The sequence below is a fragment of the Desulfosporosinus sp. FKA genome (assembly GCF_002196785.1).
Classification (GTDB): Bacteria; Bacillota; Desulfitobacteriia; order Desulfitobacteriales; family Desulfitobacteriaceae; genus Desulfosporosinus; species Desulfosporosinus acididurans.
In genome coordinates, this window is sequence record NZ_NAHZ01000025.1 from 1 (window position 1) to 57671 (window position 57671).

At 42.0% G+C, this 57671-nt stretch carries 52 protein-coding genes and 2 riboswitches (1 of these 54 running past the window's edge); of the genes, 42 read left to right on the forward strand and 10 right to left on the reverse strand.

What is annotated here, in order from left to right:
* Nucleotides 1–595 precede the first annotated feature (595 nt).
* The 4 genes from B5771_RS07320 to B5771_RS25055 all read right to left on the reverse strand — a co-directional run bounded on the left by B5771_RS07320 (nt 596) and on the right by B5771_RS25055 (nt 4917).
* Nucleotides 596–1789 carry a Ger(x)C family spore germination protein gene (locus tag B5771_RS07320; RefSeq protein WP_088186941.1) on the reverse strand — a complete coding sequence of 398 codons (1194 nt, stop codon included), beginning with the start codon at nt 1787–1789 and terminating at the stop codon, nt 596–598.
* Nucleotides 1786–2886, reverse strand: a complete 1101-nt coding sequence (locus B5771_RS07325) for an endospore germination permease (protein ID WP_088186942.1) — start codon at nt 2884–2886, stop codon at nt 1786–1788. Before B5771_RS07325 ends, B5771_RS07320 begins: the two co-directional genes overlap by 4 nt.
* A 40-nt stretch (nt 2887–2926) precedes the next feature.
* On the reverse strand, nt 2927–4504 hold the full coding sequence (locus tag B5771_RS07330) for a spore germination protein (protein WP_088186943.1): 1578 nt from the start codon (nt 4502–4504) through the stop codon (nt 2927–2929).
* Between the two features lie 278 nt (nt 4505–4782).
* Nucleotides 4783–4917 carry a hypothetical protein gene (locus B5771_RS25055; RefSeq protein WP_282433328.1) on the reverse strand — a complete coding sequence of 45 codons (135 nt, stop codon included), beginning with the start codon at nt 4915–4917 and terminating at the stop codon, nt 4783–4785.
* A 221-nt stretch (nt 4918–5138) separates the two neighbouring features.
* Between B5771_RS25055 and nrdR the strand changes: the two genes are divergently transcribed.
* The 10 genes from nrdR (at nt 5139) to B5771_RS07380 (ending at nt 15396) form a co-directional block, all read left to right on the forward strand.
* Nucleotides 5139–5627, forward strand: a complete 489-nt coding sequence (nrdR, locus tag B5771_RS07335; protein ID WP_088186944.1) for a transcriptional regulator NrdR — start codon at nt 5139–5141, stop codon at nt 5625–5627.
* A gap of 20 nt (nt 5628–5647) precedes the next feature.
* Entirely contained in the window at nt 5648–8050 is a 2403-nt protein-coding gene (locus B5771_RS07340) for a vitamin B12-dependent ribonucleotide reductase (protein ID WP_088186945.1), read from the forward strand.
* A 470-nt stretch (nt 8051–8520) separates the two neighbouring features.
* On the forward strand, nt 8521–9696 hold the full coding sequence (locus tag B5771_RS07345) for a TIGR04053 family radical SAM/SPASM domain-containing protein (protein WP_172408185.1): 1176 nt from the start codon (nt 8521–8523) through the stop codon (nt 9694–9696).
* 137 nt (nt 9697–9833) lie between these two features.
* Nucleotides 9834–11978 (forward strand): ATP-dependent helicase, encoded by a 2145-nt coding sequence (locus B5771_RS07350; protein ID WP_088186946.1) that lies wholly within the window; start codon nt 9834–9836, stop codon nt 11976–11978.
* A 116-nt stretch (nt 11979–12094) separates the two neighbouring features.
* Nucleotides 12095–12331, forward strand: a complete 237-nt coding sequence (locus tag B5771_RS07355; RefSeq protein WP_088186947.1) for an acyl carrier protein — start codon at nt 12095–12097, stop codon at nt 12329–12331.
* 693 nt (nt 12332–13024) lie between these two features.
* Nucleotides 13025–13459 (forward strand): GNAT family N-acetyltransferase, encoded by a 435-nt coding sequence (locus B5771_RS07365; protein WP_088186948.1) that lies wholly within the window; start codon nt 13025–13027, stop codon nt 13457–13459.
* Between the two features lie 52 nt (nt 13460–13511).
* Nucleotides 13512–14078, forward strand: a complete 567-nt coding sequence (locus tag B5771_RS07370) for a GNAT family N-acetyltransferase (protein WP_088186949.1) — start codon at nt 13512–13514, stop codon at nt 14076–14078.
* Nucleotides 14079–14253: 175 nt separating this feature from the next.
* A complete protein-coding gene (locus B5771_RS07375) occupies nt 14254–14544 on the forward strand; it encodes a DUF4440 domain-containing protein (protein WP_242966799.1) in 291 nt (96 codons plus the stop codon).
* Nucleotides 14486–14674: a hypothetical protein gene (locus B5771_RS24220; protein ID WP_172408183.1), complete on the forward strand. Its 189-nt coding sequence runs from the start codon at nt 14486–14488 to the stop codon at nt 14672–14674. The genes B5771_RS07375 and B5771_RS24220 overlap by 59 nt, the downstream gene beginning before the upstream one ends.
* Nucleotides 14675–14715: 41 nt before the next feature.
* Complete coding sequence (locus B5771_RS07380) at nt 14716–15396, forward strand: alpha/beta hydrolase-fold protein (protein ID WP_172408186.1); 681 nt, start codon at nt 14716–14718, stop codon at nt 15394–15396.
* A gap of 59 nt (nt 15397–15455) precedes the next feature.
* Here the strand turns inward: B5771_RS07380 and B5771_RS07385 are convergent, their stop codons facing one another.
* Nucleotides 15456–15824 carry a hypothetical protein gene (locus B5771_RS07385; protein WP_088186952.1) on the reverse strand — a complete coding sequence of 123 codons (369 nt, stop codon included), beginning with the start codon at nt 15822–15824 and terminating at the stop codon, nt 15456–15458.
* A 335-nt stretch (nt 15825–16159) separates the two neighbouring features.
* Here B5771_RS07385 and B5771_RS07390 point away from each other — a divergent pair, with 335 nt between their 5' ends.
* The 5 genes from B5771_RS07390 (at nt 16160) to cbiM (ending at nt 20004) form a co-directional block, all read left to right on the forward strand.
* On the forward strand, nt 16160–16690 hold the full coding sequence (locus tag B5771_RS07390) for a hypothetical protein (RefSeq protein ID WP_088186953.1): 531 nt from the start codon (nt 16160–16162) through the stop codon (nt 16688–16690).
* A gap of 242 nt (nt 16691–16932) precedes the next feature.
* Nucleotides 16933–17145: a CooT family nickel-binding protein gene (locus B5771_RS07395; RefSeq protein ID WP_047808415.1), complete on the forward strand. Its 213-nt coding sequence runs from the start codon at nt 16933–16935 to the stop codon at nt 17143–17145.
* A gap of 48 nt (nt 17146–17193) precedes the next feature.
* Entirely contained in the window at nt 17194–18129 is a 936-nt protein-coding gene (cbiQ, locus tag B5771_RS07400) for a cobalt ECF transporter T component CbiQ (protein ID WP_088186954.1), read from the forward strand.
* Nucleotides 18130–18146: 17 nt separating this feature from the next.
* Complete coding sequence (locus B5771_RS07405) at nt 18147–18929, forward strand: ABC transporter ATP-binding protein (protein ID WP_242966782.1); 783 nt, start codon at nt 18147–18149, stop codon at nt 18927–18929.
* Nucleotides 18930–18978: 49 nt separating this feature from the next.
* A complete protein-coding gene (gene cbiM / locus B5771_RS07410; protein ID WP_088186956.1) occupies nt 18979–20004 on the forward strand; it encodes a cobalt transporter CbiM in 1026 nt (341 codons plus the stop codon).
* A 125-nt stretch (nt 20005–20129) separates the two neighbouring features.
* On the opposite strand, the gene B5771_RS07415 is transcribed toward cbiM, so the two are convergent.
* On the reverse strand, nt 20130–20315 hold the full coding sequence (locus tag B5771_RS07415) for a ferredoxin (protein ID WP_047808418.1): 186 nt from the start codon (nt 20313–20315) through the stop codon (nt 20130–20132).
* Nucleotides 20316–20566: 251 nt separating this feature from the next.
* Here B5771_RS07415 and B5771_RS07420 point away from each other — a divergent pair, with 251 nt between their 5' ends.
* The 4 genes from B5771_RS07420 (at nt 20567) to B5771_RS07435 (ending at nt 23367) form a co-directional block, all read left to right on the forward strand.
* Nucleotides 20567–21142 carry a methyltransferase domain-containing protein gene (locus B5771_RS07420; protein WP_088186957.1) on the forward strand — a complete coding sequence of 192 codons (576 nt, stop codon included), beginning with the start codon at nt 20567–20569 and terminating at the stop codon, nt 21140–21142.
* A 318-nt stretch (nt 21143–21460) separates the two neighbouring features.
* A complete protein-coding gene (locus B5771_RS07425; protein WP_047808420.1) occupies nt 21461–22165 on the forward strand; it encodes a GntR family transcriptional regulator in 705 nt (234 codons plus the stop codon).
* 97 nt (nt 22166–22262) lie between these two features.
* A complete protein-coding gene (locus B5771_RS07430; RefSeq protein WP_047808421.1) occupies nt 22263–22829 on the forward strand; it encodes a chromate transporter in 567 nt (188 codons plus the stop codon).
* Nucleotides 22813–23367 carry a chromate transporter gene (locus tag B5771_RS07435; protein WP_088186958.1) on the forward strand — a complete coding sequence of 185 codons (555 nt, stop codon included), beginning with the start codon at nt 22813–22815 and terminating at the stop codon, nt 23365–23367. The genes B5771_RS07430 and B5771_RS07435 overlap by 17 nt, the downstream gene beginning before the upstream one ends.
* 184 nt (nt 23368–23551) lie before the next feature.
* Here the strand turns inward: B5771_RS07435 and B5771_RS07440 are convergent, their stop codons facing one another.
* Nucleotides 23552–24217 (reverse strand): uracil-DNA glycosylase, encoded by a 666-nt coding sequence (locus B5771_RS07440; RefSeq protein ID WP_088186959.1) that lies wholly within the window; start codon nt 24215–24217, stop codon nt 23552–23554.
* Between the two features lie 198 nt (nt 24218–24415).
* On the opposite strand from B5771_RS07440, the gene B5771_RS07445 reads away from it, so the two are divergent.
* The 10 genes from B5771_RS07445 to B5771_RS07490 all read left to right on the forward strand — a co-directional run bounded on the left by B5771_RS07445 (nt 24416) and on the right by B5771_RS07490 (nt 38718).
* Complete coding sequence (locus tag B5771_RS07445; protein ID WP_088186960.1) at nt 24416–25759, forward strand: exonuclease SbcCD subunit D; 1344 nt, start codon at nt 24416–24418, stop codon at nt 25757–25759.
* Nucleotides 25756–29370, forward strand: a complete 3615-nt coding sequence (locus B5771_RS07450) for an AAA family ATPase (RefSeq protein WP_088186961.1) — start codon at nt 25756–25758, stop codon at nt 29368–29370. Before B5771_RS07445 ends, B5771_RS07450 begins: the two co-directional genes overlap by 4 nt.
* 263 nt (nt 29371–29633) lie before the next feature.
* Nucleotides 29634–30410, forward strand: coding sequence for an IclR family transcriptional regulator (locus B5771_RS07455; protein ID WP_088186962.1), 777 nt, complete (start codon nt 29634–29636; stop codon nt 30408–30410).
* Nucleotides 30411–30631: 221 nt separating this feature from the next.
* Nucleotides 30632–31882 carry a (Fe-S)-binding protein gene (locus tag B5771_RS07460; RefSeq protein WP_088186963.1) on the forward strand — a complete coding sequence of 417 codons (1251 nt, stop codon included), beginning with the start codon at nt 30632–30634 and terminating at the stop codon, nt 31880–31882.
* An 86-nt stretch (nt 31883–31968) separates the two neighbouring features.
* Nucleotides 31969–33273 (forward strand): FAD-binding oxidoreductase, encoded by a 1305-nt coding sequence (locus B5771_RS07465; RefSeq protein WP_088186964.1) that lies wholly within the window; start codon nt 31969–31971, stop codon nt 33271–33273.
* A gap of 18 nt (nt 33274–33291) precedes the next feature.
* Nucleotides 33292–34668 (forward strand): FAD-linked oxidase C-terminal domain-containing protein, encoded by a 1377-nt coding sequence (locus B5771_RS07470; RefSeq protein ID WP_088186965.1) that lies wholly within the window; start codon nt 33292–33294, stop codon nt 34666–34668.
* A gap of 490 nt (nt 34669–35158) precedes the next feature.
* Nucleotides 35159–36052, forward strand: a complete 894-nt coding sequence (locus B5771_RS07475; protein ID WP_088186966.1) for a CoA ester lyase — start codon at nt 35159–35161, stop codon at nt 36050–36052.
* A 247-nt stretch (nt 36053–36299) separates the two neighbouring features.
* On the forward strand, nt 36300–37529 hold the full coding sequence (locus B5771_RS07480) for a malic enzyme-like NAD(P)-binding protein (RefSeq protein ID WP_088186967.1): 1230 nt from the start codon (nt 36300–36302) through the stop codon (nt 37527–37529).
* Nucleotides 37530–37863: 334 nt separating this feature from the next.
* Nucleotides 37864–38367, forward strand: a complete 504-nt coding sequence (locus tag B5771_RS07485) for a DinB family protein (RefSeq protein WP_088186968.1) — start codon at nt 37864–37866, stop codon at nt 38365–38367.
* Nucleotides 38368–38400: 33 nt separating this feature from the next.
* Nucleotides 38401–38718, forward strand: coding sequence for a nitrous oxide-stimulated promoter family protein (locus B5771_RS07490; RefSeq protein ID WP_088186969.1), 318 nt, complete (start codon nt 38401–38403; stop codon nt 38716–38718).
* On the opposite strand, the gene B5771_RS07495 is transcribed toward B5771_RS07490, so the two are convergent.
* Nucleotides 38710–39918: an MFS transporter gene (locus B5771_RS07495; protein WP_088186970.1), complete on the reverse strand. Its 1209-nt coding sequence runs from the start codon at nt 39916–39918 to the stop codon at nt 38710–38712. The two genes, B5771_RS07490 and B5771_RS07495, sit on opposite strands and share 9 nt — an antisense overlap.
* Before the next feature lie 332 nt (nt 39919–40250).
* On the opposite strand from B5771_RS07495, the gene B5771_RS07500 reads away from it, so the two are divergent.
* From B5771_RS07500 to B5771_RS07545, 10 genes are all read left to right on the forward strand, one after another.
* Nucleotides 40251–40679 (forward strand): universal stress protein, encoded by a 429-nt coding sequence (locus tag B5771_RS07500; protein ID WP_088186971.1) that lies wholly within the window; start codon nt 40251–40253, stop codon nt 40677–40679.
* A gap of 220 nt (nt 40680–40899) precedes the next feature.
* On the forward strand, nt 40900–41217 hold the full coding sequence (locus B5771_RS07505; protein WP_088186972.1) for a hypothetical protein: 318 nt from the start codon (nt 40900–40902) through the stop codon (nt 41215–41217).
* 229 nt (nt 41218–41446) lie between these two features.
* Nucleotides 41447–41917, forward strand: coding sequence for a CtsR family transcriptional regulator (locus B5771_RS07510; RefSeq protein ID WP_088187189.1), 471 nt, complete (start codon nt 41447–41449; stop codon nt 41915–41917).
* Nucleotides 41918–41930: 13 nt separating this feature from the next.
* Entirely contained in the window at nt 41931–42446 is a 516-nt protein-coding gene (locus B5771_RS07515) for a UvrB/UvrC motif-containing protein (RefSeq protein WP_088186973.1), read from the forward strand.
* On the forward strand, nt 42436–43476 hold the full coding sequence (locus tag B5771_RS07520) for a protein arginine kinase (RefSeq protein WP_088186974.1): 1041 nt from the start codon (nt 42436–42438) through the stop codon (nt 43474–43476). Before B5771_RS07515 ends, B5771_RS07520 begins: the two co-directional genes overlap by 11 nt.
* A 79-nt stretch (nt 43477–43555) precedes the next feature.
* The gene (locus B5771_RS07525) at nt 43556–45997 is read left to right on the forward strand and encodes an ATP-dependent Clp protease ATP-binding subunit (protein WP_088186975.1); all 2442 of its coding nucleotides are present in this window, start codon (nt 43556–43558) and stop codon (nt 45995–45997) included.
* 292 nt (nt 45998–46289) lie between these two features.
* Nucleotides 46290–46874 carry a DUF6789 family protein gene (locus tag B5771_RS07530; RefSeq protein ID WP_242966800.1) on the forward strand — a complete coding sequence of 195 codons (585 nt, stop codon included), beginning with the start codon at nt 46290–46292 and terminating at the stop codon, nt 46872–46874.
* A 362-nt stretch (nt 46875–47236) separates the two neighbouring features.
* Nucleotides 47237–48619, forward strand: coding sequence for a DNA repair protein RadA (gene radA / locus B5771_RS07535; protein ID WP_172408187.1), 1383 nt, complete (start codon nt 47237–47239; stop codon nt 48617–48619).
* Nucleotides 48620–48873: 254 nt separating this feature from the next.
* Nucleotides 48874–50142: a double-cubane-cluster-containing anaerobic reductase gene (locus tag B5771_RS07540; protein WP_088186978.1), complete on the forward strand. Its 1269-nt coding sequence runs from the start codon at nt 48874–48876 to the stop codon at nt 50140–50142.
* Between the two features lie 331 nt (nt 50143–50473).
* Nucleotides 50474–50650 (forward strand): rubredoxin, encoded by a 177-nt coding sequence (locus B5771_RS07545; protein WP_088186979.1) that lies wholly within the window; start codon nt 50474–50476, stop codon nt 50648–50650.
* Between the two features lie 33 nt (nt 50651–50683).
* On the opposite strand, the gene B5771_RS07550 is transcribed toward B5771_RS07545, so the two are convergent.
* Nucleotides 50684–52495 carry an ATP-binding protein gene (locus B5771_RS07550; protein WP_088186980.1) on the reverse strand — a complete coding sequence of 604 codons (1812 nt, stop codon included), beginning with the start codon at nt 52493–52495 and terminating at the stop codon, nt 50684–50686.
* Nucleotides 52496–52802: 307 nt separating this feature from the next.
* A riboswitch (cyclic di-AMP (ydaO/yuaA leader) is annotated at nt 52803–52949 on the forward strand.
* A gap of 112 nt (nt 52950–53061) precedes the next feature.
* Here B5771_RS07550 and B5771_RS07555 point away from each other — a divergent pair.
* The 3 genes from B5771_RS07555 to B5771_RS07560 all read left to right on the forward strand — a co-directional run bounded on the left by B5771_RS07555 (nt 53062) and on the right by B5771_RS07560 (nt 55777).
* A complete protein-coding gene (locus B5771_RS07555) occupies nt 53062–54426 on the forward strand; it encodes a citrate/2-methylcitrate synthase (protein WP_088186981.1) in 1365 nt (454 codons plus the stop codon).
* Between the two features lie 162 nt (nt 54427–54588).
* The gene (locus B5771_RS24225; protein WP_172408188.1) at nt 54589–54741 is read left to right on the forward strand and encodes a hypothetical protein; all 153 of its coding nucleotides are present in this window, start codon (nt 54589–54591) and stop codon (nt 54739–54741) included.
* Nucleotides 54742–54907: 166 nt separating this feature from the next.
* Nucleotides 54908–55777: a DMT family transporter gene (locus B5771_RS07560; RefSeq protein ID WP_088186982.1), complete on the forward strand. Its 870-nt coding sequence runs from the start codon at nt 54908–54910 to the stop codon at nt 55775–55777.
* Between the two features lie 72 nt (nt 55778–55849).
* On the opposite strand, the gene B5771_RS07565 is transcribed toward B5771_RS07560, so the two are convergent.
* Complete coding sequence (locus tag B5771_RS07565) at nt 55850–57346, reverse strand: IMP dehydrogenase (RefSeq protein WP_088186983.1); 1497 nt, start codon at nt 57344–57346, stop codon at nt 55850–55852.
* 234 nt (nt 57347–57580) lie between these two features.
* Nucleotides 57581–57671, forward strand: a riboswitch (TPP riboswitch) (it continues 19 nt past the right edge of the window).

The following is a 57671-nucleotide window of genomic DNA, read 5'->3' on the forward strand; positions in this document are numbered from 1 at the left end:
CGTATACACGAACACGGAAGTTAAGACCTCCAGGGCCAAGGATACTTGGGGCGCAGGCCCCTGGGAAAGTAGGTCATCGCCAGGTGAACAAGCGATAGACTGCCAATTTGGCAGTCTATCTGTGTTTCATGAAAGAAATGAAAGATAGCTACCGGGGTTCCACCCGTTCGATCCACGCTGCAGGAGAATGCGTATGGGGACGCAGCGTGGCGAAAAGCTCGTCCGCTTTTCGTATACACGAACACGGAAGTTAAGACCTCCAGGGCCAAGGATACTTGGGGCGCAGGCCCCTGGGAAAGTAGGTCATTGCCAGGTAAACAAGTGATAGACTGCCATATTGGCAGTCTATCTGTGTAAGTGAAGTTGTTAACCGTTAGTTTTTAAAGTAGTGAATGAATAACTGAGGTCAGAATCTTAATGGGATTAGGCAGTTTAATACCGATAATTAATAAGAAGTTCAGGATGAACCCAATTGACAAAAGACTGATTACCAGAATAAGTTCTTTTCGCTGCTTATTTTTTATAAGTGGAGGAATTTGTGAGAGAGACAAAAGCGTGAAGATCAGAATTAAGACTAGGATATAAAGAAAAACTTTCATTGAGCCACTTCTCCTTCAGTGTTTTTCGGTTGAACTGGTTTTTTTAGATACCCGGACCAATGCAGTTTTGCGTCGACAATTATATTGAGTTGAATTTTCCTAAACTCCTCTGGCCAGTTTTTTTCTAATTCAGGCCATTCTCGAGGATACTTGCGATGAACGTCCGGGGCGAATTTGAAGATGTCCACATCCCAATTTTGGGCTTTGCTGACGGCGCTGCTGATCTCCTCTTTGATATCTGTGTCTATTTGTTTTTCGATCTCATCAAAGGATTCAGGTTTTACTAAATCGCTGCTTCCCATTTCTTCTCCAAGATTGCCGTCCAGACGAACATTAATCGTCATTATGAGATTTCCGTCAACTAACTCCGGTACAACATTGCTGTCAGCTCTGATAATTTCAATTCCGGACTTTTTGCTTTCATTTCCGGGAGTCGCAATATCAATAATTCCGCTTTTTACTTTGCCAAGAACCCATAAGATCCCCCTAGTTTCCTTTTCATTAAACCAACCAACCATTCGATCTCGTTTTAAGATCGCTGTTCCATCGAGCTTTAGGCTTTCTTCGTTTGGGTTTTTATTGTTCTCTTGGATTATGTCAATCCCGGGAACAATTGAGTCATTGGTTTTGCTGGCGAAATTTTTGAGGAGATCAATTAACTGGACTTTGGGGACTTTAGAAGCTGCATATGTTACTTTGGCAAGCTTTTCTATTGCTTGGGCAGGTATTTTTTCCTGTTCATAATCGCTTCTAATAATATCCTCAGCTTTTCTTCTGGTAATAAAAACATAAGTTAACTTACGAAATTCAGAATCACGACTGAATAGATCCAGTTCGTCGCTGATTCCATTCCTGGCGAGTTCTTCAGATAAAACGTAAACAGTGTTGTGTGAAAAATATGCTTTTCGATCTGTTCGCAGTGAAGCATTTCGTATAGCATCAAAAACTGTTTCTCCTTTGCTCGTGACGACCCAAACACTTTTCGTGCCACTCGCTTTTTCCGATGTTGAAGATTTAATTGCGCTAGGTTTTAAAATTTGAAGCGATACAACGATTTGTCCGTCATTAGCCCGATCAACACCCACAGCTTCAACAATTGCCATGGTATTTAGTTCTCGCCGGTTCCAGCAACCTGGTAGAAGAAGTAACAGAAGAATAGCTGGGATTATTAAAGTAATTCTTCTTCTCATATGTTCTTTTCACCTTGCTTTCTAAAGAAGGCTATAGCGAGAAGCAGATAGGGGATAACAATTATGAAAATAATATTAATCCAAACGGATATAGGATAAGACAAAAAATCATTGAGATCGGAAATGTTGCTTTGAACGGATAGACATATCGGAAGAAGTATGGTAAGAGTTGATATAACAAGGGGCCTATAATCCTTTATCCCAACTAAGTGACTCAATCCGATCAGAATAACATAGAAATATAAGATCGCTTTCAGATAACCACTGAGAATCCATATTGAGAGATGAATAGATTCTATGCGTTCAATAAAATCACCAATGTTCACTAAACGAACGGCGCTAAAATAGGGAAACTGAAGTAACTTAGCTAAATCAAGCCCTAGAGTTGCTAGAACAGTTACAGTTGTGATAAGCCACAAAAGTGCTATAAGAGAATAGCTGGATATCAGGACAAGCTTTGCTTTTTCTTTTTTAGATTTTAAATGGGGAAGCATCATAGCGAGTACAACTATCTCGGATGTTTTCAAGGCAATTGCGAATCCACCCATTCCTATGGATATTATGTTTTTTTCCATGAATGGCATAAAAACATTGAAATCCATATCTTTAGCCAGCAGCAGAAATATAACTATAATTCCTCCGAAGACTATAGGCGCTAGAAATTCAGCAAACCGTGAAATTACTTCAATGCCCTTGAAAACAGCATAAGCACAAAACGGGAAAAGAAAGAGGAGAATAAAAAGGACTGGAGTTTCAGGCATAACGGCAGTTGTCAAAAAGGCGCTCCATTCGTATAAAAATAGAGATAGTCCATGACAAAAATATAAGACATAAAGAAGGCTAACTGCTTTACCAGCTTTGCCAAGGAGTGTCTCTGCATATTCAAAGAGTGACTGTTCTGGAAAGCGTTTCCATAATAGATAAAATGGAACTGTTAACAATAGACTAGCAGGCAGACTTAAAATTTCCGATATCCATACATCCTGATTTCCTGGAGGACCAGTAAAAACAGGGAAAAACGTAATTGAAACGACTAGTCTGCTTATTGCTACAAGGAAAATAAGTTGTTTGGGGGTGATTTTTGCATTTTCTAACATAGGATCTCCTTTATGGAGAGGTATATTAATTAATTGTCTCCTAATTGCCGGGATTTTCCGGCGGACTGGGAGCTAATGAATCAACTTGTCTCGTTGTGTTTCTACTTAAACTATGAGGCCGTGAAGTCATAGCCCACCAAGGTTTGCGAATAATGACATCATTAAGGCCAGAACCGTTAAGTGGTACAAGCGGAGACATATAAGGCACTCCAAAGGAGCGAAGCGAGAGTTGATGAATAACAAACCCCGCAAATCCGAGCATTACTCCATATAGACCAGAAAAGCTTGACAAGATGAGGAGAACAAAGCGGGCGATAGTAGTGACATCTGTAAAAGCTGGGACGACAAAGGAGGAAATTCCTGTAAGGGCCACGACGACAACCATGGGAGCTCCAACCAATCCGGCGGATACTGCGGCTTCCCCAATGACCAGTGCGCCAACAATACTAACGGCCTGTCCAACGGCCTTTGGCAAGCGAAGGCCGGCTTCCCTTAAGATTTCGTAAGCGATTTGCATCAAAAGTGCTTCGACAATAGTAGGAAATGGTGAGCCTTCGTTCGCACTGGCAATGCTAATCAAGAGTGATGTTGGCAGCAGTTCCTGGTGATAAGTTGTGATGGCAACATAAAGAGCGGGTACAAATGTAGAAATAAAAAAAGCCAGCCAACGGAGCCAACGGATAAATGTTGCAAGATAAGGCCGTGAATAATAATCCTCACTATTTTGGAACGCTTCTATGAATAAATAAGGTACAGTTAAGACCAAGGGAGTTCCATCAGTTAAAATTGCAACTCTGCCTTCCAACAATTTCGCACTGACTATATCAGGTTTTTCGCTATTGCCAACGGTAGGGAATAAGGAATAAGGGGCATCCTCGATGAAGGACTCAATATAACCTGATTCGAGAACAGAGTCTGTCTCGATGCGGCATATTCTTTTCTTAACTTCCTGAACGACCTCGTCATTGGCAATACCCTGAATATGGACGATGGCTAATGATGTTTTTGTCTGTCTGCCGACGGTCATTTTCTCAACCATTAAATTTGAATTTTTTATTTTCCTGCGGATAAGAGAAATGTTTGTGCCTAGAGACTCAACAAAGCCTTCTCTGGGACCACGAATAACCGATTCAGTGCTCGGTTCTTCTACACTACGTGCTGCAAAACCGCGAATTGATGCAATAAGTGCTCTATCGGCTCCATCAATGAATAAGACGGTATCACCTGACAAAATTCCTGTAACGGTATCTTCTAGAGTTTGAACTTCCTGAATACTGGAAACAGACAATATACTTTCCTTAATAATTTCTAAAGTAGAGCCTGTAAGTTGGTTGTTGTGTACTGATAGTAATGGCTTAAAGAGATTTTCGTTAACGGAATCTTCATTAAAAAGACCGAAGATCATAACCGCAAAGGCCTGGACAGGAGCTTCGCTTCCAATAGTGAACTCTCGAATTACTAGATCGTCAGCCTTGGGAAAGGTGTTTAGAATTGTCTGCCGGTTATCCTCTAGTTTTTTAGATAGAGTTGCAGGGTTTCTCGACGGATTTTGGCAGGGAGGCTCAGGGGATTGGCGGCGATTCTTCCTAGTAGATTTTCTAATAATTTTTGTGAGCATAATCCACCTCTTGTTCCTCATTCCTTAAAATAGTTTTTGCGCAAAGTGGCAGATTTATTACGGAACAGGCAGGAATATTGGAAATATCCGATATTCCTGCCTGTTCCGTTCCGTTATAGATGCATTCTGATAGGATTCTTCACAAAAGGGGGGCAACAGATAAGGTCCTGCAGCCCCTCTTAGTGATTTATCCAATCGTAAGACTCCCACTTCTTTAAGTGGGAATTGGGTCCCCTGTACTCTGATAGTCATTGCACAAAGGGAAAGGCATGAAGGGGTTACTTCTTAGCGCGTAAAGCTTCCTCTTGAGAAAGGCCATGGTTATCCCTGGAATCCATACTCGGCTGATGATTAGGCGGCGCGGGTTTTGGATTGGGATTAGGATTTTTTTCCGAAGGCATCTTTTTTATCACAGTAAGGTCACTTCCTTTCTCAGATCATGGTTTAGGTTCTAATTTATTTTGTCCTTTTTTAGAAGTAATACTACGGAATAAAAAAACAAGAAAGACGAAGATAGCAAGAAGAAACAAGCAATGATTAGAAAGTTAGACTCAAAACATGACTAAAGGCTAGTTGACATACTATATGTAGTGTGTTTAAATTGATAAGCATACTACATATTGGGGGTGAAGGGGTGCGCTGTCCATTCTGCGGAAACGAGGACACGAAGGTTTTTGATTCGCGTCAGGTTGACGAAGGAACAACTGTACGAAGACGCAGAGAATGTGACCGATGTATGCGTCGGTTTACTACCTTTGAGAAGTTTGAGGATTCACCGCTCGTGGTTGTCAAAAAAGACGGGAGACGTGATGTTTTCTCTCGTTCTAAAATGATGGCCGGCATGCGAAGGGCATGTGAAAAACGGCCAATTTCAACAGAACAAATTGAAGAGGCCGCCTATAATATTGAAAAGGCTCTGCGCAATACGCATGAGCGTGAAGTGACGAGTGCTGAAGTTGGGGAGGCAGTCTTAGAGCAATTGTTCGGCTTAGATGAGGTGGCCTATATACGCTTTGCATCTGTATACCGCCAGTTTGGGGATATACAACGTTTTCTGGAAGAGTTACATGAACTTATAGAAAAACGGGGAACGTTAACAGATAAGGAAAGAAAAGAGATATAAGGAAAGTTGGGGGATTCTAGTTGATTTTTGAAGGACAAGCACCAAAAAACTGGCCAAAGGTAAATTTAGCGCCTAATGCTCGTGTTGTGTTGGAAAAGAGATATTTAAAACAAGTCGACGGACAAGTTATCGAGACACCGGAGGATATGATTTATCGAGTCGCCAATGTAATTGCCGCTATTGAAGAAGAAAAGTATGGCAAAGGTGAGAAAGAAACACGGGCTTTGGCGAAGGAATTTTATACAATTATGGCTAATCTTGAGTTTATGCCTAACTCTCCGACCTTAATGAATGCGGGTCGGGACTTAGGACAGCTGAGCGCCTGTTTTGTTCTGCCTGTTGAAGACAGTATGGAGGATATTTTTGATGCGATAAAAAATGCGGCAATTATTCATAAGTCTGGCGGAGGAACGGGCTTCAGTTTTTCACGTCTGCGTCCTAAAAATAGTATGGTTCGTTCAACAGGTGGTGTAGCTTCGGGACCAATTTCCTTTATGAAGGTTTTTAATTCGGCTACAGAAGCCGTAAAGCAGGGTGGAACTCGACGCGGGGCTAATATGGGAATTCTGAGAGTTGACCACCCGGATATTTTGGATTTTATCCAATGCAAAGAGGACAATAAGGAAATTACGAATTTTAATATCTCGGTTGGGATTACGGAAGAATTTATGAAGGCTGTCCGTGAGGAGCGGGATTATGACCTTATTAACCCTCATTCTGGGGAAGCAGCAGGTAAATTATCTGCTCGCGAGGTTTTTGCTAAAATTGTTGATCATGCATGGCAAAATGGAGAGCCGGGAATTGTCTTTCTTGATCGTTTAAATGAAAGCAATCCTACTCCCCAACTTGGTAAAATTGAAGCGACAAACCCCTGTGGGGAACAGCCCTTGCTTCCCAATGAAGCGTGTAACTTAGGCTCTATTAACCTTAAACTTATGGTGACTGAGAAAAATGGTAAAATGGTTATCAATTGGGAGCGATTAAGTCATGTTACCCGTCTGGCGGTACGCTTTTTGGACAACGTTATCGATGCCAATCAATACCCGCTAAAGATTATTGATGAGGTTGTAAAAGGAAATCGTAAAATTGGCCTGGGAGTAATGGGCTTTGCTGATATGTTGATTTTGCTGCAAACGTCTTATGCTACGGAAGAAGCCGTTGACTATGCGGAAAAAGTCATGAAATTTATTCAGACGGAAGCACGCATCGAGTCCCAACGTCTAGCCGAAGAACGAGGAACTTTTCCCAATTATGAAAGCTCTATTTATGACGGAGTTATGAAACTGCGTAATGCCACACTAACCACAATTGCCCCGACGGGAACGATATCGATGATTTGTGCTGCATCGAGCGGAGTTGAACCTCTTTTTGCAGTGGCTTATACGAAAACTGTCATGGATGGCACTTCGTTAGTTGAGGTAAACCCTCTTTTTGAAACTTTCGCGAAAGAGTACGATTTTTATTCACCGGAACTCATGCGTAAAATTGCTGAGAGAGGAACGGTTCTCGGACTGCCGGAGGTTCCTAACTGGGTACAGGAAATCTTTACGACGGCTCAAGAAACTTCCCCGGAATGGCATATCCGCATTCAGGCCGCTTTTCAAAAATATACGGATAACGCAGTATCTAAGACGATTAATTTTGCTAATTCAGCAACACGAGAAGATATTGCCGAAGCATATCGCTTGGCAGACGAGTTGAACTGCAAAGGCTTGACAGTTTACAGGGATGGAAGCAGAGAGGAACAAGTGCTTTCTACCGGAACTACAATACCGGCAGCCGCCGATGTCTCTAAACAGGTTGTTGCAAATAAGGATCAAGGGCAAGTCCAGACTTCTTCGGCTCAGATAACAGCCCCCAGTGCCCCGTTTGTTCCTGAAGTGAATACCGTGATGCCTCGTCCGCGACCGACCACTACTATTGGGGTTACAGAGAAGATTAAGATCGGCTGCGGCAACCTTTATGTTAGTGTTAATGCAGATGAAAAAGGAATATGCGAAATATTTACAAATACCGGCCGGGCCGGAGGATGTTCTTCACAATCAGAGGCTACAGCACGCTTGATTTCTATCGCTTTACGTTCGGGTTTGTCTGTTGATGCTATTATTGAGCAAGTCAAAGGAATTCGCTGCCCTGCTTGTATGCGACGTGAAGGTGTCAGCGTAACTTCCTGTCCGGATGCAATTGCCCGTGTCATTAAGAAATATAATGAAGTTGGCATCAATGTTACACAAGTCCAGACGGTTGAAGGGCAAATTGCAAGCGGACTTTTAAATGTTACGGGCCCCTCAGAAAAGATACCTGCCAAGAAACCCCTTCAAGGCGTAGCCCCAGCGAATGCCTGCCCAGAGTGCGGTATGCCGATTAACCATGAAAGCGGCTGCGTTGTCTGCACCCATTGCGGATATTCGAAGTGCGGATAAACAGATTGTTCACTGATAATAAAGTTTGACACTTATTGGACGACTGGCGGTGACCAGAAATTTAATAAATAACTGCTTAGCCAATAACAGAATTACAGTTATTGGCTTTTTGTTTTTGTTATTACCTATCCAGGCATTTTGTCTATTCGTGACCAAATGTAGGCTAACCTGAAGTATTTGAAAGGGGTAATTTCCATGGGTAATGATATCGCCGTTTTTGTAGTACCAATGATTATCTTGTTCATAATTTACTACAAAGTATTTCGAATTGCGGACGATGTAAAGGAAATTAAAAAAATACTCAAAAGTAATGTTGAGTCGAAAAGAAATGAACTTAATAACAGCTAAATATTTAAGGAATTCAACTGAAAGTTTTGTTGGACAATAGCGGCAAGTCCATCAATGGACTTTCGCCAGATTTTTGTGTAAAATCATTAGTTGGAAAACTAAAATGGATTGAGTGATTTAAGATGGAAAATAAAATGAAAATGGGTGGACATCCGCACGGTAAAGGTGGTCACCCGGGTGGGCACCCAGGAATGAACGTTGACTACGATAAGAACCCGTTCATCGTAATCTGGGAAACTACTCGTGCCTGTGGGCTTAAGTGCCAACACTGTCGTGCAGATGCCCAGCCTGATCCGCATCCAGAGGAGTTAACGCACGAGCAAGGTATTGCGCTAATCGATGAAATCTACGAAATGGACAATCCGATGCTAGTTTTCACCGGTGGGGACTGCATGCTTCGAAAAGACCTTTTTGAATTAGCAGACTACGGTATTAAAAAAGGAATGCGTGTTTCGATGAGCCCAAGTGCTACTGTGGAAGTAACAAAAGAGCGCATGGACAAGGCGAAAGAAGTTGGGATTTCTCGTTGGAGTTTCTCCATTGACGGTGCAGATGCTAAGACGCATGATGCTTTCCGTGGAATTGATGGAACTTTTGATTTAACAATCGAGAAAGTTAAATATTTAAATGAAATTGGTATTTCTCACCAAATAAACACTTGCATTAACAAAGCAAACTTACACCAACTTGAGCAAATGTCTGAATTGATGAAAGAGTTGAAGACATCAGTTTGGTACATTTTAATGATGATTCCAACTGGACGTGCTTCAATCGATGATTGCATATCAGCTGCTGAGCACGAAGAAGTATTCAAGTGGCTATACCAGTTAAGTAAAGTTGCGCCTTATGATATAAAAACAACTGCAGGTCAGCACTATCGTCGTGTTGTATTTCAACAACGTGCTAAGGAAAATGGTACTACAGGTGGAGAAATCACGTTCGAAGGTACTAAGACCCGTGACATGGCTCAGTTCATTGATGGTCTGGCAAGAGCACCAAAAGCAGTTAACGATGGAAATGGTTTCATCTTCGTATCACATACAGGTGACGTTATGCCAAGTGGATTTTTACCATTAGTTGTTGGTAACGTTAAGGAAAATAGACTGCGCGACATCTACCGTGAAAGCCCTATTTTAAAAGACTTGCGTTCACCAGATAAGTACGAAGGTAAATGTGGTATTTGTGAGTATAACAAAGTTTGTGGTGGATCAAGAGCACGTGCCTACGGCGCAACTGGAAACTATATGGCCTCAGAGCCATTCTGCGTGTATATTCCAGAGAAAATGAGAAAGAAATAGAATTATAGTGTGAACGCCTGCGATTTTCGTGGGCGTTTTTACTAGGATATAATTCTTGTAATTCTTGGTGCATGAATTAAATTTCTAGGCATCCGGAAGTAGCAAAGGTGTTACAAATACAGAGTGGGAGATATAAGGTGATTAGCGAGAAGGATTTCTTTGCAGAGATCAAGGCTAGAGGTTTTGATTTAACTGAACAGCAAAAACGGGCTGTGGTCCATAACCAGGGCCCTCTTTTGCTTTTAGCTGTTCCCGGTGCAGGCAAGACGACGGTTCTCACTGTTCGTTTAGCCTATTTGATTCTTGTCAAAAACATAGATCCTCGAAGAATTCTTTGTCTAACCTTCGGACGGGCAGCAGCCAGGGAAATGCGTGAACGGTTTGTTGCGAATTTTGGGGCAATGGTCAGCGGTCAAAATGAAGGCCGTGGGGAAATTAAATTTTCTACGATCCACAGCTTTGCTTATGAAGTGGTTCGAACTGCTTTTCGACAAAGCGGTATTAGATTTGAACTTATTGAGGAACAAACAGGTGCTGAAAGCAAGACGGGAGTTCTTCGTAAAATCTACGAAAAGCATAATACCTCCGCGATTACCGATGAGCAGCTGGAAGGATTGCAGAATTGCATTTGTTACGTAAAAAATACCTTAAGGAAACCTGAAGAGCTTTTAGATTGTGACATTAAGAATTTCCCTCTTATTTATAAGGATTATGAGAACTATAAGCAAAGCAGCCGGACGCGTCTGATTGATTATGACGATATGCTTTCCCTTGCCTTTCAAGAGTTAACGGAAAATCCGATGTACTTAGCGTATTACCGAAAGCGATTTGACTATATTCTTACAGATGAGAGCCAAGATACGTCTCTTCTACAGCACAAAATCATTGAAATGATCGTTAAACCCAAGAGCAATATTTTTGTAGTTGGGGATGATGATCAATCAATATTTGGATTTCGAGCGGCTGAACCAAAGTACCTTTTAGAGTTTGAACAGACCTACCCCGGTGCAAAGATCCTGCGCATGGAGCAAAACTTTCGCTCGACCCCGCAGATTGTGGACGTAGCCTGTGGTTTTATTCGTTCTAATAAACTGCGATTTGATAAGGATATGTTTACTGAGAATCCTAAGGGAGACGTTCTGCGGATTAAGCAATTTGAAGGAATTACAGAACAAAATCAATTTATTATTCAGAAACTCAAGGGCCAAAAGGATTTGGCAAAGGTAGGGGTTTTGTACCGAAATAATTTATCCGCCATTTATTTAGCAGATGCGTTGGATCGGGCTAATATTTCCTTTTATATGCGTGAATCAGGTAAACAGAGGTTTTTTAACCACTGGGCCATTAACGATATGTTAAATTTCCTTCGCTTCTCATTTAACGATAAGAGCTTGTCCGTTTTAGAGCGAATTTGGTCTAAGTTAAGTTGTCCTATACGTAAGCAACATCTTGATTTACTAAGGCAAATGCCAATCGATCGTTCAATCTTTGAAATCTTAGCCGAACAACCGGGAGTGACTTTAAAGGAAAGATCAGAGTACTTAGACTTCAAAAAGTGGTTTAAGGAGCTTAATGCTCTTTCGCCTGCTCAGGCGATCCATTATATCCGAAACCAACTGGATTATGATAAAGCAATGAAGAGAATATGTGAGTCGTTAGGGTTTTCTGAAGACTATGTCAGAAGTCTCTTGGAGCTTCTGAGTTCAATTGCCCAAAACGAATGTACAATTGTAGATTTTGCCAATCGATTAACGTATCTTGAAGAGCAGATGACGTCTTCGTATAAAAATAAGCACAAAAATGCCGTGACCCTTTCAACCATCCATTCTGCCAAGGGTTTAGAATGGGAACAGGTCTTCCTAATTGACCTTGTCGAAGGGATTATTCCTGAACGAGAGACGATCAAGGCTGAACAAAGGGGAAAGAACGAATTATTAGAAGAGGAGAGATGTCTTTTCTATGTCGGCATGACGAGGGCGAAACGCCAGTTAACCTTATGCTCTATGAATTATTATCATCATAAACGAGTGAAAGTTTCCCGTTTTATTCGTGAGGTCAATCTTGTGCTGCAGGGTAAAAACCCTCAAGAGGTGATTCCCCAGGAAGTATCAAGCCCCATGAGCGATTTCGTTGCAGGATTGGTTATACAACATAAATCATTTGGAGAGGGAGTCATTGTTAACGATGAGGGAAATGTAATGGTAGTTCGTTTTAAGAACGGTTCACAGCGTTCGTTCATGAAAGATATCTGTGCCCAGCAGAGGTTGATTTGGGCTATCTAATTTGGGATGTTCGTTGTAAAATCATACCATAGTCTATTGGCTTTAAAAGGCGAATTGGAATTTGAATCAGCCCACACAATAGTACATAAGCGTTGAGGGAAGGTGTGTAACTAAAAATGGAAGACAGAGTACTATTCACTTTAAATCATATTTTACAAAAGAAGAAGAGAAAGATAACCCTGGAGAGCCGTTTGCGGGAAGACTTATTTGTGGATTCTGTAGATATGTCGATGATTATTGGGGACCTGGAGGATGAATTCGAGATAACCATTACTGATGACGAGTTTGCAGATGTGGTTACCGTCAATGATATTGTAGAAAAACTGAAAGCTAGAGGTTTATCCGCTTACTGAGCGATAATGAATTCGGTGTAATTTCATAACCTGTCGTTCCCAGTTCGATTGACGGCTAAAACCCATACGCAGCAAGGCATACTTCATCTTTTGGAGGGTATGCCTTTCTTTTTTGAAAATATACCATAATAAATTTCGTTATTAAAGTTTATTTCGTGAAACCTTAGGTTGAGTGGTGAAAAGATGGAATGTAAGAGTAATGAAGGCATTAGTATTCAATAATAATGGTAAAATTACCGGGTATTTTGTCTATATTTTCAGGTCAATATCCTATTATTTGGCCATTTGATGGACGTAAAGGCGCAAAAATATGGATAATGGGAGCCGAAGGATGTCAAATTTTGAATGGGGGTGCTAATAAGATGAATAGGTTTATAAGTAAGATTTTTGGGTATGTGACATTTTTCCTTGTCCTATTAGGACTAACATATTTATTTAATGAATTGTGGGAATGGTTTCAAGGAGATGACCTCATTAGAAACGCGGCCGCATCAACGATAAGCATTATATTAATTGATTGGTGTAGATTGTTGTTCGGAAAAATTTCTAAAATGCATGATAACTCGGTTTGATTATCTTTATGTCATTTGGGTCAATAATTGGAAGATTCTATAAGCATGGGTTTATCGCAATTGGTAGGATGACAAGTGGTTAATAAAATCGTTATTAAAGAAAGGATAGGAGGCAACTAAAATGATTATTAGGGAAATGGTTGCTGATGACATAAGTGACCTTGCAAAGTTATATACACAATTCTGGAGTGAAGAATCTTGCGTTAAAACCATGCATAAGCAGTTTGTTAAATTTCAAAAAAATAATTCACATATACTACTAAGTGCCATTGAAAACAACGAGTTGATTGGTTCAGTTATGGGAGTGATATGCGAGGAATTATATGGTGATTGTAAGCCCTTTTTAGTGCTAGAAAACATGATAGTTGATAAGGAATATAGGAACCAAGGAGTAGGAAAAGCGTTAATATCCGAGCTTGAGGAAATTGCAGCTACAAGGAATTGCAGCCAAGTGATACTTGTAACAGAAAGCAATAGAATTGATGCCTGTAAATTCTATGAGTCAGCAGGATATAGCCCTCGAACGCATAATGGTTATAAAAAGAAGCTCAAATGATTATATACTGTTGTAATTATAAACTTTGATAAAATTAAAGGGCGGCGTAAGCATGTTGAATCATTCAGGGACTATTCAAATTGAAACAAAACGGTTAAAGCTCCGTAAATTTGATTATGAAGACATCCCACATATGATAAAAAATTGGATCACAAATCCTTCTGTGCAAAATGAATATGGTGAACCTGTATATAAAACTACTACAGAGGTTTATGAATTATTAAAGAAATGGATTGATAAATATCAAAATAACGACTTCTATCGCTGGGCAGTAATCCTTAAACGGAATAATGAAAACATAGGACAGATAGCATTTTGTAGAGTATATACAGAAATTGAGACGGCAGAAATAGAGTATTGTATTAGTGAAAATTATTGGGGAAAAGGTTATGCCACTGAAGCATTAAACGCTGTTATTGATTTTTCATTTAGAGTGCCAAAATTCTATAAATTAGAGGCGTTTCACAGAATTGCCAATACCCGTTCTGGGAGAGTTTTGAAAAAGACCATAATGGATGAAGCCCAAACTGTCAGGCGGTTTGAGGTCGAGAATATTAAACCAGATGATGACATTTGCTATTCAATCATTAGAGATGATTATTTTGCGCTAAAGGAATAGCACTAAAATTAACTTAAACAGAGATGCTGCTGGCACTCGGAATGAGGAAACTATTTGAGTTTTCTTATGGTAAAAGGAGATATTGAAAATGGGATCATCACTCCACGAACAAATATACAATTTAGAAGACAGATTATTACAACCTGAGATTCGCCGATCAGGAGAAGAAATTTCAATGCTATTAGCAGACGATTTTGTTGAATTTGGAAGTTCCGGGCGCACGTATGATAAAATACAGGTTGTGGAGGGATTGCCACATTCTCCCACTGTTCCAACGGTTATTGAGGATTTTCAAGTAAAAGTCTTATCATCATATGTGGTACTAGCTACTTATCGTGCAGTTAAGGCTAACGAATCTAGAGAAGAGATGAGGAACTCATTACGCAGTTCAATTTGGAGGTTCACAGATGGAAGATGGCAAATTGTTTTTCATCAAGGAACTAGATCAATGGAATTCTGTAAGTGACACGATTCCTGTTGTTGGGCGGGGCAAACAATGGCAATCGGAACATCTCTTTGTTTCAGGACCTTTGTTATTCCGCAGTATTGATACGGCTGTTAGTTGGGATGAGAAACTTTCAGGTGAAAATTGTTAGTCAAAATATCGTTTTGATTTGATGCAGGAGACGGGATGCTGATGATGAAATTTGTATTGGACCAAAAATATTGCTGGGCGGAGCAGTTGGGGTCGTCGGACCAGCCGGTGCCATTGGTGATTTTACTGTCCGGTGACGATAGTATGCAGCAGTTGTCGGAGATCCGTGAAATGCTGTTGCTCCGGATCGCTGCCGGTGATTGCCGGCCATTTCTAATTACGGGATTTGGTCCCATCGATTGGGATCGTGACTTTACACCATGGTATCTGGAAGGTACAGGCGGTCGGATTTTTGCCGGGAAGGCCGATAAAATGCTGGACTTTATGAAAAATGCCCTGCTGCCGATGCTGCAGAGCACTCTTTCCCTCAGCGGGGAAGTATATCCGATAGGTTATTCTTTGGGAGGATTGACTGCTTTGTATGCCCACTGCAGGTTGGGTTTTGCCGGTTGCGGCAGCTGTTCCGGATCGCTCTGGTTTCCAGGATGGCTGGAATTTTTGCAGAAACACCTGCCCCCCGGTAAAGTCTACCTGAGTTTGGGCGGCAAAGAAGAAAAGACTAAAGATCCTTTGATGTGTGAAGTGGGCAAAGCCACACAGAAGTCCAAGGAGTTGCTTGCAAAGTCTGCCAAAGTGACTTATGTTAAAGAGCCCGGCGGCCATTTTCGGGAAATACCCCAGAGAATCGGCAGGGCCATTTTATGGCTGCTGGAGCCGATTTAATGATAATTAAAGCCAATAACCAAAAATTATGGTTATTGGCTTTGGCAGTTATAATTGGCCTACTTTTTTTCTTTGAGGAATTGTCGAAGGGCAGTGTCGCTGACGACATAGATATCGTCGATGAGGTAATAATGCTGAGCGCCGGCGATTAATTCTTCAGCCTCTGCCCGCCCTATTTCGGTGTAGGCAGTTAACTCGTCATTTTTGATGGTAATCAGGATAAAGGTCTTTTCCGGAGAATCGTCAATATCCGAAAGCTGAGAAATTCCCTTCATATTAAAGGCAAATAATTCGTTCTCCTGAGACACGGCTTCAATCTCCTTAAAGATTTTGCCCAGATCATCAACTCCTATATCTTCGCGAATGATAAGATTTCCTTCCCTGCCAGGATAAAAGATACAATACTTGGAACGTTCTGGCTTTGACACTTTCTTCAACACCTTTCTGTGGTTCTTGAATTAATATACTATAGGTCTAACTGCGGACACACAAAAAACAAATCGATAAGATTCTTCTCAATCTAGGTGACGCTAATATTAACCATTTATCTATTGATATTTTCTCATAGATATGATTCACTCTTATTATAGAAATAAGATGACTTTTTTAAAAGGAAAATTTTAACCTCGTGCGACAAGAAGTCCCCACCTCTAAGGGTCAGCGTATCCAAAGACTCCTACTTCCGCAAGTGGGAGTGGTTCCAATACCTCGCTTTGGTGGGCAAGGAAAATAGTACAATTAATAATATGGAGGGAGCAAAGGAATGGCTCGTAAGTCTAAACTATTGATCTCCGTACTGATATGTATCATTTTCTTGCTGGGATGCAGTACTCAGAGTTCTGAGTTGGCTAAGGAAAATTCTCAGCTTAAAACCGAAATACAATCTCTACAACAACAAGTTGATACTGCTAATAATAAAGTTAAACAGCAGGAGGAATTATACAACTTAAGAAATAATTTGGATAATAACCTTCATTTAATTTTAACATCCCTTATTAGAGGAGATTATACAACGGCAGAAAAGTACCTTGATTCCTCGATGCGCATTGAAAACCACAAATTGATTACGAAATTAAGCTCCGGTGATTTCGAATTTATTATTCCAGACCGCATGATGAACCTAAGGCAAAGAGCCTATTCGAGGAATGGAAATACTTATAATGCAATCTATGAGATCTATGATGCGGGATATACTTCAGGTAATAAATATGATGACAGGATATACACTCTGAATGTCACGTATTCATTAATCAATGGCACCTGGAAATTAAACAGCTTGATGATTGATGAGTAAAAACTGCAATCTGCAATGATTAATCGGTAAAAATAAAAAAATTATAAATAAAGAAGGTATTTGCTCCGAACACGGCGAATATAACTAAATAATGAGCGGAATGGCAGGCCAGAAGGCTTGTGTTGACGTAATTATTTGGCTACGTTATTAATACTAAAGTTTAATACTAAAAATGAGACCATGGAGGTCTGACCCACATAGGGTTCTCCATGGTCTTTTTTATTTAAAGAGGAGGATAAACAATGTGCGAAGCTAATGCGTACTTTAACAGTAATGGTCAAGAGGTCTTGTTTATGGAAGCGGTTGATGTTATTGAACCTTATGAAGATGGCTTAAAGTTAGTGGATATATTCGGACGGCAAAAGTTTGTTAAGGCTAGGATTAAAGACATGACGCTGCTTAATCACCGAATCGTCTTGGAAGAGACTGCCGGGTTTAAGCATGATTCGGAATAAGGAAAAGGAGAGAAAGCTCAGCGACATTAGCGAAGGGGGCTAACCTAAATGGAATTGCCTAACTGGTTAAGCGAAGCAAGTCCGGCGTTATGTCGCTGCGGTTGCGGTGGCAGACGGAAAGGAAATTTTATTGAGAAAACACTGCGGGACATAATCAAGATTATCCAAGATGCGGTTTTTTCTGAGGAAATTGCCCTGCGGCCAGGATTTCTGCAGAGATTGGACGCGCGAATCAAAGTGATCTCCCTGATATACCTTTTAATTATTGTTAATTTATGTGCGCACCTTTCTCTATTATGGGGCTTTTACTTAGTTTTGCTGGCTATAGCGGTGTCATCTAAACTCCCCCTGCGTCAAGTGGTGGCTAGGGTATGGCTGGTCATACCCTTGTTTACAGGGATTATGGTACTGCCTTCAATCTTTAACTGGGTGCGTCCTGGCGACCCGCTGTGGGTTATCGCTGACTTCCATCACTCTCTTCACTTGGGGTATTTATCGTTCCCTTCGGTTTTGGCAGTTACCAGGCAAGGATTGTGGGGAGGGATAATGCTGATTAGCAGGGTGGGAATCTCTGTTTCTTTAGCAGTGGTCCTTACGCTGAGCACCCGTTGGATGGACTTTTTGCGTGCCTTACGTACCTTTTTTATTCCCAAAATTTTTATTATGACCCTTGAGATGACCTATCGTTATATTTTTGTCTTGGTTAGCGCCATGGAAGAAATGTTTCTTGCTCGAAAGGCCCGTGATGCTGGTCAATCGGCTCCTAAAGAAGAGCGGCGATTCGTAGCTTCAGCAGTGGGAGGATTGTTTGGCAAGTCGCTGCAAATGAGTGAAGAAGTTTATTGGGCCATGACTGCACGTGGTTATTCCGGAGAAATACGTCTCCTAAAAGGTTCTAGCCTGTGTTGGTCAGATGTCTTAGTTTTGTCATTGGTTGTCTTAGCAGGACTTATTTTAATTGCTGCCAACAAAGTCATGGGCTGATGAAAGGAGATCTCTGTTTGGACGAAATTTTTGATATTCTTAATGTATCTTACTCATATCTGCCCGGTTATCCCGTGCTTTCTGGGATTTCTTTAAGTATTAAAAAAGGTGAGGGTTTAGTGATTTTGGGAGCCAATGGGAGTGGTAAATCCACCTTGCTTAAAATGCTTTGTGGCCTTATCCATCCTGAGGAAGGTCAAATTTTGGCTTTTGGGAAGGAGCTGACCGAAGACGCCTTGCGTGATCCTAAGTTTCTGCAAGATTTCAGACAAAAGGTAGGTTTTGTATTTCAAAACTCGGACGCTCAGCTCTTTTCAGCTACTGTGCGGGACGAACTGGCCTTTGCTCCCTTGCAGGCGGGGTTACCCAAAGAAACAGTACAAAAAAGAGTTACAGACATTGCTCAATTGGTTGGCATTGGTAATCTCTTAGACCGGGCTCCATATAAACTAAGTGGAGGTGAAAAGAAAAAGGTTGCTCTGGCCTGTGTTCTCACGGTTAATCCGGAGGTATTATTTCTGGATGAACCGACGAATGGCCTTGACCCTCGCACCCAATTCTGGCTGGTTGAGTTCCTTCAGACGCTGCAAACAGCCGGCAAGACGGTCATTATGGCAACCCATGATCTATCTATTGTTGAAGAATTAGCCCAGCGTGTCATTATTTTCCGGGAGAATCACACCATTGCTGCGGATGGCGCACCGCTTCAAGTGCTCTCGAATCGTCAATTATTGCTGGGGGTAAACTTGATCCATGAACGGTCTCATTTTCATTTGGGTGGCAGTCGGCAGCATGGTTAATGTTGAGAGAAAAGAACACCTGACTTAATCGTGGGAGGAGGAATATTTTATGCACATTCCGGACGGATATTTAAGTCCACAAACCGATGCCCTTTTAGGTATTGCCAGTGTGATTGCTGCGGCAGGGGCTGCCTATAAAACGGCTCATACTCTGCGTGCCAAATATATTCCCATGCTTTCGATCGGAGCGGCTTTCTCGTTTACAATTATGATGTTTAATATCCCCATTCCTGATGGGACAACGGCCCATGCAGTCGGAGGGAGTCTCTTGGCGATTCTGCTTGGCCCTTGGGCTGCAATGATCAGTATTTCAATTGCTTTAATTATTCAGGCTCTCTTTTTTGGAGACGGCGGAATTTTGGCTCTAGGGGCCAATATCATGAATATGGCTGTCGTGCTGCCCTTTGTCAGCTATGGTATTTACCGGCTTGTTGCAGGAAAAAGCGTTGTTTCATCGAAGCGCCATTGGATTGGAGCAGCCATAGCGGGGTATGTCGGTCTATCAGCCGCAGCTCTTTGTGCCGGCATTGAATTTGGTTTACAGCCCTTACTTTTTCATACTGCCAATGGCACTCCGCTGTATAGTCCTTATGGCTTGAACATTGCTGTACCAGCTATGCTTTTTGCTCATTTAACGATCGCAGGCCCGGTTGAGGGATTGGTTAGCGCCTTGGTTGTTACCTACTTACAACGTACCAATCCGGTAATGCTCCAACTAAAGTCGAATACAGAAAAATCGGTTGGCAGTTTCCGGTATAGAACATTGATTATCGGTTTACTAGTTCTGGCAGTACTCTCCCCTTTAGGATTATTGGCTTCTGGGACTGCTTGGGGTGAATGGGGCGGTGAAGAATTGCAAGCCAAGTTTGGTTTTATTCCCAGCGGTTTGCAAAAATTGGGGGATTTCTGGCACCATGCTTTTCTCAAAGACTATGGTATTTCAGGCTACGACCACACCTTTTGGCAACAGGCTCTTGGTTATCTTATTTCGGCGTTTTTCGGCTTGTTGGTCATTGGCATGATCGCTTTAATTGTTCAGCGTTTCCTGGGCAGGTCTCAGGGACGGACAAGTTAGTCGATCCAGCGTTCTGCAATGCTGTTGCTTACGGGTTTGAAGGATGGATGTTCTTACATAGATTTTCGGTAAGTAATTTTCGCTATAATTAAAGCCTCCGGCAAATAAAACCGGAGGCTTTAACATTATTCTAAAGTAATTGCTTCCACAGGACAGCTGTTCACAGCGTCTTTGGCTAATTTTTCAATTTCTTGGGGAACAGGATTCAAATAGGCTTCGGCAATCCCGAAACTGTTCATCCTGAAAACCTGTGGGCAAATTGACTCGCAGGAAGCGCATCCAATGCAATCAGAATTCACAGAAGCATACATCAACGTTGCCTCCTTTCAGTAGTTTTATCGGGCTAACTTTTAATTTTATCTAAGAATAACTTGGGAATCCCTTCATAGTCAACAATAGATTTTAGCTTAAAGCGGTAAAAGTGAAGGTTGATTTTTGTTTTTACCTGGACGGGTAAGAGGTTTTGGAGCAAGGTTGAACTCGCTGAGGAAAATGGTTATAATCAATCCAATATTCCCATATTTCAATAATGGGCTATTTTTAAGACTAAGGAGAAAAAGCTATGGCGCATAAATTTAATCCAGGAAACAAAAGAAAGCTCGATGACCAGTGGCGTCGACAGAATCTTCCTCCAAGACCTACATTAGAAAAACTAGGTCTTAATTCCGACGATACTCTTGCTGATGTAGGGTGTGGGATAGGGTATTTTACTATCCCAGCGGCCGAAGTGATCAAATCACCCAATAAAGTATTTGCTTTAGACACTTCAGAAGAAATGTTGGCCGAGGTAGAAAAAAGAGCTGATGCCGCCGGTATATCAAATATCGTCTTAATTAAGACCGAAGAATATGGCTTAAAGCTTCCTGATCAAGCTGTAAGTTTTGTCCTCTTAGTCAATGTACTCCACGAAATTGACAACCAAGAAGGATTTCTCGGCGAAGTGTATCGTATATTAAAAACTGATGGTAAAATAGCCCTGATTGATTGGAAAAAGAAGGAAACGGAAATGGGTCCTCCCTTAGATCATCGAATCAGCAGTCAAGATGCTCAAGGTTTGCTGCAAACAGCAAGTTTTGAGCTCTTAAAAGAAATGTCATTCGCTGAAACATTTTATGGTTTAGTAGCTATTAAGAAGTGAACTTATTTAGCAAATGCTGAATATCGAGCTTCGGTGGTGAAAGTGTCCTGTGGACACTTTCGCCGAAAGCTCCTAGCTCATGACAAATTCTATTGCGCTGAAGAGGATGGACTCTGCCCCCGCCGAAGAGAGAACGAGATACCCCTGCTTTATCTTAGAAGTTGGAACCTTGCGGTTGGACAAAAGTCTTATACCGTAAAGGATAGAGCCAATATTTTTGGTATACGGTATACCATTTTTCTCTTGCCTTTTGTTGTCTGATAGACTAATATTGAATTTAGCAGAAGATTTGAAGATTTATTCTAAGGGGATAACGCAATGGACTATCGATTTCCACCCATTAAATTTAATGATCTGGGCAATATCCGTGATTCAGTGTTTTTCATTCTGAGGAATGCTATCCTTGAGAAGAAACTAGAACCAGGAGAGAGACTTGTGGAGCGGAACATTGCTGAACAACTGGGAGTTAGCAGAACTCCTGTGCGCGAAGCAATCCGCAAGCTTGAATTAGAAAAGTTAGTCACTCATATTCCACGGAAAGGAGTTGTAGTTTCCGAATTTACGAAAGCCGATATTATTGAAATTTTCCTGATCAGAGCCTCTTTAGAAGCGCTGATGGGCAGTATCGCAGCGACAAAAATCAAACCCAAAGAGGTAGAACGCTTAGCTATGCTTGCCCAGCAGATTTCCGATGAACAAAGGAAGGGAAACATTCAAAAATCGAATCAATTAAATGATACTTTCCATGAAATTGTCTATCGAGCAGCAGAGAGTCCGAGATTATACAACTTATTTAGTACGTTTAAAGAATATATAACAAAATTTACCCAAGTTGCCTACTCTAAACCGGGTCGTCCGGAAGAAGTGTGGCAGGAGCACAATGAAATTATAGAAGCATTACGTGATCATGACAGTTCGAGAGCCGAAATTGCGGCAAAGCGTCATGTGCAAAATTCCAATAAGGCTTTTCTCGAGATGGCCTTTAAGGAAGATCACGAATCTATAAAGACAAATTCCTTTTAAATTATTTTGGTATACCGTATACCGAAATATTGAGATAAAAACAGGGTATGCTTGTACAAGCAATTCTAAGGAAAATTCACAAGTCAGGAGAGATAGTATGGGAATATATTTAGAGATGTTTATTACCTTCTTTAAAATAGGCTGTCTGGCTTTTGGCGGGGGCTATGCTGTCATTGCCATATTACAAAAAGAAGTAGTTGAATTAAAACAATGGGTTACCAATGATGAATTGACTGATATCATGGCTATTTCACAAACTTTGCCTGGGATTATTTTCGTCAATTCAGCGACGATGATTGGCTATCGAAAGAAAGGTCTCCTGGGAGCAACTGTTGCTACAATCACGTCCTGTCTGCCAACGTTCTTGCTGATCCTGCTTCTGACTTTCGTAATTTGGGGATTTACCGATAATCCTATTGTTCATAAGGCCTTTATAGGGATTCTTCTGGGTGTTACTGCTTTAATTCTCAATTCCGTTAAGAAAACCTGGAAAACAGCGGTTAAACATTATTCCGATGTTATCTTAGCACTTCTCTCAGCTGCCCTAATGCTTTTTACGAATATTAACGTTGTTATTGTTCTTTTACTTCTTGCAGCACTGGGCTTTGCCAAGAATATTTACTTTTTAAAGAAGGAGGAAAAGCAACATGTCAACGCTCATTGATTTGTTTCTCGTATTTCTAAAAATTGGGGCTATTAGCTTCGGCGGCGGCTACGCCATGATTCCTTTCTTTGAAACAGAAATGGTGTCTCATAATTGGGTATCATTAGCTGATTATGTAAAAGTTATTGCCATTGCTCAGGTCGTACCGGGACCTTTTGCCGTAGATTCATCGTCCTATATCGGATTTAAAGTTGCTGGAATTGTCGGTGCCATAGTTGCCACCATAGCTCTCTGTATCCCTTCCTTTGTTGCCTCAGTTATTATTACTAAATTTTATACCCAGTTTAAAGCGAATAAGTACGTAAATGCTCTTTTGATGGGAGTTAGGCCTGCCGTTCTCGGTCTCCTTCTCAGTGCAGCCTACATTATTGGACTTAAGCCTTTATACCAAACTACTCATACTTTCATGTCCTTAACAATGCTCAAAGCCGTTATCATGGCGGTAGCCGGATATTTTGTACTCAACCAGAAAAAAGTTAAAATTGGTACCTTCACATTTATAGCTGCGACAGCAGTGGTTGGTATTTTGTTATTCTAAGTTTCTATAAGTATTTATCAAATCGTAGGACCCCTCTTCTACAAGGAAGGGCCATCCTTGCTTCACCTTTAAACTGAACGAGTTCACTTCATTAAAAAACGTACGAAGCAATCTTCGTACGTTTTTTGTAAGTATCTGATAACACTGTGTCAGCTATTTCTGTCTAAGAAAATGCTCAAGGGGATCAATCAATTTGCCAGTCAATCGGTTCTCTGCCTTGAGAGACCAGGAATTTATTAGCTCGCGAAAAGGGCCTGCTGCCGAAAAAGCCTTTGCTTGCTGATAAAGGGCTGGGATGTGCAGATTCGATGATTGAATGGCAGGGATTCGTTATTAGTCTTTTCTTGGAACGGGCATTGTTACCCCAGAGGATAAAAACCACAGGGTCTGTCTTTTCGTTAACCAAGGAAATAATACGGTCAGTGAATATCTCCCAACCTTTATTTTGATGAGAATTAGGTTTTCCTCCTTCTACGGTAAGCGCCGTATTAAGAAGCAGAACTCCCTGTTCTGCCCACTTTTTTAGTGAGCCATGATGAGGCATGGCGCATCCGAGGTCTGTTTGGAGCTCGCTAAAGATGTTTTGCAGAGATTTGGGTAGAGGGACCCCAACATTTACGGAAAAGCTAAGCCCCATGCCTTGTCCGATATTGGGATAAGGGTCCTGCCCTAAAATCACGACCTTAGTGTTTTTATAAGAGGTGTAGACTAAAGCGTTAAATACGTCCTCCTTTTTAGGGAAAATTTGTTTTGTGCGATATTCGCTTTTGACCCATTCCAGTAACTTAAGATAGTAATCTTTTTGTATCTCATCCTCTAAGAGTCGTTTCCAATCTGCTTGAACTGCCATAATGCTGCCCCTTTCCTTTTCACTTATACTTATTCTCACAAACTTGTGTCGGAAAATCAAACTAAATTATTGCAGTAAATTGCCGGCAGAGTATTGGAAAAATATTTATAAATCTTTTAGGCAGCCTTTTGTCTGGGACATGATTTATAATAAGAATTGAACCTAAAAAGTTAAATATTAAAGGGGTGGATTCCATCCATGAGAATTTTGCATACCTCAGATTGGCATCTTGGACGAATGCTTGAAGGACGCAGCAGAATCGAGGAACAAATAAAGTTTATTGATGAACTTTGCCAAATTGTTGAAGACGAGAGAGTTGATCTTGTCCTAATTGCAGGAGATATTTTTGATACAGTGAACCCTCCGGCAATTGCCGAAGAACTGTTTTATGATGCCTTAAATCGTTTAACGTCAGGTGGAAGGCGAGGGGTCGTCGCAATTGCCGGTAATCACGACAATCCGGAACGGCTTTGCGCGTCGAGTCCTTTGGCGGCTCGGCAGGGGATTACTTTATATGGTTTTCCTAAAGATGTTTTACAGCCGAGTTTTTCTGGGTATTCTAATGATAGAAAAGTAGTACGAAAGGCAGCGGGTCAAGGATGGGTTGAGTTACATCTCCCTGGGTGCTCGGACTCTGTAATCTTAGCCCTCCTTCCCTATCCTTCGGAATCACGGCTCAATGAGGTTTTAAATTCCAGCCTTGACGAGGAAACCCTTAGGCAAGATTATTCAAAACGTGTCCAAGAATTATTAGCTTTGTTCAGTAAACCTTTTCGATCGGATACTGTGAACTTGGCTATGAGTCATCTTTTTGTCCGCGGAGGGATGCAATCAGAATCTGAGCGTCCTATTCAACTTGGCAGCGCACCGACCGTAGAAGCAGAGGCAATGCCTGGATGTGCTCAATATGTGGCCTTAGGTCATTTACACCGGGCTCAAGTTGTCAAAGGGGCACCGGTTCCGACGCGATATTCTGGGTCACCTTTGGCTTACAGCTTTTCTGAAACCGGGTATGCCAAATCTGTTATTTTAATTGAAGGGTTTCCGGGGCAGCCTGTGGCAACTCGGGAGATTTTCCTTAGTTCTGGTTACCCTCTGGTAAAATGGAAAGCTAAAGAAGGTTTAGCTCAAGTACAGAAGTGGATTGATGAAGGGAAAGATGAGCAAGCATGGATTGATTTAGAAGTTCATGTAACGAATGTTCTCAATCCTCAGGATATTCACAGCTTACGCCGTCAGAGAGAACGTCTTATTAATATTCGGCCGGTCTTTCCGGAAATGGAGCAGATAACCTTAGAGGCCCGGTCCAAGTTGCCTCTTGATGAACTTTTTCGCAGGTTCTATCAAGATAGAACAGGTGGAGCTGAGCCGGATCAAGAGTTAGTCTCTATGTTCTTAACATTGATTGATGCTGATAAGAACGAGGATCAAGGAAGCCGTTCCAAAGATCAGAACATTGAGGAACGGGTGGACTATGAGATTTCGTTACGAGGCAGTACAGTGAAAGCGATGACCGACGGGGAGGGGGCAGAGACTGCATGAAACCGATCTGTTTAAGGATTGCCGGTTTAAATAGCTTTCGTGAGGTTCAGGAGATCAATTTTACCAAACTTTGTGAGACAGGCGTATTCGGGATTTTTGGGTCTACAGGGAGCGGAAAATCTACAATTCTTGATGCTATGACTCTAGCCCTATATGGTACTGTGGAAAGGGCCGCTAATAATACCCAAGGGATACTTAATCAAGGGGAAGATAAACTCACGGTGGAATATACCTTTTCTTTAGCAGCAGGAAATCAAAGGATCACATACCGGGCAGAGCGCGCTTATCGACGTTCAGGAGACCGTACTGTTAAAGCCTCAACATGTCGGTTTGTAGAAATCCAAGGGCATACGGAATTGGTTCTGGCCTCTAAAGCCGATGAGATGACTAAAAAAGTTGAAGAAGTGTTAGGCCTGACGGTTGAAGATTTTACCCGGGCAGTCGTTTTGCCTCAAGGGAAATTTGCTGAATTTTTAACGATAAAACCGAAGGACCGACGTTTAATGTTGGAACGATTGTTTTCCCTTGAAGCGTATGGACGAAATCTTACGGCCCGTCTTTCGGAACAAGCTGATAGTGCCCGCTTCCATCTTAATGGTGTCGAGCAGCGGCTTCAAGGCCTGGGAGATGCCTCAGCTGAACAGGTTGCTATGGCCGAAAAGGAGTTTGAAACCGCGAGAATTGCCTCGGAGCAATCCCTTGGGTATTTAGAGCGTATCAAGCAAGAGTTTGAACAGGCCAAAGAACTGTGGGGGTTGCAAGAACAATTACATCAAGTTCAAGAAAGGGAATTCCGGCGTTCAGCTGTTAAATCTGAGATGGACAAGCTTTCAGAAAAGCTCGCTTTGGCGGAACGGGCGGAGAAATTACGGCCTATTTTAGAGGATCTACGCCTGGCAGAAAAAAGGCTGCGGGAAGCCCAGGAAGATGAAGAAACAGCAAGAAAAAAACTTGCACAAGCAAGAGCGAAAAAAGAACAGGCGGAGCAGCTTTGGCTGGAGGTCAATCATCAGCGATTGGAGAAAGAACCATTCTTTCTTCGCCAATTAGAACAACTAGAACAGGCGAAACGTCTGGAAACAGAGATTCAAAATCGCAGTCTGAAGTTATCTCAGACAAGGCAGCAGTATAGCGATCTTGATCGAAAGCGTAAAGGATTGGAACAAGCGTTTCAAGAGACTTTGGAAAAGAAAAGGGCCTTTGAAAAGCGGTTACAAGAGGGAAGGAGCAAGCTGAGTCAAATCACGGTCGACCCTGCCCAGCGGGCAAAAGTCAATGCTTCAGTTCAAGCCTTAGAGGCTTATGAAATTGTCTCTAAACAAGTGAGTGATTTAGAAAGAGACTTTGAAGAAAGTACAACGGAAATTAAGTCTGTAAAAACCCAGGAAGTTAATTTGGCTCGGGAAGTTAAAACGGCTCGGGAAGTCGTTACAAGACTAAAAGAAACTCTGGCGATGAGGGCCGAACACCCTCCCATACGAGAAGAGATGCTGAGCAGGCAAGCTCAGGACCTGGAACGCAGCCGCCATGGCATTATCAATGTCGGACGGGCTGAAGCGGAGAAACAAGAAGCCGAAGGACGTTTAAAAGCGATCTCTTTGGAGTGTCAAAGAGCCGGTGCTGATTTAAATGGGTATGAACAGGAACAAAAACTGTTATGCGCAGAAATTAACCGCCTAAAAGAATCTGTGGAGGCTAAAAAGGCCTATGTTAAAGAACTCGAGCAGAAGTATCGGTCTAAAATACTTGCTGAGTCCTTACTGGAAGGAGAGCCTTGCCCCGTTTGCGGTTCCCTGCATCATCCTTCCCCAGCTCTTAAAGTTCAGGATGGGATCATAGAGGAGGCCAATAAGGATCTTGAGGAAACCGGTAAACAGTTGCAAGATCTTGAGAAACTTGAGGCCGAGAAGGCGACAAGACTTGCAGTAGCACGAGCTCAGTTGGCTGCCAAACAAGACCTCGAAAAAAATCAATCTCAGCTTTTAGCAGATAAACTAACCGAGCTGAAAAATTATCGTGAGGGGCTCCCATTAGCTGATAAAAACTTGACTGTAGAAGAATTAAATCGATTGTTACAGAAACAAGAAGAGAATTTAGAGGTTCAGCGTCAGTGTTTGAAGGATTGGAATCAAGAACAAGAGCAGCTTATGCATCAGTTAGAGAGTGCTCAGCATAATCTGGACGGGATTGAAGAAGCATGGCATAAGCTTCAGGCTAAAAGTGCTGCGGTTACAGGTATGGGTTCGGAGATTCAAAATAGGCTCAATCAGATTTTACAAGAACAGTCTAAGCGGCAAAAGGATTTAGAGAATTTGCGAGGACATATCCTCACATCCGAGATCCGGTTATTACAGGACCAATATTCTCGTTGGGATCAAGTTACCAGGAATTTAAGCCAAGAGTTAACACAAGTCGAAACAGAACTGGGAAAAATAAATGCAGATCAGGAAAAACTTCTCGGTGAAAAGACAGCTTGTGAGCTTGATCTGCAGAATCTCAGGACCTTAGGAAGTGAAGCTGCTCGAACCTTGGAAGAGCTAAAACTTCAGTGTGATGCTATAACAGGAGGGAAACCAGCACAAGAGCGGTTAGAGAAGGTAAAGGAGGAGTTAGCTCAAGTTGTTACTGCTGAAGAACGACTTAAGAAGGACTATGAACAAGGGAAAGAAGTTTGGCTGCAATCAGAACAAGCTTTTGCAGTAAACGGAAAGTCCTTGGAGCTAGCCCATGAGGCTGCGGAGTCAATCCAACTCAAATTAAAGCAGGCTCTTATAGCGTCGCAATTTTCATCGGTTGAAGCAGTCCAAAGTGCTCTTTGTGAACTCTCAGACAGAGGGAACATGGAACAGAGAGTTTCAGAGTTTCAGCAGGAGGGGTTGCTTCTCGAACAAAAACGAGAAGATCTTGAAAAGCGTCTTCGGGGGCGAAGTCTTCAATCTGAGGAATGGTTAGCTTGGCCGACAGTGTTAAAAGAGGCAGAAAAAGTGCATACGGAAGCCGTTGAAAAGCGCGGTGCCAGTCTGCAAAGACTAAATAAGCTCAAAGAAGAACATGAAGAATGGCTGCGCTTGGAAGGTGAACGCCAAGCTTTGACTCATCGTCTTAATTTGCTTAAAAACCTGCAGAATGTATTCAAAGGAAATGGCTTTATCGAGTTCCTCGCTCAGGAGCAACTGGCAAATGTCTCGCGTGATGCTTCGGAACGCTTGAAACAACTGACCAATCAGCGCTACGCTCTGGAAGTTGATACTGAGGGAGGGTTTGTAATGAGGGACGATGCCAATGGGGGAGTGCGCCGCCCGGTAAGCAGCCTTTCCGGCGGGGAAACTTTTCTTACAGCTCTAGCCCTGGCCTTAGCCTTATCTACTCAGATTCAACTGCGCGGAGAATCTCCCCTGGAATTCTTCTTTTTGGACGAAGGCTTTGGAACCCTTGATCCCCATTTGCTGGAAACGGTAATGAATACTCTGGAAAAACTGCGTTTTCAAAACATAGCTATTGGGATTATCAGCCATGTACCGGAATTGAGGAATCGACTGGCGAGGCGTTTGCTTGTTTCGCCTGCTGAGGCCGGCGGAGTCGGGAGTAAAGTCAAATTAGAGATAGAGTAAGAGAATCGATTTTTCATTATCCAGTATTTAATGCTTGACTATAATTTAAAGAAGTCATACTATTCAAAGTAAGGAGATATTTTGAAACAGGGTTTCTCAGTAATTCGAAGTTGTTTCAAGATGTAGTCATAATTATAAATCTTTATCTAATCATAAGAATCCAATTACACGACTCCCGCAGTTGCAAGTGGGAGTCGTACCCCGTACAGAAATCGCATCCCCTAATGGGTGATAGGAAAAGGTGTTCAGAAGGAGGACCTATAGTGGCAGAAAAATATGTGCAAACTCTCGAACGTTCGCTGGATGTTCTGGAGGTGCTCGCTCACGCGGAAGAGCCTTTAGGGGTAACAGAAATAGGCAATCGCATTCAGCTGCATAAGAGTACAGTTCATCGTATTTTACAGACATTATGTTACCGAGGCTATGTCGAGCGAACAAAAGGGAACGAACATTATCAATTAGGAATTAAAATTGTAGAACTGGGAATTCGCTTCTTTAACGATCTTGAGATTCGTAAAGTTGCAGGACCTGTTCTCAATGATTTAGCAAAATTATTGAATGAGGTTGTTCATTTAGTACTGCCTGACGAGGGTGAGATCGTATATATTGACAAAGCTGAAAGTTCTCATGTAGTAAGTATGCATTCCAAGGTAGGGCGAAGAGCACCTATGCATTGTACGGCTGTAGGTAAGGCTATTCTTTCTACACTTCCCGAGGAGGAGGTTCGGCACATCTTAGAGGCCAAAGGTATGACTCGTTATACGCCGAATACAATTGTTGATCCGGAAGTTTTATTTAAAGAGCTGCAATCGATTAAGGAAAGTAAAATTTCCGTCGAGAAGGAAGAAAATGAGATTGGAATCATTTGTTTGGGAACACCTGTTTTTGATTATTCGGGACGAGCCATTGGAGCAATCAGCGTTTCAGGTCCTGCCAGCAGAATTCAGGAAAAGGGTATCGAGCGAATTGGGCAGGAAATGAAAAAAGCTGGCGAAGAAGTTTCTGCAAAATTGGGATTTAACTATTTCCAAAAACTATAACGACTTTTCTGATTTGATCACATTTAAGCAAACTTTTCAGAAATTTACTCTTGACGATTTTATACCTCAGGTAGATAATAGAGTCATAAAATTATGAAACATGGTTTCATTTGTAAAAACACGTGGTTAAGTCCTAGATAATTCTTAAGAGCAAGGGTATTGCAAGTATCAGTCTATCCGTCATATGGTCTGATAATCGGGCAGAGAAGGGGGAACTATTAGTGGGGGTTTTGACAGAAGTATACGAAATGTTAAACACGTGTAATAAGTGCGGTGGCTGTCATACAGCCTGTAAGACCTATAAGCTGACTGGCCAGGAAACAATGGTTGCACGCGGAAGAATCCAGCTCATCAAAGCTGTAGCCGATGGGAAATTGGAACCTGATCAAGAGTATGAAGATGCTATCATGAGCTGTCTGTTGTGCGGTGAATGTGCAGTAGCCTGTGCAAACGGTGTGCGAGGTAATGAGCTTGTTATGGCAGCGCGGCGTGACTTGAAATTAAGAAAAGGAATTAAACCATTTGCTAAGTCTTTTGCTTTAAAAACATTAGCAAGCCCGAAAAGGTTGGGAATGGGATTCAGTCTTTTCGGAGGAATGGGCAAAAGTGTTCTTAATAAAATCGATGGAATGGACTATTTTCGCGGTATTGATATTCGCAACTTCCCAACAGCAAAAAAACCATTTTTGGAGCAGGTTCCAGAGAGGATTACGGTGCAGCATCCGAAACACAAAGTCGGATTTTATGTGGGCTGTTTCCTAAATTACTCTTTAGATCAAACTGCTCATTCTGTTGTAAAAGTGTTAACGAAAAATGACTGTGATGTTATTATCCCTAAAGATCAAGTGTGCTGCGGCCTGCCACAGTACGCCTATGGCGACTTTGAAACAGCGAAAAAGAATGCCCGCAAAACTATTGATACGTTTTTAGATAAATATAAGGATGCCGAAGTTGTTCTTTCAGCTTGTGCTTCCTGCGCTTCAATGCTCAAGCACGACTATTTAAAGCTCTTTGCTGATGAACCATCATATCTTCCGAAAGTTGAATTATTTTGTGAAAAAGTGGTTGAGTTTTCAGAATATATGGCAAAAATTGGTGTCGATCAAAATCAGCTTCATAATTCAAGCCCCGTCAGAGTTACCTATCATGATCCTTGCCACATGATCCGGGGTCTTAAGGTGACAAAACAGCCTCGGCAATTGCTGCAAATGATTCCACGGGTTGAATTTAAGGAAATGTTTGAAGCAGGCCGCTGCTGCGGAGCTGCTGGTTTAATCCAAGCTTTCTATCATGAGGTATCGACAAATATCACGGATCAGAAGGTACAAAACATCAAGGATACGAATGCAGATTTGGTGGCTACAAGTTGCCCTGCTTGCATGTTGCGACTTCAAGGCGGCATAAATAAAGCCGGTCAAAAACAAAAAGTTATGCATGTTGCCGATTTAATGGCCAACGCTTACAAAGACTAATTAACCAAAAGAATCACATTGACTTTGTATATTTGCGGAACATGCTGACCGCAAGTTCTAGTAAATTAGTGGAAGGGCGGGTAGTCATGAGTAACGTCAATATCAGTAAGCTGAAGGCGATTGTCGGTGATAATAATGTCATTGATTCGCCTTCCGAAATGGCAAAATACCTAAAAGGTCAAGGTAAGCCTGCAGTCGTTGTCTTACCAGGAAATACTTCAGAAGTTTCGAGCATCGTTAAACTGGCAAATGAACAGAATGTAAAAATAGCAGTAGGCGGGGCAGGCGTCGGGACCAAGGGTCTTAACGGCGGAATTGCGATGGTTATGTCCCGGATGAACCGCATTTTAGAAATGGATCATCTAAACCTTGTAGCGCACGTCGAACCTGGACTTCTTCATAAGGAATTTCTGCTTAAGGTTGGGGAAGCCGGCTTAAACTTTCCTCCTGAGCCCTATGAAGTCGAAACCAGTTCTATTGGCGGCTGCTTTGCGGTTGGGGATTCTGATTCAAAATCTTTCGAATATGGTCCTACCAGAACGTTTCTTTTGGGATTTGAAATGGTGCTCCCGACAGGGGAGATCCTGGAAATCGGAAATAAATGCATTAAGAACGTTTCAGGTTTAGACTTCATTCACTTCGCTGTAGGGAGCCAAGGAACGTTTGGAATTTTCACCAAACTTTTGGTGAAGCTCTTGCCTGCACAGGAAGCTAAACGAGCAGTAATTGGCACATTTACATCAATTCATAAAGCTAATGCGACGTTCAATACGTTGATTAAGCGGAATATACAGCCGACCCGCATGAACCTCCTCAATGCCTCCCTTGCCCAAAATGCGATACCTGGAACGGAAGGGCAACTGGTAATTATTGATTTACAGGGCTTTAAAGAGTCGGGTAAAAATATTGCTAATGAAATTGCTGCAGTTCTCACCTTGGGCGGAGGCACTGATGTCAAAATCATTGAGGATGAGGCTGAATATGATCAAGTGGTCAATGGTTGGCTTAAGGTCCGTGCCGATCTCAATGGAAAACCGGAGCGAACTGTGGAGTTTCTGGTTGGCCCGGCGAAAATGCCTCAAGCCTTAACTCAGCTCGAAGCGCTTACAGGAGATTTGGGAGCTTACCCCGGTGTAGTTGTCGAAGGACTTCTTGGATATGTTTGTTTGGCTCTGCCCGAGGGAACTGATAAACTTGCTTTAGCTGCTAAAGTAAATAAACTGGCAATGTCCCTGGGCGGAAATGTGAAGGGCCTCTTGGGTCACAAGCTCAAATCTGAAGCTTACAATGATGCGGAAATGTGGCAGCAAACCATAGGCTTGCTCCAAGAACTGCGTCAACAATTTGACCCCAAAGGGATTCTTAGTCCTGGGGTAAGTCTAGAGGCTTAAGAAGAAGGAGGTCTGAATATGTTAAGCCAAACAGTTGTGAATCGCTTGAAGGAAATAGTCGGAGAAAAAAATGTAGTTACAGACAAAGTCGGCTTGTTGACCTATGGCTATGACGGCACGTTATTATCTGGTGAGGCCTTAGGAGTCGTTTCTCCGCATACAACGGAAGAAGTTGTTGAAATCGTCAAATTGATGAACGAGCATAATATTAAACTTGTGCCGCGAGGTGCCGGGACGAATGAGAGCGGCGGTACAATTCCAACTCAAGATTCTGTGGTCATCAGTTTTACTAAAATGACAAAAATTCATGAAATAGATACTGAAAATTTTGTGGCAGTTGTTGAGCCTGGAGTGATCAACTTTGACCTTCAGGTTGAACTCGAAAAGCAAAATTGTTATTTCCCTCCCGATCCGTCGTCCTATAAAGCTTCGACAATAGGCGGAAACGTTGGCGAATGTTCCGGCGGACCGAAATGTTTTAAGTACGGGGTTACACGAGATTATATTTTGGGCCTGGAAGTCGTTCTCCCGAATGGTAAAGTCATTCAAACGGGGGGGCGTAATTTCCAAAGTGAGCCGGGTTATGATTTAACCCGAATTATCGTAGGCGCGGAAGGAACTTTAGGATTGGTCACTAAAGTCTTCGTTCGTATCATACCCTTGCCCAGAGCTAAGAAAACCATGCTGGCTATTTACGACAAAGTTGAAGACGCTTCGCAAACGGTTGCTGATATAGTTGCTGCCGGTATTATACCTACAACCCTGGAATTGATGGATAATTTGCTTATTAATACCACTGAGGATTTTAGTCATGCTGGGCTCCCCCGTGACGCCGGAGCGGTTCTTATTATTGAGGTTGACGGATATCCTGAAGATATGGACGCTCAAGTCAAGACAATTAGTGAAATTTGCAATAGAATTGCCAAAGACTTTAAAATTGCCCAAACGGCAGCTGAGGTTGATCAAATCTGGACTTCCCGCCGCTGTGCTTTCGGGTCTGTTGCTCGTGTCAGACCATCCTATGGTGTTAATGATATTACAGTTCCGAGGAGCAATTTCCCCAAAGCCATTGAGGGAGTTCTTAAAGTTTCCAAAGAGTATGGTGTCACCATCGGAGTTGTGGCTCATGCCGGAGATGGGAATTTACATCCTCTCGTTCTTTTCGACCAACGGAATAAAGAGGAAGTTGAAACAGTCCATGCTGCAGAAAAGGCACTTTGTATGATGGCTCTTGATCTTGATGGTACAGTAAGTGGAGAGCATGGAATTGGGCTTGTTAAGAAAAAGTATCTCGATTCGGAGTTTACACCTGTTGCTATGGATGTTTTTAGAAAGATCAAAAGAAGCTTTGACCCCAGCATTCGCTTTAACCCAGGAAAGGTCTTTGAAGTGTAATGGCCTAAGGAAGGTATTCAAAACTGAATAGGGTAATCTTAAAAAGTAATTCGCATTTATAGAATAGGATAGAACTTTGGTGAAAGCAGGATGTTGGTCAAAAAAATTCTAACGCCTGCTTTCATATTTACTACGACCATTCTGATTGTGACAGGTGTTTGCCTAAAACAAAGGAATAAAACCGTGTTTCATTCCATAAATTAATTTTATTGTAAGTCCTGGTAGGAGAGCTAATTAAAAGGTTGACTAATCTGGAGATACGTAAGATAATGAAGTAGAAATAATAATGAAACCAAGTTTTGAATAATGAAACGCGAATGACTGACGACTAACAATTACAAAGACATTGCTTGTTATACATTGCAATGGTCGGTTTGAAATTCTGTCGCACATTGCGGAAATAACCGTGGTTAATTTTCTGTGTTACTCTTTCCTGGATACCATCTGGGAATCAATAATAAATTATATTTATTAGGGGGTATAATACGTTATGGCTATCATGAGATCAATTCTGTATATTCCTGGTAACAACCCAAAAATGGTGGCAAAGGCTCCGGAGTTTGTTGCCGACATCATTACTCTTGACCTCGAAGATTCCGTACCACCAGCTGAAAAAGAAGCTGCCCGGAAATTAGTTGCTGAAAACCTCAAATATGCTGGCTCCAACGGGGCACAAGTATTTGTTCGCATTAACAACTGGGAAACCGAATTAACCAACGATGACCTCGAAGCTATCGTTCATGAAGGACTTGCAGGCGTAACCTTAGCTAAAACCGGATGTGCTGCAGACGTTCAACGTCTCGATTGGAAACTTGAAGAACTTGAGCGTCGTCGCGGATTAGAAGTAGGAAGCGTAAAAATCTCCATGCTTCTGGAAACGGCTAAAGGGATTATACATGCTGCAGAATGCTGCTTAGCCAGTAAACGTAATGTTAATGCTATCTTCGGTGCTGTAGACTATTGCCGCGATATGCGCGTAAAATTAACCAATGAATCCGTAGAGCAACAATATGCTCGGGCTCACATGGCCGTTGCCTGCCGCGCAGCAGGAATCGTCGCTATCGATGCTCCTTTCGTAGATTTCAAAAATATCGAAGCCTTTGAGAAAAACGTTGCCGAAGGCCGTCAAATGGGTTATGAAGGCCGTATGATTATCCACCCAGGACAAATCGAACCTTCCAACCGTATGTATGCACCAGATCCGGCTGACGTAGAGTGGGCTCGCGGTGTGGTAAAAGTCTTCGAAGAAGAAGGAATTGCCAAAGGCAAAGCTTCCGTTTCTTACAATAACAAAATGGTTGATACCCCGGTTTATCTCAATGCTAAAGATATCTTAGCAGCACAAGCCGAGATCGATGCCAAAAACGCATCCAAAAAAGCCTAAGGTAAGTGAAGCCTGGTCACTTATTTGAGTGGCCAGGCTTTTTCTTACAAGTTATTTATTAAGATTGCATGCAACAACGACTTCGCTTTCGCTAAGGCTCGGAGAAGCCGGTTTTTCTTTATACTATCAGAAAGTATAGCCTACGGTTGATATTTTCCTTTAGCATAAATGCAGCTAACCTGTTCCTCCTTCGCCAGTTAAGTTTTGTTATCAAAAATAATCTTATGTTGAAAGGATTGGTGTAGATATGGGCCTTCGTGAAGATGCTCTCGCGCTCCATAAAGACAATAAAGGCAAAATTGCTGTTGTAAGTAAAGTACCTGTTCGCAATGGAGAAGATTTAAGTCTCGCTTATTCCCCAGGAGTTGCTGAACCCTGTTTGGAGATTGCTAAAGATCCTGCAGTAGTTAATGTTTATACAAATCGTGAAAATTTAACAGCTGTTGTCTCAACTGGCTCTGCAGTTTTAGGTCTGGGAAACATTGGCGCCCGCGCAGCCATGCCGGTAATGGAAGGAAAGGGAATTCTCTTCAAGACCTTCGGCAATGTAGATGCTTTCCCCATTTGCTTAGATACTCAAGACAGTGACAAAGTGGTTGAAGCCGTTAAGCTTCTCGAGCCAACATTTGGTGCTATTAACCTGGAAGATATTAAGGCTCCTGAGTGCTTTTACATCGAAGAAAAACTTAAAGAAATTTATGATGGACCGATTTTCCATGATGATCAACACGGAACAGCTGTCGTGACTATGGCTGGATTGGTCAATGCCCTGAAAGTAGTCAAGAAAGAACTGAAGGACGTTAAGATCGTGGCCAATGGCGCAGGCGCAGCTGGTATGGCCATTGTTAAACTCTTAATGAGCATGGGACTTCAAAATGTCATTATGCTCGATACAAAGGGTACGATATACGAAGGCCGTAAAGAAGGCATGAATAAGTACAAAGAAGAGATTGCTGCTAAAACAAACCGTGAATTACTTAAAGGTGATTTAGCGGATGCCTTAAAAGGCGCTGATGTCTTTATCGGCGTATCTGGTGCAAATCTTGTCACCAAAGAAATGGTAAAATCCATGGCACCGAATCCGATCGTGTTTGCTCAAGCAAATCCTGTTCCGGAAATTTGGCCGGCTGATGCTAAAGAAGCAGGTGCTGCAGTTGTAGGAACAGGCCGTTCTGACTATCCGAACCAAGTCAATAACGTATTAGCTTTCCCGGGGATTTTCCGTGGTGCTATTGATGCCGGTGCTAAAGTGATCAATGAAGAAATGAAAGTTGCAGCGGCTTATGCTATTGCCAGCATCGTCAGTGCCGAAGAACTCAATGCCGATTACGTAATACCTAAGTCCTTTGATTTACGTGTTGGACCTGCCGTTGCTGCTGCTGTTGCCAAAGCAGCCATGGATACGGGAGTTGCAACCCACAACGTTGATCCAGAGCAAGTCGCAGCCAACCTGCGTAAATATTACGAAAGTAAATAATTCAGACTTTGAACTATAGTGATTTCAATAATGTTAGGTTACCCTCTAATGTTTCATTAAATTATGAAGAACAAGCGGGATCTGCTTAGATTGCAGATCCCGCTTTTAAAGTTTATCCAATTGTAAGCAAGCCTCCCACTTCTCTAAGTTCATTTATTGACCGACCTATAGCTAACTGATAAGATGGGGAAAATTAAGTAGTGAACTCGTTCAGCTAAAGCTGAACATCGGGGCTTCAGATGGGGACTCTACCCCACCTGAAGTTTACGAAGGAGACCCACCCCCACTTATAGAAGTGGGGCTTAAAAACTGGATAAATAAGGGAGGAAATTGTATGTTTTCGACAATTGCTTCATTTCTGGCAACGTGGGAAAGAGAATCGGAACTAACCCTGCAGATTTTCAAGTCTTTAACGGATGACTCACTAGATCAAAGAGTCACGAAGGAGGACCGTACCTTGGGACGATTGGCATGGCATATAGCTATAACAATCCCTGAGATGATGTCCAAAACGGGGCTGACGTTTGCAGGATTTTCGGAAGATGCTCCGGTTCCAGGCTCAGTTAAAGATATTAACATCTATTATGAAAATGCAAGTAAGAGCATGAAAATGGGAATTATAAATCAGTGGAATGACCAAACACTTTTAGAAGTTCGTAACATGTATGGGGAGAGTTGGACAATTGCCATGATTTTAAACGTCCTGGTCAATCATCAGATTCATCACCGCGGACAAATGACCGTTTTGATGAGACAAGCAGGTTTAAAGGTACCGGGTATTTACGGCCCTGCGCGGGAGGATTGGAGTAAATTCGGCATGGAGCCTCCCTTAATATAAGGAATGGATGGGTTAAACAAGGAGTTGAGGATGATGTCAAAAATGCTGGATCAGGAAAAGAAAACAGTAAGAACAATGCTTAGACTATATTGTAAAGATCATCATCATGCTCAAGAGGGTCTCTGTCCGGAATGTCAGGAGCTTGAGAGATATGCTATGACTCGTCTGGACCACTGCAGGTTTGGAGATCAAAAAACATCCTGCGGGAAATGCCCTGTACATTGTTATAAACCTGAGATGCGAGAAAGAATGGTTAAGATTATGCGTTATGCAGGACCTAAAATGGTGTTTTCCCATCCTCTCATGGCCTTTAGGCATTTAATTACCGGAATTAAAAAGCCGTCAAAATGAGCTGTTGCTGCGTTCCATGAGTAATGGACGAATATACTTACCGTAGAAGAAAAACATGACTATAGAGATCATCATGAATGTGAGAGCAAGGAGCCAAACGCAGGATCCTCCCCCGTAGTCGAAAAAGACACCTCCAAGGAAAGGGCCTATCATGCGCCCGCCGGCAGAAGCCCCTCCAACAATGCCCTGATATACACCGGTTTTTCCCTGCGGGGCGAGTTGAGCAGAGGCTGCCGGAACTGCCGGTAAGATTAACATTTCACCCAGTGTTAAGATGAGCATTGCGATAATATAGGATACATAGGGCAGTCTCGCCCAGATAATAATAAAACCAATCGATAAAAGTATGGCCGAAAGATAAAACTGTCGCTGAAAGGTCTGAGCATAAGTTCTAATCACCCAATTAATGAGGGGTTGTAAGGTAACGATAAAAACGCCATTCAGCGTCCAAAGAATGCTGTAAGAAAAGAGGGAAAAACCTAATTGATTCATGACCACCGGCAAAATAGATACAAGTTGGATGTAAGCACCCCAGACAAAGAAAATACCTCCTCCTAATGTAAGGAGCACTTTAAAGCCACGGTCTTTATACAAACTTCCTGAGTGACGTTTCGCAGGCGTTGAGGAAATCGATGTCTTATGCTCTGAAATTCCAAAGGACACTAAAAGAAAGTAAATGAAAAAGGCTGAGGCATTTAAGGAAAAAGTAAGCCGGAATGATACTTGAGCAATTATCCCTCCAATTGCAGTACCGATTGCTACGCCGGCGTTGTTAGAAACATAGAGCATATTAAAGCCGCGTCGCCCGCCTTCAGGCCAGACGGCATGAATGAGCGCGTTTAAAGGGACTAAAATAAATGCTTGGGCTAAGCCAAAAAGGACAAACCCGGGCATATAAACTTTCCAGACAGGGAAAACTCCGATGGCCCCAATCGATAAAACAGCACCTATAAGTCCGATAATCATAATTTTTTTAGAACCAAAGCGATCCGCTAAAAAGCCGCTTAAGAATTGTCCCAGCAGAGAGGCTGCTGACTGGAGAGCTAAGAGGCTGCCTGCCTCCGTTAGAGTACGACCTAAAATATTATGCATAAAAAGACTATTTAACGGCCACATCAGAGAATTCCCGATGGATTGGATGAAGCCTCCGATAATCAAGATCACAACGGCTTGGGGAATATCTGGACGTTTAAACTTCAAATGAAAAACCACCTTCAAAGAGCTTATATAATTACTTCGACAAACGAATAAAAAAACCCTTTACTCGGAGGTTTCGGGCAGGCCATCCTCAGTAAGCCGCAATTTTAGAGAGGCTGTTGATAATGAATATCCGTCTGCTTTTATAAATAAAATCCTGCATATGTGGAGAATTTAAACCACTAATTATGCAGGATTTTGTTAAATAAGGAGCGTAGAAATGTTGTTGTAAAATGATTAATTAATGATCGAAAATTATAGTTGTCGTGTTGGAAATATTGAGAATAGGATATAATAAAGGAAAGATGTCCATTTTATGTAAGGGAGTGATAGGATTGTTTAAAAAAATTCTCGTCCCTACGGATGCCTCTGAATTTTCGCGGCGTGCTCTGAAGGCCGCCATAGACTTAGCCCAAACTGTTCAGGCTGAGATAGAACTTCTACATGTTAGTTTTACCCCCCAGGCGTTTTGGGGGTATACGATTTCATATGGTATTACGGTTACTCAGGATCAACTGGACAAAAGCGGAGACCTGGCTCTCGAGGCAACTCTGACGGGTATCGATACTTCAAAGGTTGTAATTACGAAGACGCTGAAATCAGGTCACCCCGTGACGGTGATTCTCGATGAGATCAAAAATGAGGAAATCGATTTGATAATTATGGGAAGTCATGGCTATGGAGCTATCACCGGGTCAGTATTAGGAAGCGTAAGTCAACGGGTGCTTCAGAGAGCCGGGTGTCCGGTCCTGATCATTAAATAGAAATTAGGAAGTATTATAAACCTTTGACACAAACAATGCTGCAATTCCGTGATTTATAGCGAGCAAGAAAGACAAAATCCCTGCATTCATTGCAGGGATTTTTAGTCTAAGGGCGAATAGCAGAGATAGAGAAGTAATACACAGATCTTGGGGCAATTAACTTACGATTTGGAGGTGCCAAGCGGGGCCTTTGTAAGAAAAGGGTTATCGCTTTACGTTCATGAAAGAGCATAATATTTGGCTGAGTCAAGAAGAACTCCAACAGATGTTGCATGGCTCCATATTTTGGGCGGATATTGCGTGCCGCACGTCGACGTCTCGGATCGGAATGCGAAGGTCAGAAGAACTAGCTAGGGAGCCAAGACCTGTTCCCGAAGAAACAGCTCAAATCCTCGAATCAAAAGTTTTTACGAACATAGAGGATAAAAACGCAGATGGAAATAAGCCCTTGGAAGGGCAGCCTGTTGTTTGGCTGCTTGGCAGTATTGGTTTGCTAACGGTATCATCTTGGTTTTATTTTGTCTTGTTTTCGAAATAATTGTTAAACAATGAAGTTTATTTAAGGACTGTCTATTGACAGTCTTAATTATTTTCGGCAGACCATTAAACTAATAAGATTTTAATTTTTTATGAATTTTAGAGTTTTCGAGAAAAATCCTTTGCAAATTTTGAGGAAAATGGGTATCATATAAGCAGAAGGTCAGAGAAGGTCAATGATTGCTGGGGCTGGCTTAGGCGAAGATTATTTGACAAGGAGTACATCAAATATGGGAAATCTTGCGGATCGCATTGAAGAATATCTTAAAAGAATTCTGGAACAAACGCCAGATGGGTATATTATATTACAACGTAGCGAGCTGGCGGGAGAATTTGACTGCGTTCCATCTCAGATTAACTATGTATTGGATACTCGGTTTACCGTTGAACGAGGTTATTTAGTGGAAAGCCGCCGAGGGGGCGGAGGATATTTGCGAATTGTCCGCTTAGGATTAGGCATGGAAGGTCAATATCAGCAGATTATGCGTCAATTAATAGGTGAGCAGCTTACACAGGTGCGTTGCAATGGACTGGTCGATCGATTGCTTGATGAACAGTTGGTGACGGTTCGCGAAGCGGCTCTAATTAAAGGAATTCTCTCAGGAGGGGCTTTGAGCGGAGAATTTACCGATTGGAATGTACTTCGTGCTCAACTAATGAAGAGTATTTTAACGACGTTGAGCAGGGATGATTTGCTTTAAAGGGGGATTTGATATGCTTTGTCAACATTGTCAGCAAAGAGAAGCCAAAGTACAGATAATGAAGACAGAAAATGGGGAGACCCGTGAAGTTTATCTTTGTGAAGTTTGTGCAAAACAAACTAAGGAAGTCAGTTTTATTTTCCATCCCGTTATTGTTCCCGAGTTCCTTCAAGCTTTATTTGGTTTAAATCCTAAATTACCTGAACAACCTTCGGAGAAAGTTTGCCCGAAGTGCGGAATATCCTTCTCCAAAATAACTCAGGCCGGTAAGCTTGGCTGCAGCACTTGTTATGAAACCTTCGAAACGCAGCTTGAACCATTGCTTCGCAGGATACATGGCGGAGGGCAAAATGTAGGTAAAGTTCCTGTCAGGCGAGGAAGTGCTATCAAAAACCGTTTGGAAGAGCGAAAGCTTAAAGAAAAACTCCAGCTATTAATTCAGCAGGAAAATTTCGAAGAGGCAGCTTTGGTTCGGGATCAAATTCGCGAGATCGAACAGCTCAAGGGAGGGGAAAACCATGACACGTAAAGAACTTCTTTTGCAAACTAGTGCTTGGATGGCTGAATCGGATTCCCCTGTCGTGATTAGCAGTCGTGTACGGTTAGCCCGTAACCTTGAGAACTATCCTTTCCCTCATGTTTTAAATATAGAAGGGGCGAGTCAGCTGGAACAGATCTTGGCGCAGGCGCTTACAACGATTCAGTTGGATCAGGACTCTTTACAGTATATGTCTCTGACAAATCTGACCAGCATTGAGCATCAGGTGTTGATTGAAAAGCATTTAATCAGTCCAAGTCTGGGGGAATCTTCCGGATCAAGCGGGGTAGCTCTGGCTCAGGATCATAAATATGCCGTGATGGTCAATGAAGAAGACCATTTAAGAATTCAAGTTCTTTTGCCGGGAAGACAATTGCTGGAGTGCAATCGTTTAGCAATGGCCTTAGATGACGCTCTGGAGGAAAAACTCGATTTCGCTTATCGGGAAAACCAGGGATATCTCACAGCCTGCCCGACCAATGTGGGAACGGGTCTAAGAGCTTCGGTTATGGTTCATTTGCCCGGTTTAGTAATGACTAAACAGGTACAGCAAGTTTTGGGAGCTTTGACGAATTTAGGCTTAGCTATCCGAGGATTGTATGGGGAAGGATCTCAAGCTTATGGGCAGATATTCCAAGTCTCTAATCAGATTACCCTAGGAAAAAGCGAAGAGGATATTCTCACCCATTTAGAAGCAGTGACCGGACAAATTCTAGAACATGAACTTCAGGCCCGTGAATATCTTCGCAGACAGATGCCCTTATTCTTAGAGGATAAAGTCTGGCGGGCCCGGGGAATTCTGAAAAATGCCCGTCTACTAACTTCTGAGGATGCGATGCAGTTATTATCCCAAGATCGTTTGGGAACAGATATGGGAATATTACCTAAGAACAAAGAGAGTTTTGCAACGCTGCTTGTCAATACCCGTCCGGGATGTTTGCAATACATTCTTGATCGGGAATTGGATCCCAGCCAGCGAGATGGTGAAAGAGCCTGTTTGATTCGAGAACAGACAACATGATCGAGGCATGTAACAGGAAGCGAGAAAACAAACACTAAATAGAATTACTTCTTAAATGTTAACGGAAAGGATGAACGCAATGAAAGGACGCTATACAGAACGTGCAGAAAAGGTTTTAATGATAGCCCAGAGCGAAGCTAAACGCATGGGACACAAGGTTGTAGGCACTGAACATATTTTGCTGGGGCTTATTCAAGAAGGGGAGGGAATTGCTGCCCAAGCCTTGAAAAATTTGGGCCTGGATCTTGAAAAAATTCGGAAAATGGTTGAAGAAGTCACAGGTGTAGGTCAACCCAACGTGGGAGCTGTAGAACTGACACCGCGGGTAAAAAAAGTCTTAGAGTTGGCCAATGAGGAAGCTCATCGCCAAGACGTCAATTATATTGGTACAGAACACCTTCTTTTAGGTCTTATCATGGAAGGAGAGGGAATTGCCGCTCGAATTTTGGCTAATCTAAATGTTAATCCGGAAAGAGTTTGGAAACAAGTGGTTAAATTGTTGGGCGGAGAATTAGATGAATCTGCTGTTCCGCCTTCCAACTCGGTTCCAGTCGGCAAAAATGCTGGGCCTGCCAATACTCCTTCCTTAAATGAATTTGGGCGGGATCTAACGCAGCAAGCCCGTGAAGGCAGACTGGATCCTGTTATCGGCCGAGAGCAAGAAATAGAACGAGTAATCCAAGTCTTAAGCCGACGAACAAAAAACAATCCGGCGTTAATTGGCGAGCCTGGGGTAGGAAAGACGGCGATTGCTGAAGGTTTAGCACAAGGAATTATCAACAATCGAGTACCTGAGATTCTTAGCGGCAAGCGGGTAATAACGCTGGATCTTTCGGCTATGGTTGCAGGCAGCAAGTATAGAGGAGAATTTGAAGAACGTTTGAAAAAAGTTATGGAAGAAATCCGGGCAGACGGGAATATTATTCTCTTTATTGATGAATTGCACACTCTTATTGGAGCAGGTGCAGCTGAGGGAGCCATTGACGCGGCCAATATTTTAAAACCGGCCCTAGCTCGTGGAGAATTGCAGTGTATAGGTGCCACGACTTTAGAAGAGTATCGTAAATATATTGAGAAGGACTCAGCCTTGGAACGCCGTTTCCAACCTATCACGGTCAGTGAACCCACGGTAGAGGAAGCAATCTTAATCCTGCGCGGCTTACGAGATCGTTATGAAGCCCACCATAGGGTAAAAATTACCGATGAAGCCATTGAAAGTGCAGTACGGCTGTCTGATCGCTACGTATCAGATCGTTTCTTGCCGGATAAGGCTATTGACTTAATGGATGAGGCTGCGTCAAAAGTTAGGCTCACCAGTTATATCGCCCCCCCGGATTTAAAAACGCTTGAAGAGGAAATTGAACGACTGAAGAAGGAAAAAGAGTCTGCTGTTACGAGTCAGGAATTCGAAAAGGCCGCTCAATTAAGGGATCGGGAACACAAACTGAAGGAAGAGCTTGCCAAACAACGGGAAGAATGGGAAAGCAAGCGCCAGAAAGAAAACTCAACGGTTACAGAGGATGATATTGCGCAGATTGTAGCCAGCTGGACCGGAATCCCTGTCAAAAAATTGGCTCAAGAGGAAAGTGAACGGCTTCTGAACCTTGAGGAAATTCTTCACCAGAGAGTTATCGGACAAGACGATGCAGTAACTGCTGTCGCACGAGCAGTTCGACGGGCGCGGGCAGGTTTAAAGGACCCTAAACGCCCAATTGGCTCCTTTATTTTCCTGGGACCTACAGGCGTCGGAAAAACAGAGCTTGGTCGTTCTCTAGCTGAAGCTATGTTCGGGGATGAAAAAGCGTTAATTCGCATTGACATGTCGGAATATATGGAGAAACATGCTGTTTCCCGTTTAGTGGGAGCTCCTCCCGGCTATGTGGGGCATGACGAAGGCGGACAACTTACAGAAGCGGTCAGAAGAAAGCCTTACAGCGTTGTCTTGTTAGATGAAATTGAAAAAGCACATCCCGAGGTGTTCAATATTTTGCTTCAAGTTCTTGAGGATGGGCGTTTGACGGATACGAAAGGGAGAACTGTTGATTTCCGCAATACAGTCATCATCATGACATCCAATGTTGGTTCATCTTTTTTGCGTAAGGAAGCCATGGGTTTTGCCGCTCAGAAGGATGAGAAAACGGAATATAAAAATATGCGTGGTCAGGTTATGGAAGAATTAAAACGTACTTTCCGTCCTGAGTTCCTGAATCGTATCGATGAACTGGTGGTCTTCCATTCTCTGAAGAAAGAGCATCTGGCGAAAATTACGGAAATTCTTACTCTGCAGATGAATAAACGTCTGAAGGAGTTTGGCCTGGAGCTTCAGATCGATCCAAGTGCCATTGAGCTAATTGCCAAAGATGGCAATGATCCGACCTTTGGAGCTCGACCCTTACGCAGGGCAATTCAACGCTTAATTGAGGATGCATTGTCTGAGAAGATCCTTCAAGGTGAGTTTAAAGTTGGAGACAAAATTTGTGCACGAGCAGATGAGGATAAAATAGTCTTCTCGCACTGCTAATTGATAGCGGACTTCTGCAAAAGTATTAAATGGCAGATATTAAGGAATAATGAATTTTGAGAAACGGGGTTGTAACTTTGATTACAACCTCGTTTTTTAAACATCAGCCGGAAAACAACCCCCATTTATAGAAGCAGGGGCCTTAAGAACTGAATAAATGGCCCTTCAATAGTAATTAATGTTTAAAACATGAGAAAATGTAAAACAGCATCTAAATACACCAGATTATTACTAAATGATTATTAAAAAAGTGAACATACTAAAAATTAATAAGGAGGTGGTATCAGTGCTCATGAAAGCAATAAGTTTATTCAATAGACTGGGCAAAACTCAAGATTCCATTTTGACAGGATTATTGGGAGGTCTGGTTGGGACTATCTTTATGGATATATCAAATGAAGTAATCTATCGGGCCGGAAAAACGGAAGGTCGTTATGCAACAATGGCAGGTCAGATGTTTGTAAGTCCAACCAGAACGAAGCAGAAAAAGAATTTCATTCTAGGGCAAATTTTACATTTGGCAACAGGTTCAATTTTTGGCCTTCCATTAATGTACATTTTAAAGAAGACAGGTAAAGACCATTATGTGGCCAAAGGGCTAGTATCATCTATCATAACCTGGGGTGTTTTATATACGGGTGGTCAAAAAGTAGGCTTATATAAAAAGACCCACCTAACAAAGTCTCAGTATTCGGCGATGTTCAATAATTTGATTTACGGAATAACTTCTGCTAAGGCTATGTTAATGATGGCTGATTCAAGTGTTTTTGAAAAACGCGAACGTATAAATCCAACAACGTTTGACACGAAGGGTGATTATCAATACTTGATCGAAAATGGTCTGAGTACGGATCAAAAACAGACCTATTTACATTGATTAACTTTAAAACGAATTATTGAAGTCTATTGAATAACCCCGGGTAAGATCTGTAATGCGCCAACAGAGCTTACCTGTTTTTTTGATTCAATCGTAAGAGGGGCCGTTGCATAATGAATATCGTGGCAGAGTCCATTATTCAGCGCGATAGAATTTGTTGTGGGCTAGTGCTTTCGATGTTCAGCTCTAGCTGAATGAGTTCACTCTCTTTTCTAAGCTGATACTATTTTCTTTCTCGTAAAGCATTATAATAAGAGTAAGATAAAACTGAGAGACATAAAATCCATAGATAGTATTATAGAAACAGTGATATCCCTGAGGTACTAGTAAGCATCCTAAGGGATTATGAAATGGGGTTTGATATGAAAGTTAAGATCATTTATCGCTGTTCAAACTGTGGCAGTGAGAGTCCAAAATGGATGGGAAAATGTCCAACCTGTGAAGAATGGAACACCTTTGAAGAACTTATTAATCAACCAATATCTTCTCAGAGTCCGACAGTAAAACAGACGGGTTCTGTCAAGAGGTTATCAGAAGTTTCATCTGCTAATAGTGACAGAATAGTTACCAGCATTCTTGAATTTAACCGAGTTCTAGGCGGTGGCATCGTCAAAGACTCGATTATTATACTCACAGCAAGACCGGGAGCCGGGAAGTCAACCTTGCTGTTACAAGTAGCTGATGATGTGGCATCTCAAGGATATAAGGTGCTTTATGCATCGGCAGAAGAAAGCGATACGCAAATTAAAAATAGAGCCGATCGAATTTTAAAAGGAATAAATGGTGATATTTGGATATATTCTAATACAAGTATGGATCATGTGCTTCTTACAGTCAATGAATTGGATCCGGATTTAGTTATTATCGACAGTATCCAAACCTTTACGCTGGAAGAACACCATTCACGTCCTGGTTCTCCCATTCAAACTATGGGTTGCGCCAATGAACTTTTAAAAGTTGCCAAAAACAATGAACGCCCCAGAGCAGTGATTATGGTTGGCCAGATGACGAAGGATGATGAAATTGCCGGGTTACGAGCGTTAGAGCACCTAGTTGATGCTGTTTTGATCTTGAATGGGGAAAATGGGGAAGAATTACGAGGAGCCTGGTGTTCGAAGAACAGGTTTGGGAGTACGGGAGAAATCGGTTTTTTCTCTATGACAGAAAAGGGAATGTTATCCATCGATAATCCTTCAGAATTCTTCATGACCCAGAGGGAAGAGGGCCAAACGGTTTCAGGAAGCGCTTTAGCCGTTATAAAGGAAGGAACACGCCCAATTATCGTGGAAGTTGAAAGTCTTGTTTCAAAATCCTTTACCCCCTATCCCTCCAGAATTGCTGAATGCTTAAGGCGTGACCAACTCAATACTCTTATTTCTATTCTGGAACAACGCGGAAAGATCAGCCTCTACGATAAAAATGTTGTGATAAAAACAACAGGGGGTCTTCAACTCAAAGAACAGGCGGTTAATTTAGCAATTATTATGTGTATCGTTTCTTCAGTTATGGATAAAGCAATTCCTAATGACACAGTGTTCGTAGCTGACGTTGGGCTGACTGGAGAACTAAAGAAAGTTCCGGCTATTGAAGCGAGGATACGAGAAATAGACCGAATGGGATTCCGGCGTGTCTACGTGGCGAGAAATACCGTACGCGATTCTTCCCGGTTTAAGAATCTTGATATAATTGAGCTTAACACTTTATATGAAGTCATAAAACATTTAGGCATGAAGGCTGAGAGATAATATGCCTGACTGTTACAAAAACTATAAGAAATAGGCAGCTCTGTCACTAAAGAAAAGCCGGAACACATTTTTGATGCGCTCCGGCTTTTAATATTTAAAACTACTCTTCTAGTCATGAATGTTTAGTGATAATATATAATAAGCAAAAAGTTATGACTGAAGAAGGCTGCAATGTCGTTTACCTATTTTGTCAACTCAGATACCATCGAACATATCTGGATTTAATCAGGGAGATTGAGGAGGAGAAAAGATTAATGGATAACCGAGAATTATGGACAGCATTGGATATGGATTTAGAGAAACACGATGATTTTTTGGCACCGATACCCACAGTTTTTACGAGTTTATTTTTAGATCGGCCTAATCGCCCCAAAGGGATGGGATATTTTGATACAGTGGTTGGTGATGTTCATGGAATTCGTGTTCATGAACTTTATGCTAAGAAGCAAGCCGGTGGGAAGGTGTTTTCAACCTTTTGCGTATATGTGCCGGAGGAAATTATTGTGGCGACGGGGAGTGCCAGCATTGGCCTCTGTGCCGGGGCTCATTATACTGTTCCTTCGGGGGAAAAGGTTCTGCCCCGTAATCTATGTCCTTTGATTAAATCAACAATGGGTTTCAAATTAGACCGTATATGCCCCTATTTCCAAGTTTCTGATTGGGTCATTGGGGAAACGACTTGTGATGGAAAGAAGAAGGCCTGGGAAATTCTTAACAAGTATATCCCTACATACGTCATGGAACTGCCGCAAAAGAAGGAAACCAAAGATGTTTCCCTTTGGGAAGAAGAAGTGCGGGAATTTGCCTCATTTATTGAACGCGAAACAAAGGTGAAATTAACTGCTGAGAATCTTGCTCAGGGAATTGAGACGATTAACAATAAACGCCTTGCCCTGCAAAGATTGGCTGACTTAAGAAAACATACCCCGGCACCGATTCACGGCTTGGATGTCCTCTTAATTAATCAGCTCTCATTCTTTGATGATCCTGTACGTTTTGCTGCACAAGTAAATACCTTGTGCGATGAACTTGATCAGCGGGTCAAAGAGGGCATTGGTGCCGCACCTGCCGATGCCCCGAGGATATTAGTAACGGGGACTCCCCAGCCCTTACCGGCATGGAAACTTCATGCTTTAATTGAACAGGCAGGGGCTGTTGTTGTTGGGGAGGAAACCTGTACCGGAGAACGTTATTATAAGGATATTACTGAATGTGCCGATAACGTCGGGGATATGCTTACTAATATTGCCAAGCGGCCTTTAAAAGTGAATTGCGCTTGCTTTACCCCGAATCAAGGACGATTCGAAGATATTGTGCACATGGCTGAAAACTTAAAAGCGGATGCTGTAATCGATTTTTCGCTTCAATTCTGTCAGCCCTATGGTGTGGAAAGTTATTTCGTGGGCAAAGAAATGGAGAAAAAACATATTCCATATCTGCGGCTGGAAAGCGATTTTTCTGAAGAAGACCAAGGTCAGCTGTTAACTCGGATAGAAGCTTTACTTGAGATGATTCGTGTATGAGGCAAGCCGACTTGGATTTCGGCTCAGTGAATACAAAGTTAGTTGTCCGCTGCGTTAGGCACAGCATTGCTTGCTTAAGCTTCGCGGGCATAGGTAGGCTATAAGACACTAAGTGGTTTATCCCCTTGGACTGGTGATTTAAAGGCTACAACTTATAAGAATGATTATAGCAATAGGGGCTGTTGCAGATTCAATTTGCACAGCCCCTTAGTCCTTGAATGGAGATATTTTTAGTTTCAAATAAGGTTTAAAATAATACTTATAAGGCTTTGCTATTATATTTAAATTATTATAATTTGATGGTAAAATAAAGATAAAAGGGGGAGTTAAGATGAGCGAAGAGAACAAAATGTGGCAATGTCAAATGCAAAGTTGTGGGTACATCTATAATCCGGAAAAGGGTTGTAAAAAGGGTAAAGTACCTGCCGGTGTGCCCTTTGAGGAACTGCCGGATACCTGGAGATGTCCATTATGCGGAGCCAGTAAGAAAGCATTCAAACCTGTGTAAAGTTTAAGACTAGAGCTCTTATTTTTCTCATCACTAAGAGGGTATTTCCTTTAGGTTGGGATCCTTAAAACGCACAATAAATTTCGTGCCGGAAGGAGAAGTTATCACCTCAATTTTAGCATTATGTCTTTCGGCAATATTGAAACACGTAGACAGGCCAATCCCCGTTCCGCCTTTTTTCGTTGTTTGAAAAGGAGTACCCAAACGTTCCAGAATCTCCTGACTGATGCCAGAGCCTTGGTCTTCTACCTCCAGAACAATACTATCTTTGGTTTGATAGGTCCTTAAATTTAGAGTTCCCTTAGGGCTCATTGCTTCAAGGCCATTCCTTGTGAGATTAAGGACGAGTTGTCTCATTTCGCGTTCATCCAACATGAGTTCAGGGACATTCTCAGCCTCAAGGACGACAAGTTTATTTTGATTGGTTGCATCAGCCATAATTAAGGGGTATAAAGAATCCACTAAGTTATTGAGTTTGACTGGTGTCCGTAATTTGGCATTAATTTTAGCAACAGATAAAAATTCATTAAGAATGCCGTTAGCCCGATCTAACTCGCTGATCATAAGGTCAAAATACTCAGCGTTTTCCTGAGAAATGTTTTTGCTTTTTAAGAGTTGCAAAAAGCCGCGAACGGTTGTCATGGGATTTCTTACTTCATGGGCAATACTTGTTGCCAGCTCACCAACGAGGTTCAATCGATCTAAACGGCCTATTTCTTCTTCAGCAAGTTTGCGTTTGGTAATATCCAGGAGCTGCATTAGAAATAACTGAGTTCCGTCAAAATCCTCAAAAGGAAGCTGATATACTTCGTAAATAACATCTTTGATAATGCACTGCCATTGTAGGGGGCTGGAGGTTTGGGTTTCCGACTCCATATTACAGTCCTTACAAGGACGATTTCTATTAAAAAGGAGTTCAAAACATTTTTTATTACCAGGTTCGCCCTGAATCTCCTTAAACTTATGATTAGCAAAAACAACGTTTCCTTCAGAGGTACGTAGATAAACTAAACCGGGAAGCCCAGCTAAAATAGCGTGCAGACGTTTTTGCTCATCTGCCAGGGATTTCTCCAAGCACTTCTGATCGGAAATATCTCGAAAGTAGACAGAGAGACCTTCCGGAGAAGGGTAAACGTTAACTCTAACCCAGCCGCATGAAAGTACTGAGAAAGCCTCAAAATAGATATGTTTTTGGGTAAGTTTAGCCTCTGTAAATTTTAGGAAGTACAGATCATCTGATTCTGGGAATATATCCCAGTAATATTTCCCCAGAATTTTTTCTTTTTTTGACGATAAGAAAAGTTGGGCAGCTGAACCGTTGACATAAACAAACTTCCAGGAATTATCGAGAACATAAAAGTAATCGGATATATTGTGAAAGATGCTGTGGATTCTGATATCCGGTTTATCAGCAGCCTTATTGTCAGGAATTATTCCGTCAGCAGTCGGGCAAGCAATCGCATAAAAAACTTCCTCCGTAGGAATGGGGATCAGCATCCAGGAAAATTGCTGATAGGTTCCGTTAGAAAGACAGTAGCGATTCGTTAAACCATGAATTCTCTTTCCCTTCATCGCTTCTGTGATTGCTTGGATTGAAGACTTTTGGTCATCAGGATGAACATATTTCCGGATGATCTCTGCCGCTGTTAGATCTTTTATGGTTTTTTGGGTAATTCCAAGAAGTATTGGCAAAACTGGATTGCTGTACTGGGTCCGTCCATCTAAGGAATTAATGATAAAGACATAATTGAAATTTAAGAAGACCTTTTTTAGCTTAAGAAGTTCCTTTAAGGAAACCTCTGGAATATTTGTATCCAAAGCTAACTCCTTTTCTGCATCTATCATATCTAATGCCCTTATAACTCTAATACGTACTAATCAGTGAATTCGTTCAGCTAAAGCTGGATGAATAGTAGTTCCACAAATTAGCCTTAATCCCTTTTTAATAACAATTACTTAATATATACAATAATATATACTAAGTATAAATTATTGTATATATTATTGCTTGAGATATCCCCAGGGCCGGAGGTTAGTATCAATACAGCTCTATTTTATATAATTGATTATAATCTATAAATGTGATATAATATATTCCAATAAATGTATTTCGCAACATGGTTAAAACGATGATCATTAAAGATCATCTAAATATCCTAAATCGCTTAATTCTTTTTTAGAAGCGGGGGAACCATTTATCTGGGGTGAATCCTCCACAGGAATTTTTTCCTGTGGGAGGTAGGGTTACTTTCGACCCGAATCCGTCAGCTAACTTCGTAAGCGTTGAAAGGGAAGAACGATAGGCTAGGCTCTTATTGCCCCGCCTGATTATTCTTTTACTTTTTCGACTTAGCTGACCCCAGACATTGTGTCTGGGGTTTTATTTTATTTTATTTGAGGGAGGCTAAATGATGCTGAATTACGAACTAACCGAAGGGAAAACGCTTGTCACTTTGAGCAAGACTGCCGAAAAGAACAGTTTGATAAATCCTGAATTATACAGCAGATACCAAGTCAAACGGGGGCTCAGGGATCTTGACGGTAGAGGTGTCCTTGTCGGTCTGACAGAAATTGGTGAAGTACACTCCTATATCCTGGACGAAGGTGAAATTATCCAAGTTCCAGGCCGATTACTTTATCGTGGCTATGATATTTCCGATTTGGTCAATGGATTCACACGAGATGGCCGATTCGGCTTCGAAGAGACTGCCTTTTTATTGCTTTTTGGCCATCTCCCTGATCAGAAAGGTCTAGAGGATTTCAAACAAATTTTGGCTGGTTATCAGAAGCTGCCAGAAGATTTTGCCCGCGATTTTATTTTGAAGTCCTCCAGCAAAGACATTATGAATGCTCTTGCCAGAAGTGTCCTTGCCTTATATTCTTTTGACGATAACCCTGACGATCCTTCCATCAGCAATGTTTTAAAACAATGCTTGCTGCTGATAGCCTGTTTTCCATCCTTAGCGGTGTATGCTTATCACGCTTTATCCCATTACTACAGCAATCAAAGTCTCTTTATTCACAGCCCGCGTCCGGAGTTAAGCACAGCCGAGAACATTCTGACAATGCTGAGACCGGACAGTAAGTACACCAAACTTGAAGCTGCGCTCCTGGATCTCGCTTTGGTGCTGCATGCTGAACATGGCGGGGGAAATAATTCGACCTTTGTTACTCATGTCGTAACTTCTACCGGCACAGATACTTATTCGGCGATGTCGGCAGCTATAGGTGCTCTTAAAGGGCCGCGGCATGGCGGAGCTAATATTAAAGTAATTAAAATGTTTGAAGATATGAAGAATCAGCTCAAGGATTGGAATGATGATGAAGAAATTGAGCAATATCTAACTCGGATTTTGACAAAAGATGCCTTTGACCGGTCTGGCTTGATCTATGGGATAGGCCACGCTGTTTACTCCATTTCAGATCCGAGAGCCGTTATTCTTAAGGATTATGCAGCCAAACTAGCTCAGGAAAAGGGACTGGATGATGAATTTAAACTCTACGCATCGGTAGAAAGGTTAGCTCCTCAAGTAATCGCTAAGTTTAATAGGATGTATAAAACAGTCAGTGCCAATATCGATTTTTACTCCGGATTCGTTTATAAAATGCTTAATATCCCTGTTGAAATGTATACACCCATGTTTGCTATTGCTCGAATCGCAGGCTGGAGTGCCCATCGTATTGAGGAAATTGTTAATGCCGGAAAAATTATCCGTCCGGCTTATAAAAGTGTGGCGCGACGACAAAAGTATCTGGATTTGATTGAAAGAAATTAGTCCTTCTAAATTATAGAAGTCATTCTCATTATTCAGGACTAAATGAGCATTAAGCTTAAGGCAAGAGCTTTGGCAGCGGTGTAATCACCGGTGCCTTTTTTATGTGTAAAGGTTTTTTAGTCTAGGAGAAGTCTTTGAGAGTAAGTAAAAGAGAGGCAAGGTATGGGAAACGCTCCACTTGTAGGGGTGGGAGTTTTACGATTGGATAAAACGGGAGTGAACTCGCTTACGCTAAAGCTGAACATCGGGGCTTCAGATACAATAATGTCCGGTGGACATTATTGCCGAGCCGCCTCTCTCAATAGGAATACTTAGCGGCGAAGGAGGACTCTACCCCACCTGAAGTTAACGAAGGATCAACACCCACCACTTATAGAAGTGAGGGTCTTAAAAACTGGATAAAAAGGTATCCGCTGAAAAAGAGAGAATAGTATAGATTCAGCAGCTTGACATAAAGAGATCAGACAGGGGTGGAACGTTGATGGGAAAATTAAAAATTCTGACAACCATGTTGATATTCGGCAGTATCGGGGTCTTTGTCCGCAATATTGCTTTGCCTTCCAGTGAGATCGCCTTTCTTAGAGGAATTATTGGCAGCGCCTTTTTGATTTTGACAAGTATTCTTGTTAAACAAAGGCCATCCTTTAAGGCGATTAAACAAAATGGGTTACTTTTAGTCTTATCAGGTGCCGCCATCGGATGTAATTGGATTTTCTTGTTTCAAGCCTATAAATACACGACCATATCCAATGCAACTTTAAGTTATTATTTTGCTCCGATATTTGTCATGATAATGGCTCCCTTTCTCCTTAAGGAACGATTAACATTCACTAAGGTCGGATGCATTATTATTGCCATGGCCGGATTGTTTCTAATCAACCTGGGAGGCGGCGATACAGGCAGTGGTAGTAATCATTTTCTCGGTATAGCATATGGCCTTTCAGCAGCAGTACTCTATGCGGGTGTCATCATCATGAATAAATTTATTAAAAACCTAACAGGGTTTGAGACTACCCTTGTGCAATTGATGGTATCAAGCTTGGTGCTCCTGCCCTATATTGTTTTGGGTGATACAGTAGACTTTTCTGGGTTAACCTTACGCTCAATGGTTTTCATCCTTATTCTAGGTATTCTTCATACAGGGATTGCTTACTTCTTATATTTCACAGCGATCAAAGAATTAAAAGGACAGACTATCGCCGCATTAAGCTATATTGACCCCATCACGGCAGTGATCATCTCGGCTGTCTTTCTGGGAGAAAAAATGAGTCCTATGCAAATCATGGGTGGTGTTTTGATCCTAGGTTCTACCTTTTTAAGTGAGAGGTTGGAAATAAGGTCGCAAAGCTAAAACAAAAGACCAGGACTTGAACCTGGTCTTTTGTTTTAGTGATCTTTTGAGTTTTCTCCAAGAAAAGAAGCATTAATAATTGTTCTCTTTTAGGATTACATCATGGGCGCCGCCTTCAATAATACTTGTGGAGGAAACTAACGACATACGGGCTGTTCGCTGTAATTCCTCAATGCTGATTGCTCCGCAGCTGCACATTGTTGATTTGATTTTGCTTAAAGTTCCCTCTAAATTATCTTGTAATCTGCCCGCATAAGGAACATAACTGTCAACTCCCTCTTCAAAGTGGAGTTTATCCCCTTCTCCTAAGTCATACCTTTCCCAATTGCGGGCTCGATTAGAGCCTTCGCCCCAATATTCTTTGACATAATTGTTGCCGAGTTTGACCTTCTTGGTAGGGCTTTCATCAAAACGAGCAAAATATCTTCCCATCATCACAAAGTCTGCGCCCATGGCCAGTGCTAAGACAATATGATAATCGTGAACAATTCCGCCGTCAGAACATAGGGGGACATAGATCCCTGTTTCTTTATAATAGTCATCACGTGCTTTGGCGACTTCAATAACTGCAGTGGCTTGGCCTCTCCCGATGCCTTTTTGTTCTCGGGTAATGCAAATAGAGCCTCCGCCGATTCCAATTTTAACGAAGTCAGCTCCGGAGTTTACTAAATACATGAAACCCTCACGATCAACAACATTGCCACCGCCAACCTTGACGCTTCCCTGATATTTATTCTTAATATAGGAAATGGTTCTCCCCTGCCACTCGCTAAACCCGTCGGAGGAATCAACACACAGAATGTCGGCGCCGGCTTTCACTAATTCGGGGACCCTCTCTTCATAATCTCTGGTATTAATTCCGGCTCCAACGACAAAGCGTTTTTCCGAATCCAGTAATTCATAAGGATTTTCTTTATGATCGTCGTAATCTTTTCGGAATACAAAATAGAGCAGGTTTTGATTTTTATCAATAATAGGCAGGTTGTTGAGTTTGTGTTCCCATATAATATCATTTGCCTCACTGAGACTAATTCCCTCTTGACCTACGATTAGTTTCGATAACGGCGTCATAAACTCAGAAACTTTCTTATCCAGAACATCCCGGCTAATCCGATAGTCCCGAGTTGTCACGAGTCCCATTAATCTTGTCGAGGAAGTGCCGTCTTCAGTAATGGCAATGGTCGAATGGCCCGTCTTCTTCTTAAGCTGGATAACATCTTTCAGTGTATGTTCAGGTGTAAGGTTGGCATCACTAACCACAAAACCGGCTTTAAATCGTTTGACTTTCTTAATCATTTCGACTTCTTCCTCTATCGACTGTGAACAATAAATAAAGGAAAGCCCCCCGCATCTTGCTAAGGCAATGGCTAAACTATCGTTAGAGACCGATTGCATGATTGCAGATACAAAGGGTATATTTAACTGCAGCGGGGATTTTTCGCCGCGCTTAAATTTAACCAAAGGTGTTTTGAGATTTACATTACTGGGAACACAATCTGTCCTTGTCAAATTTGGAACGAGCAAATATTCGCTAAACGTTCTTGACGCATCCTCATAATAATAAGCCAATTTAAACACTCCCTGTTCTAAAGGTTTCAATCGAAGAATTTTTACTAGTCTATATGAAGAGTTAGGTCTTGTCAATGCTAAAACCCTTGAAGATATGATCTATTTTACCATCTTAAGATGTGAGGATGGTTGAGCAAATGTTAAAAGTGTTTGAAGAGCGTAGGTGGTGGGAGTATGTCACTAAATAGGCTTGCACAATACCCCCATGTGTGCTACTTTAGAAGAAAGGCATAAACTGAATATAACGGGAGCTTAAGAAATTAGGCTGAGAGGGTGGTTAGAGTTACTGCCGACCGAACCTGATCTGGATAATGCCAGCGGAGGA

What these genes read in the sequence shown, in the direction of transcription:
- B5771_RS07320 (WP_088186941.1), bottom strand. Translation starts at nt 1,789, where the DNA reads ATGAGAAGAAGAATTACTTTAATAATCCCAGCTATTCTTCTGTTACTT.
- B5771_RS07325 (WP_088186942.1), bottom strand. Translation starts at nt 2,886, where the DNA reads ATGTTAGAAAATGCAAAAATCACCCCCAAACAACTTATTTTCCTTGTA.
- B5771_RS07330 (WP_088186943.1), bottom strand. Translation starts at nt 4,504, where the DNA reads ATGCTCACAAAAATTATTAGAAAATCTACTAGGAAGAATCGCCGCCAA.
- B5771_RS07345 (WP_172408185.1), top strand. Translation starts at nt 8,521, where the DNA reads ATGGAAAATAAAATGAAAATGGGTGGACATCCGCACGGTAAAGGTGGT.
- B5771_RS07355 (WP_088186947.1), top strand. Translation starts at nt 12,095, where the DNA reads ATGGAAGACAGAGTACTATTCACTTTAAATCATATTTTACAAAAGAAG.
- B5771_RS07365 (WP_088186948.1), top strand. Translation starts at nt 13,025, where the DNA reads ATGATTATTAGGGAAATGGTTGCTGATGACATAAGTGACCTTGCAAAG.
- B5771_RS07370 (WP_088186949.1), top strand. Translation starts at nt 13,512, where the DNA reads ATGTTGAATCATTCAGGGACTATTCAAATTGAAACAAAACGGTTAAAG.
- B5771_RS07375 (WP_242966799.1), top strand. Translation starts at nt 14,254, where the DNA reads ATGCTATTAGCAGACGATTTTGTTGAATTTGGAAGTTCCGGGCGCACG.
- B5771_RS24220 (WP_172408183.1), top strand. Translation starts at nt 14,486, where the DNA reads ATGGAAGATGGCAAATTGTTTTTCATCAAGGAACTAGATCAATGGAAT.
- B5771_RS07380 (WP_172408186.1), top strand. Translation starts at nt 14,716, where the DNA reads ATGATGAAATTTGTATTGGACCAAAAATATTGCTGGGCGGAGCAGTTG.
- B5771_RS07390 (WP_088186953.1), top strand. Translation starts at nt 16,160, where the DNA reads ATGGCTCGTAAGTCTAAACTATTGATCTCCGTACTGATATGTATCATT.
- B5771_RS07395 (WP_047808415.1), top strand. Translation starts at nt 16,933, where the DNA reads ATGTGCGAAGCTAATGCGTACTTTAACAGTAATGGTCAAGAGGTCTTG.
- cbiQ (WP_088186954.1), top strand. Translation starts at nt 17,194, where the DNA reads ATGGAATTGCCTAACTGGTTAAGCGAAGCAAGTCCGGCGTTATGTCGC.
- cbiM (WP_088186956.1), top strand. Translation starts at nt 18,979, where the DNA reads ATGCACATTCCGGACGGATATTTAAGTCCACAAACCGATGCCCTTTTA.
- B5771_RS07415 (WP_047808418.1), bottom strand. Translation starts at nt 20,315, where the DNA reads ATGTATGCTTCTGTGAATTCTGATTGCATTGGATGCGCTTCCTGCGAG.
- B5771_RS07420 (WP_088186957.1), top strand. Translation starts at nt 20,567, where the DNA reads ATGGCGCATAAATTTAATCCAGGAAACAAAAGAAAGCTCGATGACCAG.
- B5771_RS07425 (WP_047808420.1), top strand. Translation starts at nt 21,461, where the DNA reads ATGGACTATCGATTTCCACCCATTAAATTTAATGATCTGGGCAATATC.
- B5771_RS07430 (WP_047808421.1), top strand. Translation starts at nt 22,263, where the DNA reads ATGGGAATATATTTAGAGATGTTTATTACCTTCTTTAAAATAGGCTGT.
- B5771_RS07435 (WP_088186958.1), top strand. Translation starts at nt 22,813, where the DNA reads ATGTCAACGCTCATTGATTTGTTTCTCGTATTTCTAAAAATTGGGGCT.
- B5771_RS07440 (WP_088186959.1), bottom strand. Translation starts at nt 24,217, where the DNA reads ATGGCAGTTCAAGCAGATTGGAAACGACTCTTAGAGGATGAGATACAA.
- B5771_RS07445 (WP_088186960.1), top strand. Translation starts at nt 24,416, where the DNA reads ATGAGAATTTTGCATACCTCAGATTGGCATCTTGGACGAATGCTTGAA.
- B5771_RS07450 (WP_088186961.1), top strand. Translation starts at nt 25,756, where the DNA reads ATGAAACCGATCTGTTTAAGGATTGCCGGTTTAAATAGCTTTCGTGAG.
- B5771_RS07465 (WP_088186964.1), top strand. Translation starts at nt 31,969, where the DNA reads ATGAGTAACGTCAATATCAGTAAGCTGAAGGCGATTGTCGGTGATAAT.
- B5771_RS07470 (WP_088186965.1), top strand. Translation starts at nt 33,292, where the DNA reads ATGTTAAGCCAAACAGTTGTGAATCGCTTGAAGGAAATAGTCGGAGAA.
- B5771_RS07475 (WP_088186966.1), top strand. Translation starts at nt 35,159, where the DNA reads ATGGCTATCATGAGATCAATTCTGTATATTCCTGGTAACAACCCAAAA.
- B5771_RS07480 (WP_088186967.1), top strand. Translation starts at nt 36,300, where the DNA reads ATGGGCCTTCGTGAAGATGCTCTCGCGCTCCATAAAGACAATAAAGGC.
- B5771_RS07485 (WP_088186968.1), top strand. Translation starts at nt 37,864, where the DNA reads ATGTTTTCGACAATTGCTTCATTTCTGGCAACGTGGGAAAGAGAATCG.
- B5771_RS07490 (WP_088186969.1), top strand. Translation starts at nt 38,401, where the DNA reads ATGTCAAAAATGCTGGATCAGGAAAAGAAAACAGTAAGAACAATGCTT.
- B5771_RS07505 (WP_088186972.1), top strand. Translation starts at nt 40,900, where the DNA reads ATGAAAGAGCATAATATTTGGCTGAGTCAAGAAGAACTCCAACAGATG.
- B5771_RS07510 (WP_088187189.1), top strand. Translation starts at nt 41,447, where the DNA reads ATGGGAAATCTTGCGGATCGCATTGAAGAATATCTTAAAAGAATTCTG.
- B5771_RS07515 (WP_088186973.1), top strand. Translation starts at nt 41,931, where the DNA reads ATGCTTTGTCAACATTGTCAGCAAAGAGAAGCCAAAGTACAGATAATG.
- B5771_RS07520 (WP_088186974.1), top strand. Translation starts at nt 42,436, where the DNA reads ATGACACGTAAAGAACTTCTTTTGCAAACTAGTGCTTGGATGGCTGAA.
- B5771_RS07525 (WP_088186975.1), top strand. Translation starts at nt 43,556, where the DNA reads ATGAAAGGACGCTATACAGAACGTGCAGAAAAGGTTTTAATGATAGCC.
- B5771_RS07530 (WP_242966800.1), top strand. Translation starts at nt 46,290, where the DNA reads ATGAAAGCAATAAGTTTATTCAATAGACTGGGCAAAACTCAAGATTCC.
- radA (WP_172408187.1), top strand. Translation starts at nt 47,237, where the DNA reads ATGAAAGTTAAGATCATTTATCGCTGTTCAAACTGTGGCAGTGAGAGT.
- B5771_RS07540 (WP_088186978.1), top strand. Translation starts at nt 48,874, where the DNA reads ATGGATAACCGAGAATTATGGACAGCATTGGATATGGATTTAGAGAAA.
- B5771_RS07545 (WP_088186979.1), top strand. Translation starts at nt 50,474, where the DNA reads ATGAGCGAAGAGAACAAAATGTGGCAATGTCAAATGCAAAGTTGTGGG.
- B5771_RS07550 (WP_088186980.1), bottom strand. Translation starts at nt 52,495, where the DNA reads ATGATAGATGCAGAAAAGGAGTTAGCTTTGGATACAAATATTCCAGAG.
- B5771_RS07555 (WP_088186981.1), top strand. Translation starts at nt 53,062, where the DNA reads ATGCTGAATTACGAACTAACCGAAGGGAAAACGCTTGTCACTTTGAGC.
- B5771_RS24225 (WP_172408188.1), top strand. Translation starts at nt 54,589, where the DNA reads ATGGGAAACGCTCCACTTGTAGGGGTGGGAGTTTTACGATTGGATAAA.
- B5771_RS07560 (WP_088186982.1), top strand. Translation starts at nt 54,908, where the DNA reads ATGGGAAAATTAAAAATTCTGACAACCATGTTGATATTCGGCAGTATC.